Here is a 56,393-nt window from a genome sequence, read left to right on the forward strand (position 1 = left end):
GCGACCAGCTGTTGACGTTGAGCGTTCCCTGCCCGCCGAAAAGCCGCGCGGCGGTCACCGCCCTGTCCCAATCGCCGCCCCGCACGACCTTCAGTTCCACCCACAGGTCGGCCGGATGACCTCGCGTGCCGAGCGGATAAGCGAGGTAGACTGCCGTCTTGCCATCGGGCGACAGATGCGGGAACCAGTCCACCGTGAGCGACGTGGTCAGGCGTTGGGTCTCCGTGCCATCGGGCCGCATGCGGGCGATCTGGGCATGGCCGGAAAAGGCCTCGGTGTTGAAGTAAAGCCAAGTGCCGTCGGGGCTGTATTCCGGGCCATCCGCCGGCGCCCCGCCCGAGGTGATCTGGGAAAAGCCGCGACCGTCGGCGCCGATAGTGCAGATCTCGGCCGACAGGAATTTGAAGCTGTCCTCGGTCATCTCGGCCTCAACACCGACGAATGCAAGCCGGCGACCATCGGGAGAGACGCCGTGCAGGAAATGCAAGAGACCGTCCGGCCCCTCCTTGCCCGTCACCCGCACCGCCCGCCCCCCGGCCAACGGCGCGCGGTAAATGTGCCAATCGTCATAGGCCGACAAGAAGATATGCGTGCCATCCGGATCCAGGACGTGATCGTTGTTGCAGGGTGGAAGGCCGTCAATCTCGATGGGCAGCAGAGCCGGGTCCGCGACGGGCACACGCCACATCATGCCGCCGCCGTTCAGGACTAGCGCATCGCCCTGAAGGGTCCAGTTCGGCGCCTCGAGCAGCAGATCGGTCGTCTCGAAGATCAACTGGCTCTCACCGATCCTCGTGTCGTGGATCCATATCTGGCAGCGCTGACGGGACGCAAGCTCGCGTGGGGGAACTTTCATTTCGGGGCCGTTCCTTTGGCATCGGCCACTGCTTGATCCAAGACCCGTAGAACGGCAAGGGTCAGATCAAGTGGCACCAATGGGCTTTCCGCGAGACCGGCACGCAGGCAGCGCCCGGCCTCTTCGATTTCCCAGCGATAGCGGCTCTCGCTGGTAGGTTCGGTCAGATCCTCGACCCCCACCGGGGTGCTGATCTGGCCTCGCCCGGGGTTGAAGAGGTTGTCTGTGACGCAAAACCATCCCTTGTCGCCGATCAGCTGGAAGCCGGAAGGCCCCGCGCCTCGGCCGCCGACCACGAAGCCGCCACTCATGGCGGACATCCCGGCCGGGCTGGAAAGCTGGATGGCGGCGCTGGTATCGACACCGCTCGCACTGCGCACAGCCGAGGCGGAGACGGCGGCGCCCGTCATCAGAGCAGGGGCAAGGGTAGCAAGGATGTTCAGTGGGTAGACAAGGCATTCCAGAATGTAGCTACCGCCCAGCGCCGGGTCATCCACCCGGTGCCCCTGCGGCACGCCGATCGGTCCCAGCAGGGCCGAGAAGGCCTGAGGTGTGCCGATCTCGCCCGCGCGAACCCGGGCAGCGACGTTGCGCAGCAGCGGGTTGCATAGAGTCCACATCGCATCCATCAGGAACAGGCCGCGCTGTCGCGCGAGTGCGATCAGCGCCGCCCCCTCGACTGCGTTCATGGTGAAGGGCTTTTCCAACAGGACCGGCTTGCCCGCGTCCAGCATCATCTTAGCATGAGCAAAATGGTGGCTGTGCGGGGTTGCAATATAGACAATGTCGATCTCCGAATCGGCGGCCAGCGCCGTATAATCGCCATAGGCGCGGGCAATGCCGTGGCTTGCGGCAAACGCTACGGCCCGCGTCTCATCGCGCGAGGCCACCGCGACACATCGCGCACCGGGGGTGCGTGCCAGATCCTCGGCAAAGAGGCCCGCGATGAAGCCGGGACCGAGGATGCCCCAGCGGATGTCGGATTTGGCAGAAACGGCGCTCACAGCTCCTTGATCCGAACGTTGCGCCAGCGGCAGGCAGCGCCGGGCCCCCAGCGGCCTTCCTTCAGCATGCCGTCATTGTCATGCACCTCGAAGGCGATATGGCCCTCCCTGCCCAAGGCAGCAGCGACGGCGTCGGCATCATAATTGGGGAACTGCAACGTCGCGAGGTCGATTTCCGCCGTCATTTGACCATTGATCCAGACCGTCGCCTTGGGCTTGGCGCCGACGACACGGACGCGGAAACTGTTCCAGCCTAGGAAATTCCATCTGGCGAGGAAATCCTGTACGTTGCCGGCCTCAACCAGCAAGTCGCGCTTGGCCTGCGACCAGGGTTCCACCGAGGTCGCCGAATTGTCCTCGCACAGCCCCGCCGGTTTGCCGGCCGCCTCACGCGTCACGTCCAGGGCAAAGGGAACTGCGTGGAAACCGCTGATCCCGTTGCCATAGAAGCCGCCGATCGAGCCCGATTGCCGGTGATCCAGCAACACCTGCAGCCCGTGGAAACTGTGAGCCTTCTTGCGCAGCATGACGCCAGTGTCGGCTGGCCAGTCGGGGTTCGCCTCGAAGGTCAGTTCGAAATCGGCATATTTCCGGTTGCTGACCAGATAGCCGCCCCAGCCGCTGCCGGGCGTGTCCTGTCGTCCGACGATGGTGCCGTCCTCGACCGTCCAGACCGCCGGGTGCCTTGCAGCCTGTTCATTATAATCGTCAGGGAAGAAGCCCGGATAGGCCTCTTGCACCGTCGGGCCGCCCGGCCACATTTCGTTATACGTGCGCGGTACGGCAAACCAGCCGTCCAACGTCTTGCCGTCGAACAGCGAGACGAATCCGTCCTGATCATTCTCGGTCATTGTGTCCTCCTTCTATTGTGCTGACTGCGGAACGGTCAGGCACTAGTTGCGGCCATTTCGCCGCCCATGATGATCAGCGATAGCACGTGGTCCTTGGTGGCCTCGGCAGTGTTCAGTCGACCCACGACCTTCCCGTCCGCCATGACCACGATCTTGTCGGCAAGTTCAAAGACGTCGTGGATGTCGTGGCTGATGAGAAGGATCGCCACGCCTTCGGCGCGCAACCTCTGGATCAGGTCCTTGAAGAGGCGCGTCTCGCTCGGCCCAAGCGCGGCCGTGGGCTCGTCGAGGATCACCACACGAGCCTTGAAGTGGACGGCGCGGGCAATGGCGATAGATTGCTTTTGTCCGCCCGAAAAGGTCTGCACCAGGTTGTCGATGTTCCTGAACCGCGGGTTGATGCGACCCAGGACCTCTACGGCGGCGGTGCGCATCTCGGCGACGTGGCGGAAGATGCCAAAGCGCCGCAACTCGCGCCCCAGAAAGATGTTCGAGGCGGCATCAAGGTTCCCGGCCAGCGCCAGTGTCTGGTAGATCGTCTCGACTCCGGCCTCGCGCGAGCTGCGCGGGTTGGTGATATTAACGGGCTTGCCGTCGAGCTCGATGATGCCTTTGTCGCGCTGTACCGATCCAGCCAGCACGCCGGCAAAGGTTGACTTGCCTGCACCGTTATGGCCGAGAAGCGCCACGACCTGCCCTGCGAAAAGATCGAGGTCGACATTGTCCACGGCATGAACGCCTCCGAACAGAACGTCAATTCCTCGCATAGAAACAATAGGTTGTGTCATCTTGACTGTTCCAACTCTCGGCGAATGGCCCGCTTGGCTATGCGGTTTTGGATATGGGTGGTGCGTGAGTCGCTGTAGAGCGCGAGCAGGATGACCAGGCCCTGGGTTGCGGTCTGGAAGGTTGTGGGAAAGCCCACCAGGTTCAGCCCGTTGCTGATCATGCCGATGGTCAGAGAACCGAAGACGGTGCCCAGCACCATCAGCCGCCCGCCCGCGATCGGCGTGCCGCCGATGACCACCGCAGCCACGACCAGCAGCAGAAGGTTCGAACCTGCGCCGATCTGAGCCGAGGCCGAACGCGCCGTCAGCAAGATGCCCGCCAAGCCCGAGAACAACCCCATCATCGTGAACAGCTTGAAGCGCAGCCAGCCCGTGCTGATGCCCGACACGCGGACGGCCTCGGGGTTGTTGGCCAGCGCCACGACGTGCTGGGCAAAGACGGTGCGCTTCTGCACCACCACCATGATGGCGATCAGCGGAAGAAGGATCAGCGTCGGCGTGGAAAACGGCCCGATGCGCCCCTGGCCCAGCAGGGTGAAGGCTTTGGGCAGGCCGGTGATCGGGGTCATGTTGGTCAGGACATACATCATGCCCTGGAAGATCGCGCCGGTGGCCAGCGTTACGATGAACGAGGGCAGGCGCAACGTGGCGATGATCCCGGCATTCAGCATGCCGCAGACCAGGCCCAAAAGCAGCCCCGCCAAAACAGCAGCCGGAACCGGCCAGCCGCCGGTGACCATCAGCCAGGCCACGACCGCGCCTACCAGGGGCACCACGCCAATGATCGAGAGATCGATGTCGCCGGCACCCAGGATGAAGGTCGCCGCCAGTGCCACGGCGGTGAAGACCACCACCTGATCCATCAGGTTGATCAGGTTCTGCGACGTCAGGAAATATGGGCTTGCGATTGTCAGCAAGATGGCCAGAGCAACGGCAAAGAACGCCGCGCGGTTGGCCAGGACGACCTTGAGAACAAAGGCTTCGCCCAAGTCTGCCAGTTTGTTTTGCATGATGGATCCCTGTCGGTGAGAATGCGTCGGGCCCGGCGGAAGCCAGATCCGACCAGGTTTAGCCCGCTCAGGGCGCGAGCTTCGGAAGAATTTCGGCGGCATTGGCCGCGCTGACGACATAGACCGGATTAAGGTCAAGTGTGCCACCATAGGTGCCTTGCGAGATTTCCACGGCGGCCTTGAGGATTGCCCGGCCGATGGTGCGGAATTCCAGACCCGTGGTGAACGAGATCTTGCCGTCGATGATGGCCTGCACCGTGGGTGCGTCGATGTCATAGGAGCCGACCCAGATCTTGCCGATCATGCCTGCGCTGCCGATCGCATTGGCCGCGCCCATCGCCATCTGGCTGTTTGCCGCCACGACCAGGTTCATGTCGGGATGCGCGGTGATGAAGTCGGCGGTGGCGTTCTGTGCCACTTCCAGCGACCAGTCGCAGAATTTTTCGGTCACGACCTTCACGCGATCGGGCCTTTCGGTGGCCAGCGCCTTGACCACATCGCCACGGCCGAGCTGTTCTTTCTGCGCCGCACCGCCATAGAGGATCGCAATTTTCAGAACCAGGTTCGGATCGGCGTCCAGCAGGCCGTTCATCCAGGTCTTCATGTTCGCAGCATAGGGGGTTTCGACTGAGAAAACGAACTTGCCATCATAAAGACCTTCGGGGTCGCTGTCTGCGGGACGAATGTTGAACAGCTTGATGCCAGCCGCTTTGGCCGCTTCCACCGCCGGCAGCACGCCAGCTACATCCACGGGGTCGACCAGCAGGATGGAAGGCGCCTTGACCGTGGCGGTCTGGATGTCGGAAATCTGCTTGTCGACGTTCATGCCGGCGTCTGAAACGTTCAACGTGATCTTGCCGCCGATGGCGGCTTCCATCTCCGGCGTCGAGTCTTTCATCGACTGGATCATTTTGGCCCAGTTCGCGTCGACAGCACTGGAACTGAACTCGATGTTCACATCCCCTGCCAATGCCGGCGCGGCCACGAGGCCGAATGCGGCCACGGCTACGCCAAGAGCAATCGTCGTCAGTTTGGACCGCGGCGCGGTCATCCTTGAATTCACCATGTCAAATTTCCTCCTCATCTGATGCTGCGCGTAGGCAGCGGTCGTGTCGTGTCGCGGTGGCTGGACGATCAGGCGACGCTGCCGGGCGGACTTGCCTCTGCTGCTTTCTCGCCTCCCGCCGCCCGCCCCCTCATCCTTCGCCCGGATAGCGCAGGCCGATCTGTGCGCGGATTTCATCCAGCGTTCTCATGATCTCCACGGTCTGCGAAGGCGGCATGATCGCACTGGCGGTGTGCCCGGCGGCGATCAGGCGCTCGGCCTCCTCGGCCTGAAACTGCATCCCCCGCCCCTCGGCCGCGCCGTCAAAGCTTTCGATAAGTTCATTGTCGTTGTCATAGACACGGAAGGTGGTGGGCGAATACCAGATCCGGTCAATTTCGATCCGACCCTTGGTGCCGACGATGCAGGCCCGGTTCGGCCCGGCACTGTCGCTGGAGGACAGGGAGGTGGCGATGGCACCGCTATCATAACGAAAGATCGTGGCCACCTGGGCATCCGCCCCGGTTTCGCGGAAGGTCGCCATGGCCTTGACGGCGGTCGGGCGACCGAGGATGTCCCAGAAGAAAGAGAGCGGATAGATTCCCAGATCGAGCAGCGCCCCGCCACCCAGTTCCAATGCGTTCAGGCGATGCTTGGGGTCGTCGGGCAGTTTCTGCCGGTGGTCAGCCGTGATTGATCGGATATCGCCGAGTGTCCCTGCTGCGATAATCGCACGGATCCGGTGCATATGAGGCAGAAAGCGCGTCCACATCGCCTCGAGCACCAGAAGATTCTTGCTTGCGGCAAGGGCGACAATTTCTGCCGCCTCGTCGGCGTTGAGCGTGAAGGCCTTTTCAACAAGTATATGTTTTCCGGCATTCAGCGCGAGTTTGGCGGCGGAAAGATGTTGGGGATGGGGCGTCGCAATGTAGACGATGTCGACATCGGGATCGGCGACCAGCGCCTCGTAACTGCCGTGGGCCGTCGCGATACCGAATTCACTGGCAAAGCCATCGGCGCTGGCCTGGCTGCGCGATCCGACAGCAGTCACCGCATGGCCGGTCAGCAACAGGTCCTTCACAAACATCCCGGCAATCCAGCCCGTTGCCAGAATGCCCCATCTCGATTTTCCCGTCATAGGCTGATTTCCTTCCGTCTCACATTGTCGATCTGTCGCGCGTTGCCGTCACGACAGGGTTGCCTGATTGAAGAATTCCTCCAGCGCCACGATCCGCCCGTCCAAATTGAAGGTGAACAGGCACAGGAGCGGCAGCTTGCGCACCGATCCATCCGCCTGTGTATGGGTAACACCGAGATGCACCAGGGCCTTGAGCGGATCGGCCAGCGGCTGGGTATGCACGTCAAGCTCGATATGCAGCCGGTCTATGAATTTCTGCCGGGTGATGTCGCGCAGGGTTTCCAAGCCCCGGATCGGGGTCATGGAAGGATGGGAGGCGAAAGGAAAGGTGATGACATAGGATGGGTCCCACATTTCCATCCAGGCGTCGAGATTCTTCGCCATCTCAAGGTCGTAGAGACGTTTCACCAGGGTGACGAGGTCGACCGCGCCGAGAGCAGGTTGGGTCATATGGCTCACCATGGCTCCTTGGTCCGATTGCGATAGCGATCAATGGCCACCGCGATGATCAGCACTGCACCAATGGCGATCAGCTGGTAATAGGCCACGACGCCGATGATCACGAGCCCGCTGATCAGAATTCCGGCGAGCGCATTGCCCCAGAATGTTCCCATGATGCTCACCTTGCCGCCGGCCAGCGCGGTGCCGCCGATCACAGCCGCGGTCACTGCCGCCAGGGAGTCGCTGGAATGGCCAAGCGATGTCGTTGCGGCATAGTGACTGAGGTTGATGAAGCCCGCGAGACCAGCCAAGCCCCCAGCGGCGGCGGTGAGTTGCACCATGTGGCGCTTGACCTTTAGCCCGGCCCGCTCGGCGGCAAGCCGCGAAGAGCCGATCGCCAGCGTGTTCAGCCCGAACCGCGTATATTTGAACATGGCCCAGATCAGTACGGCCACAAAACAGGCGACTATGGCCGGCAGGGGCAGCAGGCCCTCGACCTTGTAAAGCCCGAAACCCGACTGGATTTCCGGAGGAAGCCCACCGATATCGCCACCGTTGGTGATCACGAAGGCCACGCCGGTGCCGATGCTGAGCGTTCCAAGCGTCGCAATCAGCGAATTGACGCGCAGATGGGCGATCAACACACCATTCACAATGCCAAAGACGACCCCCGAGGCCAGGCAGGCCAGAAATCCGGCCACAATTGCCATCGGGATGTTGTGCAGTTCAACAATCTCGGCAGCCTGCAAGGGCTGCGCATCGCCCCCCGCCACTTTCAAGAGCACGATGGCGCCTATCACCGAGGACAGGACGAGGTTAGCGCCGACCGACAGGTCGAACAACCCCGCCCCGAGAAGCATCGCCATGGCAAGGGCCAGAAGCAGCCCTTCCGCGCCGTTAAGAAGCTGGTTCTGCAGGTTTTGCACCGAAAAGAAGACGTGCCCCGGCGACCACACGGTGAAGACGACGATCAGCGCCAGATCGAGCAAAAGGACCCATGCGCCACCGGTCATCAGAACGCGTTGCCAGGCAGCACGTTCGGCTCGGCCCCGTGTGTCGGTGCCCGGTGTGACCTGCGCGGAGGAAAGTTGGGCGTTTGTTGTCATGCTGCTTGTCCTTTATATCCCACCATGGTCGCAACCACCTCCGGCACGGTCAGGCCCGCACTGGGGGCGTCTAGCGCCGTCTCGCCGCGCCAAAGGATGACCACCCTGTCGGCGATCTTCAGTGCGCGCGGCAGGTCATGCGACACGACCAGAACACCCAGCCCCCGCCCGGCGACCGTCCGGATCAGGTCGCAGACAATTTCGCTTTGCCTTGCTCCAAGCGCCGCTGTCGGTTCGTCCATCAGCAGGGCGCTTCGAGACCACATGACGGCCCGCGCAACTGCCACCGCCTGACGCTGCCCGCCCGACAGATCGCCGACCGGCACCCGCAGCGAAGGAAGCTTGATTGACAGGCTCTTGAGCGCCTCATCTGCCTTCAGTTCCATGTCCCGGCGCGAAATAACCCCAACAAGCCCCAAAAGCCCCGAGCGCAAGACCGTATGGCCCAGGAACATGTTGTCGACCACCGAAAGATCGGGTGCCAATGCCAGATCCTGATGTACGCAATCAACACCAAACCTTTGGGCGTCGCGGATGCTCTTCATCTCAACGACTTGATCATTCACGACAATTTCGCCGCCATCGGGCTTGTGTATGCCCAGAAGCGATTTCAGGAACGTGGACTTACCGGCACCATTGTCGCCAAAAAGTGCAACGACCTCTCCCCGGTGCACGGTCACGTTCGCGTCGATCAGCGCGCGCACATGCCCGAATTCCTTTGCAATATGTCGCCCCGCAATGGCGACCGGGCGTGCATCATCCTTTGGTCCGGACATGGCATTTCTCCCCTGAAGACTGTGGTTCTAGATTGGAAGATTTCCAGCATAGCGGCAGGCGATCCTGCCGCTATGCTGACTGGAACGCGATCCTCAGGGCTCACATTTCGAGGAGTAGATGTAGTTGACCATCGACGGGTCACCGACATTCTCCTTGGTCAACAGACCCAGTGGCAGATACTCCGCTTCGTGGGTGGGCGTCACTGCCCCGCCTTCGGGATGGGCCTTGATATAGTCGACCAGCGCCCGCACCTGAGCCGCCGCCACCACGCCGGGCCCCTGCGCACCAAGGAACGTTATCGTTCCATCCTTCAGAGCTGCAATTTCCGCCGGCACGGCATCAAAGCCGACAACCATGATCTTGCCCGAAAGGCCCGCCTGCTTGACGGCCGCAGCAGCCGCCTGGCCGTCGGGGCCGGAGGAAGCGATGATGACCTTTAGATCGGGATGCGCCAGAATGGTAGCTCCGACCAGCTGCGTCCCCTTTGTGACGTCGAAATTGTCAAGCAATTCCGGCAACCAGGTCAGTTGGGGGTTTGCAGCGGTCAATGCCTCCTGTATCGCGCCATAGCGCTGTTCCTCCCAGGAGGCAGAAGCGGCAGGCAAACCGTTAAGCACGACCGCCGTGCCCTCCACATCCTTGATCATCGCAATGATCTGGTCCTTGTAAAGGCTCCCGTCCTGCGAGGTCTGGATGATCTTCCACATCGTGTCGGGTTCCAGCGGGCTTTCGCCAATCACCGGAATGCCCTGAGCCATGATCTCGGCAACCTTGGTTGAAAAGGTCTTGGAATCCGCGGGCGCGAATAAAAGCCCCTGCGGCCTGGTCAGCAGGGCCGTATCCAGAACCTGCGAAAGCTGCGTGTTGTCATTGGTGGCGATCGAATAGACGTCCAGCGTAACGCCAAGTCGCTTGGCCTCTTTGCCGGCTGCGCAGATCGCCGTTACCCAATAGGCATCCGCCGTATTCCGATAGACCCCGGCAATCCTGATTGGCTCCTCGGCCAAGGCCCCCGTCGCGGCGAACACAACAGCGATCGCGGCAGCCAATTTTGCGGCACTCTCCCAGTTGCTCATGCAGGCATCCTCCTGTGCACCAGAGCGATCATGCGGGCTGGCGTATCTCCTCCGTCGCCGCATCTGGCGAAAACCTACTAGCATTCAGTTTTTAAGTCAACGGCTTCGTTGAACCACAATCGCGTTCCCGGCGCGGGGTTGAACAGCCCGCGCAAAGCAGGTGGACGATTGGCTGACGGTCTGTTAGCGGTCGGGGCCGATGTTTGAATTCCCGTTCGCCTTGGTCATGGCATAGATGCCAAGCGCCGGGTTGTCGCCGCTGCAGATCGACCAGCTAACGGAATAGAACTTAGAGGTGAAGACGGCATGGCCCAGCGAGGTTCCTATCAAAAGGGCAAAATCAAGCGCCGCGAGATTCTCCTCGCCGCGATCGAAGTGTTTTCGCGGCGTGGCTATCGCGGCGCCTCCATCCGCGAGATCGCCGAGACCGTGGGCCTGACCACCACCGGCATCTTCCACTATTTTGCCTCCAAGGAAGAGTTGTTCGTCGAGGTGTTGCGTATCAGGGAAGAACTTGGCGAAGCGCGTGCAAACGACGTTCTGGAGGCCCTGCGACTCAGCATTGATCACAACGCCAAAGTCGAAGGCCTTGTGCATCTATTCGTCACCGTCTCGGCGGAAGCTATCGACGAAGCACATCCGGGCCATGACTTCTTCAAGAACCGTTACAAGCGACTGATAGAGCTCTTACGCATGCGCATCCAGATGGGCCAAGATAACGGCAGTTTGACCAGCGTCATTGACCCGACTTTGGCTGCACAGGCACTGGTGGCCCTTGCGGATGGCCTGCAGTTCCAATGGTTGCTTGATCCCGATAGCACGCAGATGCTCAAGGTTTTCGACACCTTTTATCACTTGCTGCTTGGCACAACTAACGATGCGCACAGCGTCCAACCTCCCGACCTGTTGAAGGATTGATGGTCAAGGGTGGCCAATGGTAGGCTGCTTTTGGGGGCAACGTCTTGCCCCTTTCCCGCGGCCCAGTGGACCGGTACCCACAAGGCCATGCCCTCTTCGCCGATGCCACGAACGACGTGATCGATACCGATCATGGTGTCATTCTCGACGTTGAAGCGACGCGCGCGATCCGTCAGGCCGAGGTCGGTGCTTCCCGGACGATGATGCAGAGAACGGAAGATCGCTTCGGCCTCAGGCCGGAATACGTCGTCGCCGACAGCGCCTATGGTTCCGCGGAGAACCTTGCCTGGCTGGTCAAGGACAAGAAGATCACGCGCCACATCCCCGTCTTTGACAAGTCGCAGCGGACAGATGGGACCTTCTCACGCTCAAATTTCACCTGGGAGACCGAGAACGACCGCTACATCTGCCCGGCAGGCAAGGAGTTGAAACAATTCCATCGGACTTACGACACACCGAGTCAGGTATCACCGCCGAGGGTAGACAAGCATCGACACGCCCACGGTCGATCAAGGCGACAGCCGACAATCAGCAGGATGCCGGTATCCTTGGCCGCCTGATGGGCGCGTACGATGCCTGCAAGCCAGTTGTGATCGACGATCGCCAAGGCCTCGATGCCGAGTTCGGCCGTCCGCTCGAACAATTCCTCACACGAGGATTGGGAGAAATCGAGGTCGATTGGGATGACATTGAAATCGCCAATCAAGGCAACGAGAACCTCCAGGAGCTCCGCCGCATAGTTATGAAATCGCTGGAACCAGCGGAGCTTACAGTCGAACTCGGGCCAGGAGCAGGATTCCCGTTTGGTCGATCGAGGCAACCGATGAACGGTTCGAAGTTGGAGCCGTCGATTTGACCTAGTCTCCAATTTTAGCCTCGAATGCGAAACGGCCTGCTTCGTCATACTTAAACTCCGCGCGGCCGGCCTCCGCGCTCACTAGGGTAACCACTCGATTAAGGGAAAACTGTGCTTGACGGTCAATCCGGATGCACTCACCACTGCTAATCATTGTGCGGCGCAAAATATCCGGGATAGTGGTGAATGACGACATTTAGAGCGCGGGTCGGCGGGGAGACATATCGCTTCTCCGGGCTTGGTTCAGTTCTTGCAGCGGCATCGCCGCGCCGGGCCGGCGACGAATTGGCAGGACTGGCCGCCGAGAGCGAAGGGCAGCGTGTGGCAGCCCGATTCGCTTTGGCGGATTTGCCTCTGGTGGGATTTCTCGAAGAAGAACTCGTGCCTTATGAAACGGATGAAGTGACGCGGCTGATCATCGATACTCATGACAGGGCGGCCTTTTCAAGCTTCCGATCGATGACGGTGGGTGATTTTCACAATTGGCTTCTCCCGCCGGAAACGGACACGGCGGCTTTGGCTGCGGCAGCACCTGGTCTTACGCCCGAAATGGTCGCAGCGGTATCAAAGCTGATGCGCAACCAGGATCTGATCGCGGTGGCCCGCAAATGCACTATCGTATCCTCGTTTCGCAACACGCTCGGCCTTCCGGGCCGGCTATCGACGCGCCTGCAACCCAACCATCCCACCGATGATCTCAAAGGTATTGCTGTCTCGATCCTTGACGGCTTGTTGAATGGCGCCGGCGATGCCGTGATCGGCATTAATCCGGCTACGGACAATCTCCAAAACGGCATGCAGCTGATCAGCATGCTGGACGATCTTCGCCAGACCTACAAGATACCGACGCAATCCTGCGTGCTGTCGCATGTGACCAACTCGATACGGTTGATGGAAATGGGGGCACCGCTCGATCTCGTCTTTCAGTCCATCGCCGGCAGCGAAGCCGCCAATGCCGGGTTTGGCGTCAACCTGAATGTCCTGCAGGAAGCCTATGAGGCGGCGCTGGTGCTCGATCGCGGCGATATCGGCCAGAACGTGATGTATTTCGAAACCGGGCAAGGGTCGGCCCTATCCTCCAACGCCCATCATGGTATCGACCAGCAGACGATGGAAACGCGGGCCTATGCCGTTGCCCGCCACTTCAAGCCGCTGCTGGTGAACACCGTGGTAGGTTTCATCGGCCCCGAATATCTTTTCGATGGCAAGCAAATCATTCGAGCCGGTCTGGAAGATGTATTCTGCGGAAAGCTGCTCGGCCTGCCGATGGGGTGCGATGCCTGTTACACAAATCATGCCGAGGCCGATCAGGACGACATGGATACGCTGATCACGCTTCTGACTGCCGCCGGCACCAACTTCATCATCACGGTTCCCGGATCCGACGATGTGATGCTCAGCTATCAGAGTGCTTCCTTTGAGGATCTCATCTACCTGCGCAGGACGATGGGTGTGCGGGCGGCGCCGGAATTCGAGGCGTGGCTGCAGGACATGGAGCTTTTTCGCTCCGTAAGCGGCACGGCGGTCCCGAGCTACCAGCCGCGACGTCTGCAAGGCATGGTCGACCAACTGGGGATCGCGTGATGACAATCGAGAATCGCCTTCTCGACCGCTTTGGCGCGATGACGCCGTCACGTGTCAGCCTTGGGGCCAATGCCGGCGTCGCCAGAACCAGCCAGGTGCTGGATTTCCAAATGTCCTATGCGCAGGCGCGCGACGCGATCCATGTCCCGATGGATGCTGCCGCTCTCGCCGCAAGGTTCGCGCCTCACCCCGCGCTGATCGTGAAAAGCCGCGCTGAGGACCGCAGCATTTATCTCAGGCGCCCCGATCTCGGCCGGCGGCTATCTATGGCCTCTGAAACCGAGCTGCCGCGCGTCGATTGCGATGTCGCCTTTGTCATCGCGGACGGTCTGTCCTCACGGGCCGTCGAGCGACATGCGTTTTCGGTTTTTCAGGCGGTGACGGAGCGCCTTTCCGGCTGGTCGGTCGGACCAGTGGTTATCGCGCAGCAAGCCCGCGTTGCGATCGGCGATGACATCGGCGCCTGCCTTGGCGCCACCTTCACCGTGGTGCTTGTGGGCGAGAGGCCGGGCCTCAGCGTGTCCGACAGCATGGGTGTCTACATCACCCGTTCTCCGCAACCCGGGCGCATGGATTCCGAGCGCAATTGTATTTCGAATATCCACGGCAATGGCGGACTCAGCCGTCTCGAAGCTGCGTTCAAAATCGTCTGGCTGCTGAATCAGGCAAGAAAGCTTGGCTTTACCGGAATTGATTTGAAGGACGAGATGAGCCAACAGCTCGTTGATGGCAGCGCCTCCAGGCATATTTCGACATCAGCACGCTCCGGCGAAGAATGTGTTGAACTGTTAAGTCCAAACGCCCGCGGCTGTGAATAATGCCCCAATCAAAGCTTCGGCATCAAGCCACGCTAAAAAAAGGGGTTCTCTTCATGGGCAGAAAAATCGGACTTGGCAGTGTCCTGCCACTGGCTGCGGGCTTGACGCTTTCGGCAGTGATCAACCTGGCGACAGTGTCTCAGAGCCGGGCGGACGATGCGTGCACGCCGCACTCTATCGACCTCGGTGAAGGCAAGTCGGTGATGGGCGGCTGCGCGCCGCTGAAGATCGCCTTCCTGATCGCGGCCACGAACAACACGCATCTGCAGGCGCAGATCAAGGGCGCCAAGGAAGCGGCTGCCGAGATCGGTGCGACGCTGGATGTCTTCGATCCCAACTGGAGCCCGACGACGCAGTTCAACCAGGCGCAGAACATCATTTCCGGCGGCAAGTACAATGCCATCCTGGCCGAAATGAACGACGGCAACCAGGCCTGCACGATCATGACCGAGACGGCGCGCGAGGCTGGTGTGCTGGTCGCTGTCACCAACCAGCCGCTCTGCAATCGCGGCACCAAGGAAGGCGATGAACTCTGGGCTTCGGGCACGCTGAATTTCGTCGGCGGCTCGCAGGGCCGCACGGCTTTCCGCCACTGGATCATGCAGATCGCCAAGGACAATCCCGGCCCGCAGAAGGTTGCTGTCGTCACTGGTCCGGACCTGAATTCCAACACGATCAACACCGACCTGGCGCTCGAGGACGTACAGAAGCAATATCCCGATTTCCACGTCGCCGCCGTCGTTCGCACCGACTATTCGGTCGTGCAGGGCAATCAGAAGACGCTGCCGCTGTTCCAGGCCAATCCCGACATGACGATCTTCATCTCCAACTATTCGGACATGACGCGCGGCGCGGTGCAGGCAGCCCGCCAGGTGGGATCGCTCGGCAAGATGAAGGTCTATGACAGCGGCGGCAATACCTGGGCTTTCAAGGCCGTTGCCGACGGCTTCATCACCAGCACGCGCACCATCGAGCCCTACACCGAGACCTATCTGGCAGTGAAGCAGCTGGGCGACGCCTGGGCCGGCAAGCCGGTGGCGCGCTTCACCCCAACCAAGTCGATCAAGATCGACAGCGAGACGGTCAAAAGCAACGAGCCGCAATATTGAGCCACCCGGCTCGTGCAGCCACAGGATAGAAGCAATGCTTGATGCAAATTCCGCGGCTCCGGCAGCGACTGTGATTGATCCGCCTTCGGCGGGTCAATTCGCCCTGCAGGCCACTGGCGTGCAGAAGCGCTATGGCGGGACGATGGCGCTGAAGGGCGTCAGCCTTTCGGCGGAGGCCGGAAAGATCCATGCGCTGGTGGGCGAAAACGGCGCGGGAAAATCGACCTTTCTCGGCGTCATCGCCGGGCGTGTCGTGCCGTCCGCCGGCGAAGTCACCATTTTCGACCAGCCGCATGTGTTCGGCCAGCCACGGCAGGCACGACGGCTGGGCGTGACGACGATCTACCAGGAACTGACGATCATCCCGCGTCTTTCGGCGGTTGCCAATGTCTTCCTCGGTCAGCCAATATCCCGGTCCGGCATGCTCGACGAGAAGGCGATGCGGCGGGCCTATGACGTTCTGTGTCAGCAGCTCGATGTCAACATCCGCGCCGATGCGCTGGCCGGCACGCTGTCGGTCGCCGACCAGCAGATGCTGGAGATCATGCGCGGCATCCAGTCGGGTGCGCGGCTGCTGCTGTTTGACGAACCAACCACGTCGCTGGCGCCGCCCGAGCGCGAGGCGCTGTTCAAGATCATGCGCCAGCTCAAGCAGCAGGGCACGACGATGATGTTCGTCAGCCACAATCTCGAGGAAGTGCTCGACATTTCCGATACGGTCACCGTGTTCCGCGATGGTTCGTTGTCGGCCAGCGGCGATCGGGCCGACTGGACCAAGCCGGACCTGATCCGCGCCATGGTCGGCCATCACGTGGTGGAAAACCGCAGGGTGGAACGCCCAGCACCCGCACCCGGTACGCCGCTGTTGATGCAGGCCGATGAGGTCACGGTGCCGGGCGCCATCGAGAATATCGCGCTGACGCTGCAGCCCGGCGAAATCCTCGGCATTGGCGGTCTTGTCGGCTCGGGTCGCAGCAGCCTGCTGCGGGCGCTGGCCGGGCTGGAGCCGCGCAGCACCGGCCGTCTCGTGGTCAATGGCAAAGGCGTCTCCTGGCCGAACGACCCACGCCAGGCGCTCGCCGCCGGCATTTCCCTGGTGCCGGAGGATCGCAAGGCTCAGGGCCTGGTGCTCGGCATGCGCGCCATGGACAATGTCGTGATGGCTGGCATGAAGCAGGTGTCGCGCTTCGGTTTCCTGTCGGAAGCGATGATCCGCGATAAATCGAAGGGCATCGCCCGCGAGTTCGGCTATGCGGAAAACCGCATCGAGACCATTGTGCGACATTTGTCCGGCGGCAACCAGCAGAAGGTGCTGCTCGGCAAGGCGCGGTTCCGCTCACCGCTGGTGCTGCTCGTCGACGAGCCGACACGCGGCATCGATATCGGCGCCAAGGACGAGATCATGAACACGCTGAGAAAACTCGCCGACGAGGGCGTCGGGATCATTGTCGTGTCGTCCGATCTCGAAGAGGTGATCGCCATCAGCGACCGCATCATCGTCCTTTCGGAAGGCCGGGCCGTCGCAGAACTCGACCAGACACAGTCTCCGGTAGCCGTGGGTGATATCCTGCGCGCCGCTTTCAAGGTACACTGACATGAACGCACAAAATCCAGCGGCCGGCGTGGCCGCACCAAGCAAGCGTGCAGCCTTCTTCAGCCGTGACGTCATGCTGCAATACGGCGTGCTCTGGGCATTCTTCCTGCTGCTGATCGTCAGCGCCTTCCTCTATCCGCGCGTGTTCGAGCTGCAGAATATCCAGAACATCCTCAGCCAGTCGGCGCCGGTCGGCATCGTCGCGGTCGGCATGACCTTCGTAATCATCGGCGGTGGCTTCGACCTTTCGGTCGCCTCGATCTTCGCACTCGGCGCCGTGGTGTTCGCCAACCGGGCCGATGCCTTCGGGATCTGGGGTTCGGCCGCCACCGTGGTATTGGTCAGCGCCGTCTGCGGCGTGATCAATGGCGCCATCGTCACGAAGCTCAAGGTCAATGCCTTTGTGGCGACGCTGGGTTCCGGGTCGGTGTTCGGCGGCCTCGCCTATCTCTATTCCAATTCCGCCCCGCAGGTGCCCAACGAGTTCGCCTTCGGCGATCTCGGTATCGGATCCTGGTTCGGCTGGCCGATCTCGATCTGGATCCTGTTTTTCATCTTCGCGCTGGGCGCGGTGATCCTGTCGAAAAGCGTCTACGGCCGGTCGATGTATGCGCTTGGCGGCAATGAGGAAGCGGCGCGCCTGTCGGGCATTCCGGTCGATCTCTACCGCGCCAGCACCTATGTGCTGACGGCGATCTGCTCCGGCCTCGGCGGCATGATCCTTTCGTCGCGGCTCGGCGTCGGCCAGGCCGATATGGGCGGCACGCTGGCGCTTGATGCCATCGCCATCGTGGTGATCGGCGGCACGTCGCTGCTTGGCGGTGAGGGTGCGCTTTGGCGCACCGCGGTCGGCCTGTTGATCATTGCGACGCTGACCAATGTTTTCGACTCGCTGGCGGTCAACACCAATTACCAGCTCGTCGCCAAGGGCCTGATCGTCATCGCCGCCGTCGCGCTCGACATCTATGCCCGCAAGATGCGGACCTGAACCGCAACACCTGCCCAGATCATTTGCAAGGAAAGAGAAAGTCATGACCAAGGACGTCAGGATAGCGCTTACATTCGATTTCGATGCCTATTCGCTGTGGATCGGCACATTCGATTCCAATTCGCCGAGCATGCTGTCGCGCGGCGAATTCGGCCCGGTTGGCGTCCGGCGGATTCTCGCGGCGCTGGAAGCGGAAAAGATCCCCGCGACCTTCTATATTCCCGGCCACACCGCCTGTGCCTTCCCCAAGACGGTGGAAGCCGTCGCCGCTGCCGGCCACGAGATCGGCCATCACGGCTGGGTGCACGAGAACCCGGCATCCGTATCGCCGGAGAAGGAACGCTGGATCCTCGAAAAGGGTTTTGAGGCGCTCGACAAGGTGGCCGGCGTCCGTCCCACCGGTTACCGCTCGCCGGCCTGGGACAACAGCCCGCAGACGGTGCCGCTGCTGCTCGAACACGGATTCGAATATGAAAGCAGCATGATGGGTAGCGACTTCCAGCCCTATTGGTGCCGCATCGGCGACAGCTGGAGCAAGGATGGCCCCTACGAATTCGGCAAGCCGGTCGATCTGGTGGAAATGCCGGTTGCCTGGCATCTCGACGATTTCCCGCAATTCGAATATGTCGTCGGCAAGAGCAACACCAACCAGGGCGTGCTGACGCCACGCGACTTGCTGCAGATGTGGAAGGACGAGTTCGATTACCTCTACGACCGCATTGGCGAAGGCGTGTTCATCGCCACCATGCATCCGCAGACTGTCGGCCGCGGCCATCGCATGTTGCTTCTCGAACAGTTCATCGATTACGTGAAGGACAAGCCGGGCGTCAGCTTCACCCGCATGGGCGATTATGTCCGCCACTGGAAGACGGGCAAGACGCCGAGCCTGCCGGCCGATACGGCCGACAGCCAGGCTTGAGCCATCAGGATCGCAACGCGCGGGCGACCCCTCGCGCGTTTTACTTTGTGCCTTTGCTGCAATGCCAGCGGCCAGGACAGGACTGTCATGAATCTCGACACGAAAACGCTTCCCGGACTCAGCGCTGCGGCGTCCATATCGATCGACAAATGGGGCATTCCCCATATCCGCGCCGCCAGCAAGCGCGACGTCTTCTTCGTGCAGGGCTACAATGCGGCACGCGACCGGCTGTGGCAGATCGACCTGTGGCGCAAGCGTGGGCTCGGCCTGCTGGCTGCCGATTTCGGCCCTGGTTATCTGGAGCAGGACAAGGCGGCACGGCTGTTTCTCTATCGCGGCGACATGCAGCAGGAGTGGGATGCCTATAGCGACGACGCCGAAGCGATCGCCACTGCCTTCGTCGATGGCATCAACGCCTATATCGACAGTATTGCAGAGCGGCCCGATGCGCTGCCGCCGGAATTTTCGCTGTTCGGCACGCGACCGGCGCGCTGGGAAGCCGCCGATGTCGTGCGTATCCGTAGCCATTCGATGATGCGCAACGGCCTTTCCGAGGTCATCCGCACCAATGTCATCAGCGGTGCCGGCGCCGATGTCGATCTGCTGCGGCAGGGGCTCGATCCCGTCATCGACCCGTTCGTGGCCGATGGCATCGCGCTCGACGAGATCCCGCTTGATGTGCTCGATACATTCAAGCTGGCGCTGGCGCCGGTGAGTTTCGACGAGGCGCGGCTGGCCTCGAGCGCCGACGAAGCCGGGCTCTGGCGCAAGGTGACGGGCACCGACGAGGTCATCCGCGATGCCGCCGCGCAAGGCTCCAACAACTGGGTCATCCATGGCAGCCTGACGGCGACCGGGCGGCCGATCATGGCCAATGATCCGCACCGGACGCATGCCGTGCCGTCGCTGCGCTATCTTGTGCACCTGACCTGCCCGGAATTCGACGTGATCGGCGCTGGCGAACCCTGCCTGCCGGGCATCTGCATCGGCCACAACGGCACCAGCGCCTTCGGCTTGACGCTGTTTTTCGGGCACGATCAGGAAGACACCTATGTCTACGAGATCTCGCCCGACGACCCGGATCTCTACCGCTATGGCACAGGCTGGGAGCGCATGACCGTTGTCGACCAGCAGGTCGCGGTCAAGGGCTGTGGCAGCGCCACGCTCACCCTTCGCTTCACCCGTCATGGGCCGATCGTCTATGCGGACAAGCCGCGACATCGTGCCTATGCCATCAAGTCTGTCTGGTTCGATCCGGGCGCTGCCCCTTACTTTGCCTCGATTGCCTCGATGCGGACCAGGAATTTTGCCGATTTCAGTACCACGATGAGCCGCTGGGGCGTGCCGGCCACCAATCAGGTCTATGCCGATCAGGGCGGCACGATAGGCTGGGTCGTGGCCGGTTTCAGCCCGATTCGTCCGAACTGGGATGGCCTGCTGCCCGTGCCGGGCGATGGCCGCTACGAGTGGGACGGCTATTTCCCGGCCTCAGAACTGCCGGTTGTCAGCAATCCTGAAAAGGGTTTCGTCGCCACGGCTAACGAGCCGAACCTACCGGCCGACTGGGACCATGAGGCAAAGCCGATCGGTTACGAGTGGCTCGAACGCTCGCGCGCCAACCGCATCCATGAGGTGCTCGGCGCCGGCGGTGGGCATACTGTGGCATCGTCCGGGGCATTGCAGGCCGACAGCGTGTCGCTGCCCGCCCGCCGGCTGACGGCGCTGCTTGGCACCCTGCCGGCCGAGACTGTCGGCGAGGCATCGGCGATTTTCGCCGGCTGGGATCATCGGCTGGATGTCGACAGCGCCGCTGCCGCCCTGTTCGAGGTGTGGTGGAGCAAGCATTTGCGGCCCGGCCTGTTTCGGCTCGTCACCGACGATCCTAAGATCCAGGCGCTACTGATGCCGGGAGATCCCGAAACGATCCTGCCGTTGCTCGAGCAGCCTGACGGACGGCTGGGCAGCGATCCGGTCGCAGCACGCGATGGCCTGATCAAGTCCAGCCTTGAAGCAGCCCTATCGGAATGCCGCGAAAAGCTCGGCCGCGATCCGCAGGTCTGGCGCTGGGGCAGCCTGCATCAGGCGCATTTCCTGCATGCCACCAGCCGCGTCTATCGGGATAGACCCCGTCCGGATGGCGATGTCGGTCCGCTGGAAAAGGGCGGCAGCGATTCCGCGCCGATGAACGCGTCCTACCGCATCTCCGATTTCCGGGTCACGATCGGCGCTTCGGTGCGGGTCGTGGTCGATGTCGGGGCCTGGGACAACAGTCTCTGGATCACCACGCCGGGCCAGTCGGGCAATCCGACATCCAGCCATTATGGCGATCTCGCCGAACAATGGTCGCGCGGCGAATTCGTGCCGATGCTCTATTCGCAGGCGCGGGTCGATGCCGTCGTCGAGCAACGCATCGATCTCGTGCCCGGTTCATAGACAGGGCTGAGATTTCATAAAACGGCTGGGTTATAAAAATGGCCGGGCAACCTCTCATCGGGTTCCCGGCCTTTCTTTTGTCACAGCGCAAAAAAAATGCCCCTTGAAACAGGGATTTCAAGGGGCAAGTGCCGGCAGGTCGTGCCTGCCATCCTCGGGGGAAATCAGGCGAGCATGCCGCCGTCAACGAGGATATCGGTGCCGGTGATGTAGCGGGCTTCATCGGAGGCAAGAAAAGCGACGGTCGCGGCGATGTCGGTGGGCTGGCCCAGCGAGCCGAGTGGTACCGATGCCAGGAATTGCGACAGCTGCGCCGGGTCGTTCTCGTAGAACATCGAGGTGTCGATAATGCCGGGGCAAATGGCGTTGACGCGGATCTTCAGCGGTGCGAGTTCGCGCGCCGCCGAGCGTGTCATGCCGCGCACGGCCCATTTGGCGCCGGCATAGGCGAATGTGCCCTTGTAACCGACCATGCCGCCGATCGACGACAGGTTGATGATCGAACCACCCAGCGACATCAGCGGTATCGCGCATTTCATGCCCCAGAAGATCGAGAACTGATTGACCTCGAACATGCGCCGGAAACCATCGGCAGACTCATCCTGCAGGCTTGCCGGGCCATAGATGCCGGCATTGTTGACCAGGATATCGAGGCGTCCGACGTCGCGGGCGATGCGTTCCATCAGGGCTGCCCATTGCGCCTCCGATGTCACGTCCAGCGTCTGGAAGACGCAGCGGCCTTCAAGCCGTTCGGCCAGTTCCTCGCCCTCCTGCTCGAGCACGTCGGCCGCATAGACGAAGGCCCCCTCGTGCACCAGCCGCTCGGTGACAGCCGCGCCGATGCCGCGCGATGCCCCGGTCACGAGCGCAGTCCGTCCCGCCAGCGGGCGATAGTCCGTAGTGTCGGTCATGTCATGTCCTATTGTGCTGTAAAGCCGCCGTCGATCGGCAGGATTGCGCCTGTGATGAAGGAGGCGTCATCGCTGGCAAGAAAGACGACGCCCTTGGCGATCTCTTCCGGCAGGCCGATGCGCCCCATCGGTGTCAGCGAAAGCGTGGCGGCATTCATTTCCGGCTTCTGGGCGCGCACCATCTCGGTGTCGATCAGGCCGGGCAGGATGGCGTTGGCGCGGATGTTCTGCTTGGCATAGGTGATGGCGACGTTGCGCGTCATGTTGATCACCGCGCCCTTGCTGGCGTGATAGGCGATCTGCCCCGAACCGCCGACCAGGCCCCAGATCGAGGAAATGTTGACGATCGAGAGTGGCCCACGGCCCAGCATCATCGCACTCGCCATGCGCATGCCGAGCATCACGCCGGTCTGGTTGACGCGCAGGATGAAATCCCAGTCCGCCATCGCGATGTCATGCGCCCCCGATTTGGTCGGTGCCACGCCGGCGGCGTTGACGAGGATATCGATCGTGCCGCCGCCGTTGCGGAGCTCATCGGCTATTGCCTCCCAGTCCGCTTCCGAGCCGACGTCGCATTGCCGATAGGTGATGCCGGCGACGTCGTAACCCGGATCGCCCGCCAGGATATCAGTGGCGATCACGGTTGCGCCCTCACGGGCCAGCGCCTCGGCGCAGGCGCGGCCGATGCCGCGATAGGCGCCGGTGACGACGGCGAGCTTGCCTTGCAGTTTCATGTCTCTTCCTCCCCTGTTATGCGGGACTTCGTTAGGCTGGAGGGTAGACCAATGCGCGCGCCATGGATTGACATTTCAGCACTCAATTCAGCCGCCGGGCGCTGATCGGCGCTGGGCCCTTGGCTTCGATATTGGCTCGAACCTTGGAGGGGGAGGCATCGAACCAGCGGACGCAGGCTCGGCTGAAGGCGCTGAGCTCGGAATAACCGAGGATGCTGGAAATATCGTTGATCAGCAGATGCGCCCCGCCGAGATAGTGCAGCGCCAGGCGACGGCGTGTTTCCTCCACCAGCGTCGAAAACACCTGCCCCTCGGCGGCCAGGCGCCGCTGCAGCGTCCAGCGCGTCATCTTCAACTCGTCGGCGATATCCTCGATATGCGGATAGCCGGCCGGAAGCTGGGCGCGAATCTCGCCGGCTATCCTTTGCGTCAAGGTCAGCGCGCCGGTGCTGCCGGTCAATTGCACCAGCGCTTCGCAGAGCGTGCGGATCTGGTTTGTATCCCAGCCGCTGGTCGCGCGCGCCAGGTTCTTTTCCTTGAACACCAGCGCGTTGGTCCGCATGTTGAAATAGACCGGCGCATTGAAGACGGCTTCGTGATCGCGCCAGTTTTCCGGACGCGGATGCTCGAAATGCACCTCGTCCGGCGACCAGGTGGGATCGAGGACCCGGCGGATGACGTTGAGATACATGCCCATCGTCAATTCGGCATCCTGCCGGCGCTGCATGATGAAGCCGTCGAGGATGCGGTATTCGAGAAACCAGAACTCGTCCTTGCGGCGGAACGCCGTGAATGTGTTTTGCTGGTGATAGGGAAAATACTTCACCAGATTGCCCAGCGCATCGCCGAGCGTCGGCGAGGAGATGGCGATCTCGCCGATCAGCCCGAGACGCTCGGGTGTGAAGTCGCGACCGTAGTGTAGGCCGAAATTGTCGTTGGCGGTTTTTCGTGACGCAACTTCCAGTAGTTCACAATAGCGACCGAGGTCGAGGATTTCGCGGTCCTTGCGTGTGTCTGTTTCGAGAATGCCAACCGACCAGAGAATTTCGTGCGGGCTGTTGCCATGGCTGGAAATGAAGTCGGCAATACCATTTGCGGCAGATGACAGGATCTTGGCAATGGGCCGCGATGGCGAATTCGTCGCTGTTGGGCCTGATGCGATTGTATTGAAGGCTTGCATTTGTTAGCTTCCCACTCTGGAAGGCAATACATCTTTTGCGTGCATTTGTGCCTTGGACAACATTTCGGCTGGTTTTCCGCCGAAATGCCAAAGTGCGGTAAATGCGCGAGAGGCGAAATACGTAAACCTGCCGACACGGGGCGGAGGTTCACCAGAGCGGCATGGCGGTGTTCGGCCACCGGATGGAGTTGAGTTCATGGTTGTGAGACTGGTTGCGCAGAAGAACGAGTTGGCGGCGAAACCCGGTGAAGACATCGCCGACTACTATCGGGCAGCCGTCACTGAGGATGGTGCGCTCGAGGCTGTCGAGGGTAGCGCGGCCGTCACCTTTTTTGATCTCCGCCGCGAATTGGTCGATTTTGCCTCGGCACTGATACAGAGCGGCCGCGACCTGGTTCGGTTCGTCTGGATCGATGCGGACAAGATCTGGTATGCGATCCGCATCGAGCTCCAGACATTGGCAGCGGGCGGGCACAGAAGCATTTTGACCGCCAAGTCTATGCCCGCACCGTTCGGCCTGACGATCCGCGAACTCGATGTGCTGACGCTGATCGCCGGCGGCCTGTCGAACCAGGACATTGCCAGCTGTCTGGAAACCAGCCACCGGACGATCACCACGCATAATGAGCGTATCCTGATCAAGCTCGGCCAGGTCAGCCGCACGGGGGCGGCGACGCTGGCGACCGATCTCGGTCTGCTGCGTCTGCCGACACCCGGAGGTGGCCGAAATCTTATGCCGCTGACCGCAGGCCTGGTCGACAGCCGTGTGCCTCTGCCGAAAAACACCACGCACAGCTTTGTCAGCACGGCCTTCAACAAGCGGCCGATCCTGATCGGCACGCCATTGTCGACCCAGGGCCTTGCCGCATCCGACGCCTATGAAATGCTCAACGGCGCTCGCTTGGCCGTGGACGAGATCAACCGCCGCGGTGGCGTTGCCGGCCGCCGGCTGGAACTGAAGGTCGCCGAATGCGATGTCGGCGACGAAGCCGATGTGTTGCGTGCCGTCGAGTCGCTGATCGAAGCCGAGGTCGAGGCGATCACCTCCGGCTACAGCTGTGCCGAGGAAGGCATTCAGGACATGCTGGCCGATTACGGCGCGCCCTACCTGCACTGCGCCACGATGGAGGCGATGGTCGACCGGGTCCGGCAGGACCAGCACCGGCTCAGAAACGTCTTCCAGCTCTGCCCGAGCGACGTCAATTACGGCCCGCGTTTCATCCAGTTCCTGTCTGGCCTGGAAAAGAGCCGCAAATGGACGCCGCATTCGCGCCGCATCGTGGTGATCCAGCCACGCTGGTCACGCATGGATATCGGTTTTCTCACCCTGGAGCGTATGGCAAACAAGGCGGGCTTCAAGATCGATCTGCTGGAGGATTTGCCGTTCCGCAACATCGACTGGAACGCGGTGATCGACAAGCTGCACCAGAGCGATCCGGCGGCGATCTTCCTCGCCTATTATTTCCCGGAGGAGAATATCTCTTTCCTGCAGCATTTCCTGGCGCGGCCCGCCAATGCTCTGGTCTATACGCTCTATGGACCATCGATCCCGGCCTATCGCGAGCAATTGGGCGATAGCGCCGAGGGCGTGCTCTGGGCGACGACGACAGGGCTCTATTCCGACCAACTGGCGATGGGCTTTGCGGAACGCTACGAGCGCATGCATGGCCAGAAGCCGGGACATTCGCATGCAGGTCTTGCTTATGACCGGGTCAATATCCTGGCGACGGCCTGGACGCGTGCCAATAATCCGCGCGCCTTCGACAAGGTCATCCCGGAAATCCGCTCGGTCATCCATCGCGGCGTCAACGGCGCCTATTTCTTCGACAATGCCGGCCAGTGCGCGCAATCCTACCCGGATACGTCGGTGGACCCATCGATCAGCCAGGCGCATCTGATCTACCAGATCCAGGGCGGGCAACAGCGTATCCTGTCGCCCGCGCCCTATGGCCAATCCGCCTTCGTCATGCCGCCATGGCTGAAAAAGAAGAAGCTGGCCGTATAGTGAGACCCGGGCCGGCGCTGCGCGGGCCCTTGCCTGCCATCAATATTGCGGCTTGTGATCGGCCACTGTCTTCTTGTTGATGTCATAGGCTGCCAACGGCACGAAACGCGGCGGCTTTTCGCCCTTCCATGCCTGGCCGAGCGCCTTCACCGCCTCATACATTTCTGTATAGGGAAGCAGGGTGCGGGTGCTGTCGATCAGCCCGTCATTGACGGCCTGGAACGCCCAGACATTGCCGCCATTGTCATAAATCTTCATCTTGCCGAGCAAGCCGACCTGGCGAGCCGCCTGGACGGCGCCGCGAGTCATGTCGGAATAGTTGGAGATGAAGATCGTCAAGTCCTTGTTGGCCTGGAATAGCGGCAGCGTCTTCTGATTTCCCTGCAGCACTGAATAGTCCGTCTTGACCACGGCTGCGATCTTGAAGTCAGGATATTTCTCCTGCACGTCCTTCAGTGCCAGCTCGGTATTGATCGTGTTGGCGTTGAGATCCGGTCCGGTCAACACCGCGACCTTCTGGGGTCCGGGATTCTGTTCGGCAATTGACATGATCCAGCTGCGGAAAGCCTCGCGGCCCTGCGAGCCACCGACGAAATCCAGCGTGCCCGGCGACCACAGCGCATCGCCCTCGTTGGTGGCGCGATTGCACAGCGGCAGGTTGGCCACGGCCACCAGCACGCCCGCCTTGGATGCTTCCTCCGTAAGGATCTTGCAGGCTTGGTTGCCATCGTTCATCTCGGCGACAATCGCATTGTACTTGCCACTCGAGAGCACGTTCTGGGCCTGGTTATATTGAACGGTGGGGCTCCAGTTGGGATCGAATACATCGATCGTGGCGCCGATTTCCTTTGCAGCGTCCTGCGCACCCTTTATGCCGGCCTGCAAATGTGTGTTGTTCGTCGCCGCCGTCAGGAAGGCGATTTTCAGCGGGCCGCAGCCGCCCTCGATGATCTTGCCTCCCCCAAGGTCGATCATATGCGGCTTGCAGGCGGCGTCCTCCGCCTTTGCAGGCGCTGCAGCCGCTAGTGCGAGCATTCCGCATGCCAAGATTTTGCTGACTATCCAATCGGGTATTCTGCGCGCGGGCCGTTTTTTCATTTACTGTTCCCTTCTCTTGCCACACGAACATCGCGTGACGACATCGGAAGTTTCCACAAAGGAGCCGGCAGCAACTTATCTTCTGAACACAAGAAAGCGATTGTTCATGCTTTGTATTGCAAGCGATGAGATCATGACCCCCGTAGGGCTTTGGAATTGTCATCGATCTGGCCATGCACCAATAGCGGCGGTGAGCCGGCAAGTTCGATAAGTGGTACGCCGACATCGCAGCCGATCTGCAGACTGAGCTTTCAATGACGGCAATGGCAGCTCGAAGGCCTTTCGGTTGTCGCCCACCGAACCTCCAATTCTCCTAGCGGGTATTATTACAGAATTGTCCACGGCGCTCCTCTCCTCGGTGCGGTCCATCAGACGCACTGCGGCCTCAATAGATTTCGGAGCCAAACTGATGCGCCTTGCATCATCGCGCTGTGGAAGACTATCCGGGCGTTCAGCATACCCGTCTCTGGCGAACTCGTCGATGATCCGCTTTTCACCTATCACCCTTCGGAACGGATCGTCGTCACCCAGGCGACCCGCAGTCGGACCAGCACAGCGCCGTGCGCGAATATGGCCGAGGTTTTCGACGCGGCATCAGGACTTCTGGCAACCGTCTATCCGTTCGAACGGCCCTGCGCCTGTCGGGTGTGACGCTATCGTCGCTGAGCGACGATCAGACCGGCGCGACCGAGGGGCAGCCGCAACTCGATCTCAACCTGTTGCAAGGCAAGGCTCCGAACACGAAAAAGCCTGCCGCGGGAGGAGGTGCGGCAGGCTTCTCCAAAAGAACCGAACGGCGACTGGAAGGAGGTGTGTCGCCGTTTCAACAGACGTCCCCTCGCTCCTGTAGGCGGGCCGGCCGGTCGGTCGGATACGCAAGCACTGGCGCGGGCCTCCGAGATGGCCGCAAAATCGAGGCTCTGAACCATCGACACAGATCGATACGAAGCAGTTTCGGCGCCGAATTACTCTTTGACTTCAGACTTTGTGCAAAGTGGTCGAGATTCGTCGCTGATTATGGAATCTGGACGGTAGATCTTACCGAGACTTGTCACCTGCAAGAACCCCCGCATGCGCACGCAGTCTCTCTGATATGAACTCCGTGAACAGGCGGACACGCTTGGTCTTTCGCGTCTCGCCCTGTGTCAACACCCAGAGCGTTCCATGGGGGCCGAGACGTGTCCCGGGAACTCTGACGAGCAGCGGCTCAGCATCTCCAACGAAGCTGGGAAGCGCCGATATCCCTAAGCCCAGGCGCATCGCCTCGAGATGCGCTGCATCTTCTTGAACGCGGAACGGGGCTCCGGTAATTTCGACGGCATCGCCATGGGCCCACTCGGGCACGCCCTCTATGTTTTTCGATATCCACCTGATGTGGCCCGAATTGCCGGCCTTCCAAGCCGCGAGGAGGTCGCTAGACATATAGACACCTACGGAAAGGTCTGGGCCTTTTACGCCGTGAAGGTTCTGCGGCAGAGAGTTGCGGTTAAAAACGACTCTCAAGGCAACATCGGCTTCGCGATTTGTCAGGTTAACATTTTCTAAAGTGGAGTGGATCTCCATTTCGATTTCGGGGTGCCGTCGTGTAAACGCAGCAAAGTCAGGCATCAAGAGATGTGTCGCCAGGGTGGGCGCCATTGTGACTCGAAGGGGACCACGCACGGCTTGATCACGGCCGGACACGCGGCTTACCAACATGTGAGACGAAACCTCCATCTGTTCTGCGAGCTCCTGCACCTGTTCGCCAGCTTCCGTGAGGCGATAGCCCGCCGGCAGTTTTTCGAACAACTGCGCATGGAGCAGGGCCTCAAGCTGCGCGATGCGCCTTAGTACCGTCGTGTGATTTACCTCGAGGTGATGGGCGGCAGCGCGGACAGAACCGTGTCGTGCCACCGCGAGAAAATATCGAACATCATCCCAATCGATCGTCATTGTGTTCCTGGCAAAATCGCAATGCTGATGCCATGAGGCGGTGCAGTAGCACAGATCCTATAATGCAGACGGTGTTATTTTGCACCACGCTTGTGCATCTTTCCACACTGCTGGTGCCGCACTCAGCATCCTACCTGCATGGCGTAAACAAGGCGGGTCCGTGCGCTGCCCCCAAGCATTTCTCCAGCTTCCGCCCAACTCCAACAAAGGATGCACAAATGACTAAACTGAATGGCAAGACCGCGGTGATCACTGGCGGCGCTACCGGTATCGGCCTGGCCGCTGCAAAGCGCTTCATCGAAGAGGGCGCCTTCGTCTTCATCTTCGGCCGCAGGCAGGAAGCGCTTAACGCCGCTGTGGCCGACCTCGGGCCCAATGCCCGCGCGGTGAAGGGCTCGGTCTCCGATGAGGTCGACCTCGACCGTCTTTACGCGGAGGTGAAGGCCGAGCGCGGAACCCTCGACATCGTCTTCGCCAATGCCGGGGCAGGAAGCCCGCTTGCGCTCGGCAAGATTACCGCCGAGCACATTGACGAAACCTTCGACACCAATGTGAAGGGTACGATCTTCACGGTCCAGAAGGCTCTGCCGCTGATGGGTCCGGGCGGTTCGGTCATCCTGACCGGATCGAGCGCCGGCACCACGGGCGCGCCGGCATTCAGCGCCTACAGCGCGAGCAAGGCGGCAGTGCGTAACCTCGCGCGGACCTGGGCGGAGGACCTGAAGGGCACCGGCATCCGGGTAAACGTGCTGTCGCCCGGGGCGACGGCGACCGAACTCGCGAAGGAAGCGCTGGGCGAGGAGGGCCAGATGGTTTTCGCCTCGATGACTCCGCTTCAGCGCATGGCCGATCCGGCGGAGATCGGAGCGGTGGCCGCCTTTCTTGCCTCGTCGGACAGCAGCTTCATGACCGCCAGCGAAGTCGCCGTCGATGGCGGTCTAGCACAACTCTGACCCACTACGCCCGGCCGGGCGCTCCATTCGATCGCTCGGAGCGCCGAAGGGCGTGATAAACCCAAGGAGAATGTATATGAACTACGCAATTATCGGCTTCGGCAATATCGGCAAGGCGCTGGCCAAGGCGTTTGCCCGTAGAGGCATCGAAGTATCCGTTGCAACCGCCCGCGACCCGGAAAGCTTTGCATCCGATGCGGCCGCGATCGGGCCCACGATCATTCCCAAAACACTGGCGGAAGCCGTCAAGGCGGACATCGTGTTTTTGGCTGTCCGTTTCGAGACGCACCCGGATGTCGCAAAGGCGCTTCCCACCTGGCAGGGGAAGACCGTCGTCGATGTGACCAATGCCTACGGCGTGCCCCCTGAGGAATTGGGAGGACAGCCTTCTTCCAAGTTCATCGCGCAGGCCTTCACGGGCGCAAGACTGGTCAAGGGCTTCAACCATTTGGTCGCTGCCGTCCTTGACCAAGATCCGGCCGTACATGGTGGCAGGAGAGTCGTGTTCCTGGCGAGCGACGATGACGCTGCCGCAGCGGAGATTGGTGCGCTTGCGGAAAATCTCGGTTTCGCGCCGATCAAACTTGGCGGGCTTTCGGAAGGTGGACTGCTTGTGCAGGCGCGCGGAAAGAGCTGGGCTCAACTGATCTTCAAGGACTTGATCAAGTTCGACTGACCAATCGAGATCGCAAATTTCGATGCGATCCCGCCTCATGGACCACAACGTGTCCGACTAGGTCGGACACAATCCGACGTAAGGAAAACGGAGAGATATTTCCACGGTGATGTTTATCGTCGGGGTGCTGGCTGGAATCGCAATTTGGTTGCCTCCAAGCTTCGCTCCAAATTACTCGGCTCTCGCTGCGTCTAAAAGTAACAGTCTACTAGGTCTTGACGGGAATCGAACCGCTGCGTTTGCCCTGCGACATCACGCGAGCCGTCGCCAGCGTTGAACGGCAGTCGCTCGTTTCGCGTACATGGATCTCACGAGACGCATCAATTCTCATACCGCCTATCGTGCCGCAAGCGAGTTATCTCTTGGACTCGGATGCAGCGTTTGGGTCCGCAATTTCAAGCAACCTTCGCCTCAATCGGGGCACCGCGAAATCCAGAAAGCGCCGCATCTTGATCGGCATTTGGCTGCGTGCGGCATGCACGAGGCTCACCGGCACCGGTTCAGTCTCGAACCGCTCGAGGACAATTCGCAGGCCATTGGCCTTCACCGCGTCCGCAACCTGATAGTGCAAGAGTCGCGTCGCGCCCACGTCTTGCAGCGATGCCCGAACGGCGGCTTCCGCCGTTGTCACCGAGAGGCGCGCCTCAATCGGCACAAATATGGGCTTTCTCGTTTTCGGATCGATGAAGCGCCACCCCGCCATGGGCCCGGGACCATCGAAGGTGACGCAAGGAATTGTCTCCAGGTCTTGGGGGGTCTGCGGCGTGCCGTGCAGGCCCAGCAATGTCGGGCTGGCGCAGACGACGGCGCGCATCGCGCCCACTGTTGTCGAAATCATCGCACTATCGGGCAGCTTGCCGATGCGCACAGCCATATCCACCTGGTCTTCTGCCAGATGCATGTTTCGATCGAGCAACAGCAGCCTGATCATGATCTCCGGAAACGCAGCCAGGAAATCGATCACGATCGGCAGCACATGGAGCTGGCCGAACTGAACGGGTGCGGTGATGACGAGCTCACCCTTGGGAATGGTGAACTCTCCGGCGACCTCGCGCTCGATCTCGTCGACCTGATCAAGTATCCGCCGCGCCGCCGCGAGGTAGCTCGCCCCAGCATCGGTCAAGGTGAGTTTGCGGGTGGTGCGGATCAGAAGCTCGGCGCCCAGGAGCGCCTCCAGATTCGATATCTTCCGCGCAATTGTTGTTACTGGAACACGAAGCTGCCGCGCAGCCGCAGAGAAACTTCCGCTCTCCACGACGGCGCTCAAGATCGACATGGCTTCGAGTCTATCCATTCATCTTCCCATTTTTCGGAGAGATCATCCCCATAATTACCGGATTATGTCAAAGAGGAACAAGTCCCATATTCGCGATGAGCCAACACGGAGGGTGAAATGGCATACGGATTTTTAGACATCGCCATCACGCCAAGCGTCAGGGCTGCCCAGGCCGAGATGGGCGCCGACGATATATGGTCCGACTTCAGTGGGCATAGGGAGTTCGACCGATTCACGGATGCCGAGAAGGCATTCATTGAGGGGCGCGACAGTTTCTACATGGCCTCTGTCTCGGAGACGGGCTGGCCCTATGTGCAGCATCGAGGCGGGCCGCGCGGCTTTCTCAAGGTGCTCGACCACCGGACCCTCGCTTTCGCAGACTATCGAGGCAATCGGCAGTATATTAGCACCGGCAACTTCGCGGCCAACGACCGCACCTGCTTGATTCTGATGGATTATCCCAGCCGCAGCCGTTTGAAGATCTATGCGCAGGTGGAGAAACTGAGAACCGACGAGGACCCTGCCCTGACCGAACGTGTCACCGACAGTGCTTACAAGGGCAAGCTTGAGCGCATTTTCCGGTTGAGGCTCGCAAGTTTCGACTGGAACTGCCAACAGCATATCACGCCGCGCTTCACCGAGGCGGAGGTTGTCGCGGCGATTGATCCGCTGCGCAAACGCCTTGCTGAACTTGAAGCGGAGAATGCCGAGTTGAGGGCACAGACAAGCTGATTTCCGCTGTGGTAATTTCAAAATCGCACTTGGGGGGGAGGCGACAACGGCGGCGGAAGTCATCACTCTTGGGGGTCACAGCCTTGCAGTAGCGGATCTCGACTTGGCTTGGATGGAAATGACCGGTTTGGGGCCGAAAGCCGTCGGTCGGCTTCCGGGCTCCGATTTTCGAAAGCAGATCTTGAGCCTGGCGGGCGCGTGATCTGACGCGAAGTGGACGCTCGGTCGCCCTCGGCCGAACGCACGCGCCGACGACCCCCTTCGTAAGTCCGAAATCCTTGGTTTCAGTCCCATCATTTCAGCTATAAGGTGGGAGACATCGCCCAAAGGGGATTCAAGGCCAATGCCTCCAGAGAAGAAGGACCGTTCGCCTGTTGCGCTGGAACAGCGCGACATAAGCGTCGACCAGCGCATGTTCTCACCTTCCGTTGCGCGAAATTCGGCGCCGATCCTCGCGGTCCTAAAACGTGTCCTTCCAACACGTGGCGCCGTGCTGGAGATTGGATGCGGGACCGGCGAGCACGCCGTGTGTTTTGCGGGAGCAATGCCCAACATCACCTGGCAGCCGAGCGATCCGGATGCCGACGCCCGCACCAGCACGTCTAGCTGGATCAAATTCGCAGGGCTGAAGAATGTGCTGGCACCGCGGGATATTGATGTGTGCTCAGGACAATGGGGCGTTGAACAAACGGGGCATTTTGACGCCATCGTGTCGATCAATATGATCCATATCGCGCCATGGGCGGCAAGCTTAGGATTGTTCGCAGGAGCTGGCCGTTTGCTTCACGCTGGTGGGCTTCTTCTTCTCTACGGCCCATTCATGCGCGACGGGGCACACAACGCCCCCTCGAACGCTGCTTTCGATGCGACTCTAAAGGAGCGCAACCCATCCTGGGGTGTGCGTGATATCGCTGATCTTGAACAAGTGGGTGAGGCCGCTGGACTTAATCTCCGCGAGACGATCGAGATGCCTACCAACAATATGTTGCTGGTCTTCTCCAGCGGTAGTGCCTGCACGACAAGCGGGCGCGAAAGAGACGTGGGCCTATAGCAGCATTCGGGCCCTTTGCTGCCGTTCGAGGTCGATCCGAGGAACGTGCGGTAGGTGCTAGAATGCGGCCCGAAGGCAGAATGCGACAGACGCACTGCGAGGGGCGGTGTGATCGTACCGGAATTCGCGCAACCGAGAGCCGACGTTGTGCTCTTGGAAGGGGAGACGAGGACGATGCCGACACCACAGCAACCCAGTCTAATAGTTCGACAGAAATCCCCACAGAACATCGAGTTTCCGTTTGCATCGCTCTCCGATTGGCTGATCCCAACCGAGCTGTTCTTCGTGCGAAACCATTTCCCGTCGCCGGACCTCGACGCGCGAGACTGGAGATTGCGCGTTGGCGGGGCGGTGGAGCGGCCGATCGAACTTGACCTCGACAGCATCAAGGCGATGCGGAGCACGACTTTAACCGCCGTCGTCGAGTGTGCAGGGAACGGGCGCGTCTACTATGTGCCGCCGAAGGAGGGGTTGCAGTGGCAGAACGGAGCCGTCGGCAATGCCGCGTGGACAGGTGTTCTTCTGCGCGAGATTTTGGAAATGGCGGGCGTTAAGCGAACCGCACGTGAGGTTCTGCTCGCAGGCGCCGACAGCGGCGTCGTCGACACGAACAAGAAAACGGCTTCTCCCGGCCCCATCGCTTTTGCGCGCAGTTTACCGCTTGAGAAGGCCATCGCTGACAGCACGATCCTTGCCTATTCGATGAACGAGGAGCCGTTGACGCGCGATCACGGCTACCCGCTACGCGCGGTCGTGGGTGGCTGGTTCGGCATGGCTTGGGTCAAGTGGATCACGCATATCACGGTTGTGGAGCAACCGTTCCTTGGCTACTGGCAGGCGCGCGACTATTTCCGTTGGGAGCGCAGCCTCGGGGAACCTAGGCTGGTCCCCCTTGCGGAGATGGAGGTCAAAGCGCAGATCGCGCGTCCCGTACAGGGGGAGCCACTCATCGTCGGCCAGCCGTACCGGATTTTTGGAGCCGCCTGGAGCGGAGAGGCTGTTATCCGGCAGGTGCACGTCTGCACCGGAGATGGCAGGGGCTGGCGCGAGGGAAGGCTCCTCGAAACAGAACGTCCCTTTGCATGGCGCTTGTGGGAGTACATTTGGACCCCTGAAGAAGTGGGGCGATATGAACTGCGATGTCGCGCGATCGATGACGCGGGGTGCGTGCAGCCCGACCTCCCGCGTTCCGACTGCGAGAGCTACGCGGCCAATTGGATCGTTCCGGTGGAGGTTACGGTCGTTCCCGAGCCACAGACGTACGAGGAAGAATTCGTGATCTAATCACCGGCATGGGGCGGAATGGCGGCTTGGCGCAACTGTGACCCGCATTGTCACTGCGTCATGTCCGCTTTGCAGCAACAGCGACGGGTGGCTAGATGACCACTATGGGGGCGCAAACCCGCCTTGCCGTTAATACGCCAGCATGTCTAATATTGGGGGAACCTAGGCGGCGCCTTCAATGGCCGAGATGCGGGCGCATTGCAGATCGGTCGTTGCCGAACCCTAGCTGTTGCTCCACTCCCATCTTACCCGGCGCGCCACGTTCTCACTGCATCAATATTTGTCGTAACTGCGTTTACCCCGATGCAGTCGGTAAAGGCCCAAAGTCCAGATGACGGGACGGCTTTGCCGCGACCTCTGCCAACTTTTCAGGGAAAAATCGAAAAGTCCGTGAAAGACTCGATGCCAGACTTCCCCCAGCCCCGCCACGCCACCCAAGGCACGCCGAACGTACTCATTGTGCTTCTGGATGATGTCGGCTTCGGCGCGGGCCAGCACCTTCGGGGGACCGATCAACACCCCGATTTTACAGGGCGGCGCTTGTCTAATCGGCGGGCGCCTACGGTCCGCTGGTTTCGTTATTTCTTCTTCGCTTGATCGTGATGCCACTTGATGGCGAAGAACATGCCCGTGCCTAACACGAGAAGCTTGAACGGAAAGAAGACTATAGGGAACCAATCCCACATTTCAGATATTTCCAGGCTATTACTTGACACTATCTATCGTGAGGGAGCACTACCTCAAAACTGCTGCATACAACATCAGCCATGTTGACGCAGATGAGAACATAATATTCCCATCGCACGCCATGAGTGGGCTTGCCCCGTGTCTCCGGACAGGTTGTTTAACCTAACAAACTGGTGACCGCTTCTGCCGGCGCATTGGTGCCGTCGGAGCGTATCATCACCGACGTCTGCTTTCAGGGAGGCGCAACTTCGGCCTACATGACCGATATGGGGGCGCGAAGCGGATATTTGAGTGTCCGGCCGCTATTGGTTTCGAAGCACGCCGACGAGAGCCCTTCCGTCGGTGAAATAGGGATCACCGCCGCCGTTGCGACCTTCCTTGGTAGCTCCGATGCCGTCGATCTCATAGCTCGAGAAGAGTTGTCCGGCCTTGAGAAGATCGCTGATGATCAGGTCTCGCTCTGCGTCAAGATCCGGGCCGATATGATGCGTGACTTGACCGGTATCGTGACTGAAGCCGACACCCCGATCAAAACTTGCCGAGCCGAGCCAGAGCGGGCGGTTATTGGGGCCGTATTGGTTGGTCAGCCAGAAACGAACGTGGTTGCGTTCGTCGGCGCTTTTGCCCACAGCCTTTTCGAAGGCCAGATCCTGTTTTCTGCCCTCGAAAAACAGTGGGCTGACGGGCGCATCGAGATCAGGCCGATCAAGCACCACGCTCAATCCGATATCGACTGAAGTGCGCAAGGTAACTTTATCGGCGGGATCCCATCCTGCCGCCGCGAACGCCCGGATTGCTTCTTCCTTGGAACCAACAAGTCCGACATTGATGGGATCGCCCGGAATACCCTGCGCCGTGGTCGTGACCATGCGGCCAGCTTTATCAATGCGCTCCGCATCGTGAAAAATCCAGATCTCGGGAATGACGAAATAGGCGAGCAGCAAGTATGCGAACAACACGGCAATCACGGCGCCTATCGCCATGCGGGTTTTCGCGCGCATTGGAATTCGCCCACCCTCAAAAGATTGTCCACCAAGATCATACGCCGAACTTGCCGCGGAGACATCCAGAACTAGCTTCGGCAGCAATTGCCTCAGACCGCATGTGGCGCAACTGCAACCCGCGTGGTCCCGGCACATGTCTGTTCTGCAGTACCGGCGACCGGTGGCTCGATGACCATCAGCCCGCCTTATATGGCCGCTCCCACCCGAAACACCGGCAGTTCCTGCCGCACACCTCGAAGATGTGCAGTTCTCGGCTCGACCGAGAAAGCCGCCAGTCCGTCGCGAACACCGATGGCGTCGTAAACGTCCTGGCTGACAAAAATCTCGTCGGCGTCGGCAAGGCCCTGGACGCGCGAGGCAATGTTCACGGTCTGGCCGAAATAGTCGAGGCGCTCGTTCAGCGTGACCGCAATTGCCGCGCCTTTGTGAACGCCGATCTTGAGGATCAGAGCCTTGTCGGGCTGCCGCTTGTTGAACGAGGCGATTTCGCTGCGCATGTCGAGCGCCGCCCGCACGGCATCGGCAGGCCTCAGGAACGCTGCCATCACCGCATCGCCGATCGTCTTGATGATCGCACCGTTGTGGCGGACCGTCACGTCCTGCAGCCGGTCAAAATGCTGCTGTACAAGTGCAAAGGCATTCAGGTCTCCGATCCGGTCATAAAGTGCAGTCGAGCCCTTCAGGTCGGTGAAAAGGAGAGCGATGTCCTTGACGCCGAGCCCTTCGTGGCTGCGGATCACCTCGGAGCGGAAGAGGTCGCGGAACGTCTGGGTCGTGAGCAACCGCTTCCCCGAGAGGAACGGCGCGAAGTGGAGCGGCGGCGGCCTATCGACGCCGGGCGGCAGTTGAAGGATCCCGAACTCGATGCGTTTGTCCGCGACATTGGACATCTCGAAAATCACCCTGCCGGCCGCGATGGTGCCCACGTCCGGCGTGCTGGACTCAAGGTCAAGGCGGATTGCAATGCGCTGTTCGGCAGCCGGAAGCGCGGGATCGACAATGAATGTGATACCTGCGTCGCTGTCGGAGCTGCTGCCATGTAATATGCCAGCCTCTGCGATTATCTCAAACGCGGTCGTCTCGCCCGGCTCGATATAGGCTAATCCGCGGCTCAGCATCTCCCTCAGGTGGACGAAAGGCGTTCCGTCCGGGATCAAGCCCTCGTTCGTCGAGCTGTAGCGGAATAGATAATCCTCCGCGGTCAGCGTCTGCGGATCGTGATAGGCGATGCGGCGAATGGCCGGGTTCACGGTGAAGGTTATCGCGATCATGTCGTCGAGAGCCGCCACGAAATCCAGATGGCAGTGGGTGCAGCGGCAGTGACTGCCGAGATTCTTGAGAGTGCGGAAGCTATCGATGACGCAGGAGCAGACCGGACAGATCAGAATCCAGGTGATATCGAAGAGACCTAGCGCGGTGGCGTGCAGGAAGAGAGCAATCGTCTCCTCCTCGTTGAGGCTCTTGTCGGCGGCGAATTTGATCGGATTGATGCGGAAGAGCTCGGCGTCGCTTGCCGAACGGATGTTGCTCTCGAGCTTGGATACGAGCCGCGCACTCCAGGTCCGGGCCGATTCCAGCGCGGTCAGCTTCTCTTCGAGGTTCTTCTCGTCGATCGATGCCATGGCGACCTCCTCCCCGGACTGCGCTATTGTCAACCGAACGAGTTCAGTTGATCGTCCACCATCAGCGGTTCTACAAGTTCGCAGCCTTCTAGGTCTACCATAGCGAAAGGCTTCATTGTAGTGGGAAGCGCTCAGGATCCCGGGACGTGCAGGAGTTGGCGCCGACGAGCCTTTCCGCCGACCCACCCATTTGTCGACATCGGGACGGGTCAAGCGGACCGGCAGTTTTTAGATAATCGCCGAGGTTGCGCGAATGGCTGAAATGGAGGGGCATAGCCGCCGTTCGATTATTCGATCTCCAAAGTCCGTTTGGGGCCAAAAGTGGAAGATCGATCACTTCCGCAAAGCGCTGGGAATGGTCCGCGACCCTAATCTCAAAAGGAACCCGTTTGATCATCGAGATATCCCTATAGCCAAGAATTCATGCCGCCGCTTGTGGTGTAGCTGGGATCTCATAGCCATTAGTGTTTTCCGGTAAGGTCGGGTTGTCACCACATCAAACTCGCAGAAACGGTACCGGGTGGCGAGCCAGGGCCTGAAGCCACAGAGACTTGTAACTTCGAGCGGAGCGGCCGGTGATATTTGGAAGTAATTTCCCACTACGCTGTAACAAAACGTCGGTACCGACTGACTCAAGCCACAAATAGAACAGTAAAATCGGCTTCGCGAGCGGCCTTCACCCCATCTGGACCGACCCGAACTTGTTCCGCCGATGACAATAATCTTGTTAAAAATCCGATACTAGGGCACAATATGTAAACGCATCTGAAGTGCGGCGCTAACTCAGATCCTCGCGCCGAACGACAGTTCGCGCTGGAGAGCGTCGATGGGTCAGGGGTTCTTTCTTCTGTTCGCCACGGCGGCTGTGATCACAGCCCTGACGGTAGTCCTGGCGCGAAATCCGGTTCACAGCGCATTGGCGCTGATGGCCTGTTTCCTGCAGATCTCGGCAGTCTTCGTCTTGCTCGAAGCGCCGTTGCTCGCGGTCATCCAGATCTTCGTCTATGTCGGCGCGATCATGGTCCTGTTCCTATTCGTGATCATGATGATCGATGTACGCGAAGCGGCGTTGCAGCGGTTCTTGCCGGGCGGCAACCTGCCCGCTCTGGTGCTGCTTGTCCTGCTTGGGGTCGAGATGCTTGTGCTGGTGCTCTGGAGCGACCGTTTTTCGGTCACAGAGCCCATCGCGATGCGCGACGGCGATCAAGTCAGGCAGCTCAGCAAGACACTTTTTGCCGACTATCTGCTGCCGTTTGAAGCTGCCTCCGTGATCCTGCTGGTGGCTCTTGTCGGCGCAATCGTACTGGCGCGGAAGGAGCAGCGGTGATGGTTCCGCTCTCGTGGTACATTTTGCTCGGAGTGGTTCTGTTCGTGATCGGCGCGGCGGGCGTGCTGCTCAGGCGTAATATTCTGGTCGTGCTGATGTCGCTGGAGCTGCTGCTCAACTCGGTCAACATCAATTTCATCGCCTTCGGGCGTTACTACGACGATTTCCGCGGACAGATCTTCGCGATCTTCGTCATTGCAATCACCGCGGCGGAGGTTGCCGTCGCATTGGGCATCCTGGTCGCCCTCGTGAGGAACAAGTCCACCCTCAAGGTCGACGACGTGACCATGATGAAAGGATAGCGGCTTTGGACCCGGTTGCATCGATCCGGCCGCTGCTTGCTGTCGCCGTCCCAGGGCTGGCGGCTCTTGCAGTTCTCCTTCTGAACAAGCGCGAGAAACTCCGCGATGTCGTCTCCCCGTTGGCGGCGATCGCCCTGTTTGCGATTGTCGCCTCGATGGCGCCCACGGTGCTGGCGGGCGGCACGGTTGATTTGCGCCTGTTCGAGATTCTGCCGGGCATCGACTTTGCTTTCCGCGCCGATGCGCTCGGCATGGTGTTCGCCACCGTTTCGTCGCTGCTGTGGATCGTGGCGGCGATCTATTCCATCGGCTACATGCGGCACTTGAACGAGCACGCGCAGACCCGATTCTTTGCCTGTTTCGCCACCAGCCTCGCGGCGGCTGTCGGGGGGGCTTTCGCCGCCAATCTGTTTACGCTGGTGATCTTCTACGAGGTGCTCAGCCTCGTTACCTACCCGCTCGTCTACCACCACGAGGACGAAGAAGGGTGGAAGGGTGGCCGCAAGTACCTCGTCTATCTGATGGGCGCGTCGAAAAGCGTGCTGCTCGCTGCGCTAGCGCTGACCTATCACATTGCGGGGTCGCTCGACTTTAAGGCGGGAGGGCTGCTGGCGGGGAGCGATGCTTCGGCGGCGCTGCTGACAGCAGTCTATTTCTGCTATCTTTTCGGCTTTGCCAAGGCTGCGGTGATGCCGATGCACGCCTGGCTGCCGGCTGCCATGGTGGCGCCGACACCTGTCAGTGCGCTCCTGCATGCTGTTGCCGTGGTCAAAATGGGCGTGTTCTGCTTGCTGCGGGTGGTGTTCCATGTTTTCGGCACGGGGCTGGTGGGCGGGCTGGGCCTCGGCATCGCCACGGCCTATCTGGTCTCGTTCACGATCCTGATGGCGTCGATCTACGCCCTGACGCGGGACGACCTGAAGGCGCGGCTTGCCTATTCGACGGTCAGCCAGCTCTCCTATATCGTGCTGGGCGCGGTTCTGCTCTCACCGGTCGCGATGGTCGGCGGGATCATCCACATCGCGGCGCACGCCTTCTCCAAGATCACCCTCTTCTTCTGCGCCGGGTCGATCTTTTGCGCATCCGGCAAGCGCAACATCAGCGACATGGCCGGCATCGGCCGGAGGCTGCCCTGGACGATGGGGGCATTTTTCGTCGCTTCTCTGAGCATGATCGGGGTGCCGCCGACGGCGGGCTTTGTCAGCAAATGGTATCTGGCGCTGGGGTCGGTGGAGGCGGGGCAGATCGCGTTCCTCACCGTACTCCTGGCGAGCTCGATCCTGAACGCCGCCTATTTCCTGCCGGTCAGCTATACCGCCTTCTTCGCGGTAGAGAAGCAGGAGAGCCCGGCGACGGTGCGTGAAATTCCGATGGTAACAATCCCGCTGGTCGCGACCGCCATTCTCTCGGTGCTGATGGGTATTTTCCCCGACTATTTTCTCACCCTGGCGAACGGAGTGGTCAGATGATCAAGCGTGTCGTCGACTTCTTTGGCGACGAGGAATATGCGAGGCCACGCCGTCGGCTGTTCTATCTGGTGCTCGTTCTCATCGTCATCGCCGACTTCCTGGTCTTCCGCGAACACGCCGAATACCTGTGGGACCGACTGCCGGGCTGGTCGGCCGTCTACGGCTTCGGGTCTTGCGTGCTGCTGATCTTCGTTTCCAAGTTCCTCGGCCATCGGGGTGGGCTGATGCGGCGAGAGGACTATTATGACTGACTTCATCCATCCGGCCCTGCTCTTCATTTTCGGCGCTTTGCCGATCCCGTTCCTCCGTGGGTCGATCCGCAAGGCCTACCTGCTGATGATCCCGGCGCTGGCGATCATCGCCGTGCTCACGATGCAACCGGGCAGCTACGGCGCGACGCAGATCATCGGGCAGGAAATCCTAATCGCGAAGGTCGACAAGCTGAGCATCGCCTTCGCCACCGTTTTCACCATCATGGCGCTGATCGGAACGGTCTACGCGCTGCACCTGCCTCGCCCCGGCCAGCATGTCGCGGCGTTCGTCTACGTCGGCAGCGCGCTCGGCGTGGTGTTCGCCGGCGACTACCTGACGCTCTACCTGTTCTGGGAAGGCATGGCGTTTGCCTCTGCCTATCTCGTCTTCGCCCAGGGTGGTCGGCAGGCGATCAGTGCCGGTTTCCGGTACCTCATGATCCATATCACCGGCGGTGTCGCCCTCCTTGGCGGCGTCATTCTCTATGGGCTCTCGACAGGCTCGTTGCTCTTCGGCCCGATCGAGGGAGGGATGGGAGCCGGCGCCTACCTGATTCTTGCCGGGTTTCTGCTCAACGCGGCGGTGCCGCCGCTCAACGCCTGGCTGACAGACGCCTACCCGGAGGCGACTGTCACCGGGGCGGTGTTCATGAGCGCCTTCACCACCAAGACAGCCGTCTATGTGCTGGCGCGAGCGTTTCCGGGGACCGAGCTTCTGGTCTGGCTCGGCACCGCGATGGCGCTCTACGGTGTCATCTACGCGGTGCTGGAGAACGACTGCCGGCGGCTGTTGGCCTATCACATCGTCAGCCAGGTGGGCTACATGGTGGCGGGCGTCGGCATCGGCACCGAGATGGCAGTGAACGGGGCTGCCGGCCATGCCTTCGCGCATATCCTCTACAAGGCGCTCCTGTTCATGGGTGCAGGCGCGGTGATCCACGTCACCGGCCGTCGCAAACTCACCGAGCTTGGTGGGCTCTACAAGACAATGCCACTGACAGTGGCGCTCTATATGGTCGGCGCCTTCGCGATCTCGGCATTTCCATTCTTCTCGGGCTTCGTCACCAAATCGATGGTGATTGCCGCTGCCGGACAGGATCATCGGGCGTTTGTCGTGCTGGCGCTGACGATGGCATCGTCCGGGACGTTCCTGCACACGGGCTTGAAGCTCCCGTATTACATGTTTTTCGGCGTGGACCGGAAACTGGAGGCGCGGGAGCCGCCGCGCAACATGCTGGTAGCAATGGGCATGGCGGCGGTGCTCTGCATTGCAATCGGGGTGTTCCCCCAGCCGCTTTATGCGCTTCTGCCCTATCCGGTCGACTTTAAACCCTACACGGGCCTCCATGTCACGGAGAGCCTCGGCCTGCTGATGTTCACCGCCCTGGGATTCGTGGTTTTCCTCAGGGCGCTCGACCCCGAGAACTCAATCAGCCTCGACACCGACTGGTTCTATCGCAAGGGCGCGCGGCTCTTCATGTGGTTCGCCGAAAAACCGTTGGCACGCTACGAAAAGGCGGTGAGCGACGTGTCCGAGACCGCAGTGCTGCCCTTGCTGCATGGGGCGGCACGGGCGGGATTGTGGATCGATCTCACCGGCGTGGACGCCGTCGTGAACTGCGTCGCCCGCTCGATCCTGCGCGGCGGCGGGGTGCTGCGGCGGCTCCAGACCGGCGTCGTGACCCATTACGCGCTGGCGATGATCGCTGGTGTGATCGCAGCCACCGTCGTCTTCGCCGTGGTGTGGCGGTAGGGGGTGCGATGGGATTCCCGCTGCTTAGTCTCATCGTGTTCACGCCCGTCGCAGGGGCAGCGGTTCTGCTGTTTCTCCGCAGCGACGATGCGGTGCGGTGGACTGCGCTGGGTATCACCGTCCTCGACCTTGCTCTCTGCATCACTATGCTGGTCAACTTTGACACCACGACCCGCGCAATGCAGTTCACCGAGACACACCCGTGGGTGCCCGTGCTCGGGATCACTTATGCGCTTGGCATCGACGGAATCAGCGCGCTCTTCGTTTTCCTGACCGCGCTGTTGGGCTCGGTCTGCGTGCTCGCCTCATGGGTCGCGATCGACCGCAAGGTGAAGGCGTTCATGATCAGTCTTCTGGTCATGCAGGCGCTGATGCTAGGGGTGTTCTGCGCGCTCGACCTGTTCTTGTTCTACGTCTTCTGGGAGGCGATGCTGATCCCGATGTACCTGATCATCGGCGTCTGGGGCGGCGACGGCCGGGTCTATGCGGCGTTCAAGTTCTTCCTCTATACGCTGGCGGGCAGCGTCCTGTTCCTGATCGGTCTCATCGTGCTCTATTTCAACGGCGGCGAGACTTTCGACATCCTCGCCCTCACAGCGCAGGATTTGCCGTTCCGGGTCCAGTCCTGGCTGTTCTTCGCCTTCCTGATCGCCTTCGCGGTTAAGGTGCCGATGGTGCCGGTCCATACCTGGTTGCCGGACGCCCATGTGCAGGCACCGACTGCGGGTAGCATCATCCTCGCCGGAGTGCTCCTGAAGATGGGTGCCTACGGATTCCTGCGGTTCTCGCTGCCGATGCTGCCGGCGGCATCGGTATATTATTCGACACTGATGCTGGCGCTTTCGGGGCTTGCGATCGTCTATGGCGGGTTGCTCGCGCTGGCGCAGGACGACCTCAAGAAGCTGGTTGCCTATTCGAGCATCAGCCACATGGGCTTCGTGACAATGGGGATTTTCGCGCTGAACCTCCGCGGGCTCGAGGGCGGCATCCTGCAAATGTTCAATCACGGCGTGACGACGGGTGCCCTATTTCTGTTCGTCGGCCTGATCTACGAGCGGACCCACACCCGCAGCATCGCCGACTACGGCGGGCTGATGAAGGTGGCGCCGGTCTATACCGCGTTTCTTGCCTTGTTCATTCTGTCATCGATGGCGCTGCCGGGAACGAATTCGTTCGTGGGCGAGTTGCTCGTGCTGTCGGGCGGGTTTGCGGCCAACCTGGCCGTCGGCGCGACCGCCGTTTTGGGCGCATTGCTGGGCGCGGCCTATCTACTTGGCATGTATGGGAAAGTCGCGCTTGGTCCGGCCAGCGACGGCGCCCGGTTCAAGATACGTGACGTAAATGCCCGCGAGATGGCTGCGATCCTGCCGCTGGCCGTCTTCGTCCTCTGGGTCGGGCTCTATCCGAAGCCGTTTCTCAACATCATCGACGCCTCGGTGAAGCATCTGCTGGTGCGCGTGCACGGTCAAGGGGGCGGCCCATGACCGCCACCGCGCTTTTCCAGTCGATCCTGGCGAGCCTGCCCGAAATCGTGGTGGTGACTGGGGCCTGCATCCTGCTGATCCTGGGACAGTTTGTGCGAAAGGGGCAGGAACATTTCCTTGTCTGGGCTTCCGTCGCGGTCGTGCTGATTGCCGCCTCGGCGACACTCACGCTGGCGAGCGAGGTGCGGCCGGCCTATGCGGGCATGTTCATCGCCGACCGCTTCGCGATCTTCTTCAAGTACGTGTTCTACCTAGCCACCGTTCTGACATTCCTCCTTTCGCGGAAATATGCCGATATCGAAGGGATCGGGAGCAGCGAATACTATGTTTTGCTGCTCTTCGCGCTTTCGGGAATGATGATCATGGCCTCGGCGACCGATCTCCTGTCGATCTATGTGGGCCTCGAACTGATGGTGCTCTGCACCTATGTGCTGACCGGCTTCCTGCGGCGTGAGCGACGGTCGAACGAAGCGGCGCTGAAATATGTGATCCTTGGATCGGTCTCGACCGGGATTTTCCTTTACGGTGTTTCGCTGGTCTACGGGCTCACCGGCACGACGCAGCTGGACGGGATGGCTGCGGCGGTGACCGGCGATCCGCTCGATCCCGGATTGCTGCTGGCGGTGGTCTTCATCGTCGCGGGGCTGGTCTTCAAGGTCGGCGCAGTCCCGTTCCATATGTGGGTGCCGGACGTCTATGAGGGAGCGCCGACGACGATCACCGCCTTCATGTCGGTAGGCCCCAAGGCGGCGGGGTTCGCGGTGATCCTCAGGGTGTTCCTCAACCCTCTGGTCGCAGCCTCGGACGTTTGGATCATCGTCGCGGCGATCGCGGTGGTGACCATGGCGCTCGGCAGTTTCGTCGCGCTGGTGCAGGATAATTTCAAGCGCCTCTTGGCCTATTCCAGCATCGCCCATGCCGGGTTCGCCCTTTTCGGCGTGGTGGCCGGCGGTGCGGACGGGATCGCCAGCGTGATGCTCTACCTGCTGATCTACTCTTTGATGAATCTCGGCATTTTCGGCATCGTCATCATGATGCGGAACGGCGATTTCTCGGGCGAGGTTATCGAAGACTACGGGGGTTTCGCCAAGTCGCATCCCGGGCTGGCGCTTTTGATGCTGCTTTATCTGTTCTCGCTGGCCGGCATTCCGCCGACGGCCGGGTTCTTCGCCAAGTTCTATGTGCTGGTCGCCCTCGTCGAGCGAGGTTTCGTCATGTTGGCGGTGATCGCAGTGCTGCTGAGCGTTGTCGCCGCCTACTTTTACATCCGCATCGTCATGGTGATCTACATGCGCGAGCCGGAGAGCACGTTCGACCCGGCGCTGACGCCCTTGGTGCGCGCCACGCTGGCCTTCACCGCCGCCGGCACCATCGGCATCGGCCTATTTCCGGCGTCGTTTCTGAGGCTTGCTCAGCATTCGGTGTTTGGCGGCTGATCGATTGGATTTGCAATGACCTGCCCAACGGAATAAACTGGCAGTTCAAGAAAGGATCGCCCAAGCCGCTTCCCGGGGCGACCGCATTACCGGTCCCGAACGGGGTCGGTCGCGGCCTGAGGAAGGCCCCGGTGGGTGACCGGTGCAATGCGTTATGACTGCAATGGAATTTTTGCCGGTTCTTTTCATGGTCGCCGGAGTTGTTCTGGTGGCGGGAGCGACGCTTTTTGTCTCCTCGCTCCTGCGCCCATCCAATCCCTATCCCGCGAAGAACATGCCGTATGAATGCGGCATGGACGCGGCGGGCGAGGCCGCCGGGGGGCGCTTCAGAGTGCCGTTCTTTATCCTCGCGATCCTGCTGGTCGTCTTCGATGTCGAGACGATGTTCCTCTTTCCCTGGGCCGTCGTCCTGAAAGACATCGGGGTGGTCGGCTATGTCGAGATGTTCGTCTTCATATTGCTGCTTCTCGTGGGCTTTGCCTACGCCTGGCTGAAGGGAGCGCTGGAATGGGAGGAGTAAACAACGCGATCCGCGACAGCGTGCTGTTCACCACGGCCGAAACTGTCATCAATTGGAGCCGAAAGTCGGCGCTGTGGCCTGAGACCTTCGGCATTGCCTGCTGCGCCATCGAGATGATCTCGGCCGGTTGTGCACGCTATGATCTCGACCGGTTCGGCGTGGTGTTCCGGCCATCGCCCCGCCAGTCCGACGTGATGATCATTGCCGGCACAATAACGCGGAAGTTCGCGCCTGTGGTGCGCCGGCTCTACGACCAGATGCCGGAGCCTCGCTGGGTTATCGCCATGGGCACCTGCGCCATCTCGGGCGGGGTCTACAATACCTATGCCGTGGTTCAGGGGGCGGAAACATTCGTGCCGGTGGACGTGCACGTGCCCGGCTGCCCGCCAAGACCCGAGGCGCTGATGCACGGCTTCCTCCTGCTTCAAGAGAAGATCAAGAGGTCCCGCGCGCTGGCCGGGACGCCTCTGGATCGGGTTGCAGTGTCATGAGTGTGGAGCCGTCTCTCAATCGCGCTCTGATCATGGAGCGTTTCGGGGGAGCAATCGAGGACCTCGGCGCAGCGCACGGCATTGACGTCTTTGCTGTTCCACCTGAGAAGATCGTTGAGTTCTGCCGGTTTCTGAAAGAACACCCGGCGCTGCAATTCAATTTCCTCTCGGACATCTGCGGCGTTGATCATTACCCCGAAACGCCGCGCTACGAGGCAGTGTACCACCTCTATTCGCTGCCGAACAAATGGCGAGTCCGTATCAAGTGCCGGCTTGGCGATCCCCCGCAAGTTCCCTCGGTCACGATGGTGTGGCGCACCGCCAACTGGCATGAGCGCGAGGCCTGGGACATGTACGGCATCCGGTTCGAGGGGCATCCCGATCTGCGCCGGATCTACATGTGGGAAGGCTTCGAGGGCTTTCCCCAGCGCAAGGATTTTCCGCTGCGGGGCTACAAGGACGAGTTGAACCCCTTTGGTGCTGAAGGTCCGCCGCCAACACAGCCCGATCTTGCCACCCGAGACATCCCAGGAGGCCGCTCTACGCCGGAAAATTGAGATGACCGAAGTCACGGAACTGAGCAGGCCGGAAGGCGAAGCGCTCAATACCAAGGAGGTGCTTCTCAACCTCGGCCCACAGCACCCCAGCACGCATGGGGTTCTTCGGCTCGTCCTGGAACTGGATGGCGAGTACGTCGAGCGCCTGGATCCGCATATCGGCTACCTCCACCGCGGCACCGAAAAACTGGCGGAGAGCTTCACCTATACACAGATTTTCCCGCTGACGGACCGGCTCGATTATCTCTGTCCGCCCTCGAACAACCTGGCCTTCGCGCTGGCCGTGGAAAAACTCCTGGGTATCGAAGCGCCGATCCGTGCGCAATATATCCGGGTGCTGATGGCCGAACTGGCACGGATCTCCGGTCATCTCCTGATCACCGGCGCGCTGCCGCTAGACCTGGGCGCCATGACCGCGTTGCTCTACGTCATGCGCGAGCGCGAAATGATCATGGACCTGTTGGAGATGATCAGCGGGGCAAGGATGCACACGTCCTTCTGCCGGGTCGGCGGTGTGCGCGAGGATCTGCCCGACGGGTTCTTCCCCAAGATCCGGGAGTTTTGTGACATCTTCCCGAACCGGATCCGCGACTATGAACGGCTAGTCGACAACAACCGGGTGTTCCTGAAGCGCACGCAGGGGATCGGCGTGATCTCCGCAGAGGGCGGTATCGATCTCGGCCTGAGCGGCCCGAACCTGCGCGCCTCGGGCGTCGATTGGGACATCCGCCGTGACGAGCCCTACGAGATCTATGGCCGGCTTGATTTCAACGTCATTACCCGCACAGAGGGCGATTGCTACGCACGCTGGCGATGCCGCGTCGATGAGATGCGCGAGAGCGTCCGGATCATCGAGCAATGCCTCGATCAGATGCCCGAGGGCCCGTTCCAGATCGACATGCCGACAATCGCCTTCCCGGTGGACAAGGATCGGGTGCACTGCTCGATGGAGGCGTTGATCCAGCATTTCGACCTGTCGGCCTATGGCTTCAAGGTGCCGAAGGGCGAGGTCTATTCGGCGATCGAGGCGCCAAAGGGCGAGCTGGGCTTCTACATCATCAGCGACGGGTCGCCAAAACCGTTCCGCATGAAGGTACGGGCGCCCTCGTTCGTCAACCTTCAGGCACTCTTCGGGGTCACAAACGCCCGCTATCTGGCTGACATGATCGCCGTGCTCGGCAGCCTCGACCCGGTGATGGCGGAGGTGGACAAGTAACAGGGATTTGGAAGCGATGACCATGCGCGAAAAGATCGAAGAGGCTGCGGCGCGGTATCCCGACCAGCGCTCGGCGATCATGCCAGCACTTCTGATCGCGCAGAGAGAGCATGGCCATCTGCCTGGTCCGGTGCTGGAAGAGGTCGCCGGCATTCTCGGAGTCGAGCGAATCTGGGTCTATGAGCTGGCGACCTTTTACACACTCTTCCATACCGAGCCGGTGGGCATGTTCCATCTGCAACTCTGTGACAATGTTTCCTGCATGCTGTGCGGATCCGAGGACCTGCTGAAATACCTGGAAACGGTGCTGGGCATAAAGAAGGGAGACACCACTCCGGACGGGCTGTTCACGCTTTCCACCGTCGAGTGCCTCGGCGCCTGTGAGATGGCTCCGGTGATGCAAGTCAGCGACGATTACCACGGCGACCTTGACGTCGCACGGATCGACGCGCTTCTGGACAGGTTGCGGACGAAAGCCGGGCAAACGACTGGCGTCGAACTCGCCCCCGCAGGGTCGCCGGGAGAATAGCGCCATGTTCGAACAGATCCTCCTCAGGAATGTCGATAACCCCGACGGCCATCTCATTTCCACCTACGAGGCCGGCGGAGGCTACCGGGCTCTGGCCAAGGCGCTCCGTGAATACACGCCTGACGCGCTCGTCGAACTCGTCAAGCATTCCAACCTGCGCGGTCGCGGCGGCGCCGGATTCCCTACGGGCATGAAATGGAGTTTCGTGCCGAAGCGGGCCGATAAACCGACATATCTCTGCTGCAACGCCGACGAGGGCGAGCCGGGCACCTTCAAGGACCGGATCCTCATGGAGCGCGACCCGCACCAGCTCATCGAGGGGCTGGCGGTAAGCGCCTACGCGATTGGGGCTAAAACCGCGTATGTCTACATCCGCGGAGAATATGTCACGGCGATCCGTCGCCTGGAGCAGGCGATCTCCGAGGCTCACGCAAAGGGTTATCTGGGAACGAGCATTCTGGGCTCGGATTTCGATTTCGCCGTCCACCTCCACTGCGGAGCCGGAGCCTATATCTGCGGCGAGGAGACTGCCATGCTGGAGTCGCTCGAGGGCAAGCGGGCGCAGCCGCGATTGAAGCCGCCGTTTCCAGCCGTGGCCGGGCTCTACGCCAGCCCTACAGTGATCAACAATGTCGAGACGCTCGCTTGCGTGCCGCATATCGTCATGCGGGGGCCGGACTGGTTTCGGGGCATCGGCCCGGATAAGAGCCCCGGCCCGAAGCTCTACTGCCTCAGCGGGCAAGTGCGCAAACCCGGCCTCTACGAGTTGCCGATGGGCCTACCGCTGCGCGAACTAGTCGAGAACCACGCCGGCGGCCCGCTACCGGGACGCAGAATCAAGGCGGTGATTCCGGGCGGGGTCTCAGCCCCGGTCATCCCCGAGCACGGGTTGGAAGTGGGGATGGATTTCGACTCGCTGGCTGCCGCCGGCTCGATGCTCGGTTCGGCTGGCGTTGTCGTGATCGATGACTCGACCTGTATGGTCAGGGTCGCCACCCGGATCATCGAGTTCTTCCACCATGAGTCCTGCGGCAAGTGCACGCCTTGCAGGGAAGGATTGAACTGGGTCGTGAAGGTACTGCGCCGGATTGAGGCCGGGGACGGCGCCCCCGGCGATCTGGAGCAGCTGGAGATGCTCTGCAAAGGCATTTTCGGCAATACGTTTTGTGCCTTGGGTGACGGCGCAGCGATGGGATTGCGAGCCGCACTCGCGCATTTCCGTGACGAGTTCGTCGCCCATATCGAGGACCGGAGGTGCCCGTTTCACTGAAGGAGTGCGCTGGGATAGGACTGCGAGGAAGTATGGTTAGCGTTACGATCGATGGACAAACGCTGGAAGTTGAGGCTGGCTCGACAGTGCTGCAGGCCGCCCAACGTTTGGGCATCGACATCCCGACCTTCTGCTATCTGAAGCGGCTGCCGCCGCTGGCCTCCTGCCGCATGTGCCTGGTGGAGATCGAGGGGCAGCGGCGGCTGCAGCCTTCCTGCGCCACCGCGGTCACAGACGGCATGGTGGTGCGGGCGAACACGCCTCTGATCGAGGAAACGCGCTCGTCCATGCTCGACATGCTGCTCGCCAACCACCCCCTCGACTGCCCGATCTGCGACAAGGGCGGTGAGTGCGAGCTTCAGAACCAGGTGATGGCCTACGGGCCCCGCGAAAGCCTATTCCGCGATGACAAGCGTGTGTTCCACTCAGAGGACATCCGTCTCAGCCCGGTCATCATCATGAACGTCAACCGCTGCATCCAGTGCCAGCGCTGCGTCCGGATGTGTGAGGAGGTCGTTGGCGCGGTCGCGCTCGGCACCGTCGAAAAGGGCATGGATACCGCCGTCACCGGCTTCGAGGGCAGTCTCGCGAGTTGCGACCAGTGCGGCAATTGCGTCGAGGTGTGCCCGGTCGGCGCGCTGATGAGCTTCCCCTATCGCTACAAGGCGCGGCCCTGGGATCTGGTCGAGACCGACACGGTCTGCCCGCATTGTGGCACCGGTTGCCAGCTGACGGTGGGCACGCGCAAGGGCGAGTTCATGCGGGTGCGCTCGAAGTGGGACGAGGGAGTCAACCGCGAAACGCTCTGCGTGCGGGGACGCTTCGGCCTCGATTTTGTCGCAAGCCGGGACCGGATCAAGCGGCCAATGATCCGTCGTGATGGCGCCCTGGTTCCAGTTTCCTGGGACGAAGCGGGTGACTATCTGCGCCGGCGGCTGTCGGCTGTCGAGAGCAAGGCTGCCGGCGGGCTGGCTTCGCCACGTCTGCCCAATGAGGTGCTTTATCAGTTCCAGAAGCTGATGCGGACTGTGTTCCGGACCAACAACATTGACTGCTCGACGCGCTGGTCCACGCCCTTCGATACGCTCGGTCCGTTGGTGGCAGGCTTCTACAGCCGCACACCGCTGGACGAAGTGATCGGCAACGACTGTGTGCTCGTCGTCGGCGGCAACGTAACCGAGGGGAACCCGGTCACCGAATACCTGCTGCGGGACGGGGTGCGGCGGCGGCAGACCGAATTGCTCATGCTCTCGGCGCGGCCATCCCGTCTGGACGCCGATGCCCGGGTGGTGGTTCGCGTCCCGCCGGGCGGAGAAGCGGCGAGCCTTGCGGCAGTGGTAGCCGAGCTGATGGCGGCGGCCGGCCAGACCTTGCCGGGCGACGCTGTTGCGGACATCGGCGCGACGATCGGCAGGCCGGCGGCGAACACCGGCAGTGACGGGCCGAACCGTCTGGCCACCGCGCTCAAGGAAGGCCGCAGCGTCACGGTGCTTGTCAGCGTCGACCTTCTGAGATCTCCCGAAGCCCGCGCGACGTTGCAGCAACTCAACAACCTGCTGCGCGTTCTCCGCCTGCTCGGCAAGGATCCGGCGATGCAGTTTCTCTTCGATCGCGCCAACCAGATGGGCGCCTGGGACATGGGGGTTCTGCCGACGGCTCTGCCCGGGCTGCGGACGGTCACTGATGATGCGGCGCGCGCCACCTTTGCAGGGAACTGGAATGCCGAAATCCCGTCCGAACCCGGCGCGGGTCTCGACGCCATGCTGGAGCTCTGCGTCGGTGGGCGTATGGGCGCGCTCCACATCACCGGAGCCGACCCCCTGATCGCCTATCCCGACAGGGATCTCGTGACGCGGGCGCTTGGCGCCGCCGATCTACTAATCGTGCAGGACGCTTTCCTCACGGATACGGCGGGCCTGGCCGAGGTCGTGCTGCCTGCGGCGAGTTACGGTGAGGAAGCCGGCACGTTCACCAACAACGAGGGCCGAACCCAGAAGGTCCGCAAATTCCGCGAACCTGCCTTCGAAGCGCGGAGCAATCTGGCGATCTTCGACTTCGTCGCGGCACTCCACAACCAAGCGCTGCGGCCATCGACGCAAGACGAAATTTTCGGCGAGATAGCCAGGCTGGTTCCTGCCTATCAGGGGTTGACGCAGGACGGGCTTGGCGCCGACGGCGCGTTCACCAAGGCGGTTTCGACGCCACCGGCTGGCGAGTTCTTCTCGCCGCCGCCTGCCCCGAAAGCAGCCGACCGGCTCATGCTGATCACCGGCGACTGCCTGTTCCACAATGGGTATCTTTCCGAACGCTCGGAGATCCTGAATACGGTCGCGGATGACCCCTATGTCGAAATGAGCGTGCAGGATGCCGCACAACTTGGCCTTTCAGATCGCGATCAAGTGGTCGTGCGATCCGCTCAGGGCGAACTGACGGCAAAGCTCAAGGTCAGCAGGCGTTTTCCCAGGGGCCTCGTGTTTGTTCCCGAAAACTACAGGGCCCTGCATCTCAACGGGCTGATGCGGCGGGGTGAATATCCATGTCCCGTGGACGTTCACCAGGCCACGGCCGCCGCCCGCCTCCCCGACTCTGCGTCGAGCACTGTGGATCTTGAGCACCGTACGGCCGGTGGCTTGCCTGACCCTGCATCGCAGCCTGGCTGATGCATGTCGCCCAAAAGTGTGCAGCGGTTTTGGGATGACGACATGCACAAAAAAACAACGAGTTAAAGCGCGGCGCAAACGTTCGATTAGACGCGACGCGCTTTAGCGTAGTTAGTGATACCTGGTTCCGCTGATGTAGTCCTGCAGATCCTGCTCCGTGCGCTGCGCTTCGTCGAGTCTGTGCTTAACCACGTCGCCGATGCTGACCACGCCGACAACGTCGTCACCATCCGTGACCAGCACATGACGCGTACGCCGCTCGGTCATGATCGCCATCGCGACGGGCAGCATATCCCGTGTCGAACAGGTCGCCACATTTCGGTTCATGACATCAGCGACTCGCATCGCTGCCGCCTCGGCCCCGTGTTTCGCCACCGCGTTGCAGCAATCCCGCTCCGATAGCGAGCCCATGTTCTTGCCATTCGATTTGCGGACGACGACGAAGCCGATATTGTTGTCGCGAAACAGCCTCAAGACCTCGAGCATCGTCTGATCGGGAGTGACGGCGATGACACCGGCACCCTTGTTCTTCATGATTTCGCCGACACGCATCTGAGTCTCCTGTCTGCGCGCTCCGGCTTGACGGATAGCGCGCGTTCACGTTTTTCGGATATTCCGCCACCAGTTGTAACCCTGCGACTGGCTCGTCTCGACCACAACGCCCTGTTCGGTGTTCAGGCGCGTAGAGACTACGCCGCCGCCGGTCGCAGCCTTGCCAGGCTTGCCGAGCAGATCGTCACGTCCGATCACCAGGTCACGCGAGGAAAAGCTCGAGAATTCGTACTGCTGGCCAAGCGCGATCGCATCCGCCGGGCAGGCGTCCTCGCACAGCCCGCAGAACAGGCAGCGGGCCGTATCGATCTCGAATTTTGCCGGGTGACGGTTGCCCTTCTCGTCCTCGTAGGGGACGACTTCGATGCAGTCGCAGGGACAGATCCGCGCGCAGAGTTCGCAGGCCACGCACTTGATCTCGCCCTCTTCATCACGCGTCAGGAAGTGATGCCCGCGATAGCGCGAATAGGGCAACCATTTTTCCTTGTCCGGATACTGCATGGTCACGGATTTTGAGAACATGTAGCCGAAGGTCAGAGCCAAGGCACTCGCCAGATCGGCGAAAAACGCCCAGCCAATCCATGTTCCAATTCTGTCCTGTGCGCGCGACATCGCCGCCTCGCTACGGAGCCACCACGGCCCCTAAAAGTACGCCAGTGATGATTATGTTCGCCATCGAAAGAGGAAGCAAGACTTTCCATCCGATCGCCATCAGTTGGTCGTAGCGGTAGCGGGGGAAAGTGAAGCGGAACCAGATAAATACATAGACGAAGAATGCGACCTTGAGCAAAAACCGGAGGAGCGGTGGCAAGGGGATCAGCACGCCGTTCCAGCCGCCGAAGAAAAGGATCACCACCAAGACCGACACCAGCAACACGATGGCATATTCGCTGACCATGAAGAAGGCAAAGCGGATACCGCTGTATTCGGTATGGAAGCCGGCCCCCAGGTCGCCTTCCGCTTCCGCTAGGTCGAAGGGAATGCGCTGTGCCTCGGCCAGTCCAGCGACGAAGAACACGAAGAAGCCGACCGGTTGGAAGACGATGTTCCAGACATCGGCTTGCGCCCGCACGATGTCGAGCAGGCTCATGGATTGCGCCAACATGACCACGCCGATGACCGCGAACCCCATCGGGATCTCGTAGCTGATCATCTGCGCGCAGGTCCTGAGGCTGCCCAGGACAGCGTATTTGCTGTTAGCGGCCCAGCCGCCAAAGATGACGCCATAGACCTCAATCCCGATCACCGCGAAGACGAAAAGGAGCGCCACATTCATGTTGGAGACGTAGAGCGTGACCTCGGCGCCGAGGACCGAGACGGTTTCGCCGAAGGGAATCGCGACGAACACCACAAAGGGCGGGGCGAGCGCCAGGATTGGCGCCAGTTTGAACAGGAAGCGGTCGGCCTCGGCCGGGATGTGGTCCTCTTTGGTTAAGAGCTTGATTCCGTCCGCCACCGGCTGCAGCAGCCCGTGCCACCCCACGCGCATCGGCCCCATCCGCTGCTGGATGTGCCCGGCAATCTTGCGTTCCAGCCAGGTTAGCGGCAAGGGCAGCAACAGCAGGATCGCAATCAGAAACGCGACCTTGAAGACGATCAGGCTAAGGGCGACGATAAGCTCCATGATCCACGGCTACTTATTCATCGGGTTGAAACGCGCGCCCGGACTTTGGCTCCAGCTATACACTGAGGACTTTTGCGCACTTGTCAGGCTACATGATACAACGGCGACGCACCTCATACAATGCCATCACAGAGGTCGTATGGACTTGCTTCGGAAAAGTGGAGAGATTTTCTTGAATTGAAAGGAAACTGACCTATTGGACGTACGATCGGCGGCAGGCGCCATCGGATACGTTCGTCGATCCCTATTCCATCGTTGATGCCGAGATCAGCAATGTCATTCAACTGCCAGGCAACCAGAAGAATCCCGTTTTCATGATCTGCCTGCTTGCCAATTCAAAGAACCGCATGGGTGGCTAGGCCGGGCGAACATTCACACAATTCTCGATGCACGCCGATGGCGTCATTTTTGATGCGATGTCCAATTACGTCGTCGATCAGAACTGCGCGCCGATCGCCCATCGACCATTCACCGAGCTCAATCTCTTACGCGCATG

Annotated in this window: 51 protein-coding genes and 2 pseudogenes (1 of these 53 cut by a window edge); 29 read left to right on the plus strand and 24 right to left on the minus strand. The window is 61.0% G+C overall.

Going from position 1 to position 56,393, the window contains the following annotated elements:
* From ACXHRN_RS28055 to ACXHRN_RS28110, 12 genes are all read right to left on the minus strand, one after another.
* On the minus strand, nucleotides 1-856 hold the 5' portion of the coding sequence (locus ACXHRN_RS28055; protein ID WP_488642116.1) for a TolB family protein. 53 nt of this gene lie to the left of the window's left edge; 856 of the gene's 909 nt are visible here — the first part of the coding sequence; it begins with the start codon at nucleotides 854-856; the stop codon falls past the left edge of the window.
* Nucleotides 853-1,860, minus strand: a complete 1,008-nt coding sequence (locus ACXHRN_RS28060) for a Gfo/Idh/MocA family protein (RefSeq protein WP_488642117.1) — start codon at nucleotides 1,858-1,860, stop codon at nucleotides 853-855. The genes ACXHRN_RS28055 and ACXHRN_RS28060 overlap by 4 nt, the downstream gene beginning before the upstream one ends.
* Nucleotides 1,857-2,711, minus strand: coding sequence for a 3-keto-disaccharide hydrolase (locus tag ACXHRN_RS28065; RefSeq protein WP_488642118.1), 855 nt, complete (start codon nucleotides 2,709-2,711; stop codon nucleotides 1,857-1,859). Before ACXHRN_RS28065 ends, ACXHRN_RS28060 begins: the two co-directional genes overlap by 4 nt.
* Before the next feature lie 35 nt (nucleotides 2,712-2,746).
* Nucleotides 2,747-3,499, minus strand: a complete 753-nt coding sequence (locus ACXHRN_RS28070) for an ATP-binding cassette domain-containing protein (protein WP_488642119.1) — start codon at nucleotides 3,497-3,499, stop codon at nucleotides 2,747-2,749.
* On the minus strand, nucleotides 3,496-4,509 hold the full coding sequence (locus ACXHRN_RS28075; protein WP_488642120.1) for an ABC transporter permease: 1,014 nt from the start codon (nucleotides 4,507-4,509) through the stop codon (nucleotides 3,496-3,498). The genes ACXHRN_RS28070 and ACXHRN_RS28075 overlap by 4 nt, the downstream gene beginning before the upstream one ends.
* A gap of 67 nt (nucleotides 4,510-4,576) precedes the next feature.
* Nucleotides 4,577-5,575, minus strand: a complete 999-nt coding sequence (locus ACXHRN_RS28080) for a sugar ABC transporter substrate-binding protein (RefSeq protein ID WP_488642121.1) — start codon at nucleotides 5,573-5,575, stop codon at nucleotides 4,577-4,579.
* A gap of 130 nt (nucleotides 5,576-5,705) precedes the next feature.
* The gene (locus ACXHRN_RS28085) at nucleotides 5,706-6,692 is read right to left on the minus strand and encodes a Gfo/Idh/MocA family protein (RefSeq protein ID WP_488642122.1); all 987 of its coding nucleotides are present in this window, start codon (nucleotides 6,690-6,692) and stop codon (nucleotides 5,706-5,708) included.
* Nucleotides 6,693-6,740: 48 nt separating this feature from the next.
* Nucleotides 6,741-7,142: a nuclear transport factor 2 family protein gene (locus tag ACXHRN_RS28090; RefSeq protein WP_488642123.1), complete on the minus strand. Its 402-nt coding sequence runs from the start codon at nucleotides 7,140-7,142 to the stop codon at nucleotides 6,741-6,743.
* Nucleotides 7,143-7,147: 5 nt separating this feature from the next.
* Complete coding sequence (locus ACXHRN_RS28095) at nucleotides 7,148-8,239, minus strand: ABC transporter permease (RefSeq protein ID WP_488642124.1); 1,092 nt, start codon at nucleotides 8,237-8,239, stop codon at nucleotides 7,148-7,150.
* Entirely contained in the window at nucleotides 8,236-9,015 is a 780-nt protein-coding gene (locus ACXHRN_RS28100) for an ATP-binding cassette domain-containing protein (RefSeq protein WP_488642125.1), read from the minus strand. Before ACXHRN_RS28100 ends, ACXHRN_RS28095 begins: the two co-directional genes overlap by 4 nt.
* Before the next feature lie 93 nt (nucleotides 9,016-9,108).
* A complete protein-coding gene (locus tag ACXHRN_RS28105; RefSeq protein ID WP_488642126.1) occupies nucleotides 9,109-10,092 on the minus strand; it encodes a sugar ABC transporter substrate-binding protein in 984 nt (327 codons plus the stop codon).
* 183 nt (nucleotides 10,093-10,275) lie between these two features.
* Nucleotides 10,276-10,551, minus strand: coding sequence for a hypothetical protein (locus ACXHRN_RS28110; protein WP_488642312.1), 276 nt, complete (start codon nucleotides 10,549-10,551; stop codon nucleotides 10,276-10,278).
* Between ACXHRN_RS28110 and ACXHRN_RS28115 the strand changes: the two genes are divergently transcribed.
* Nucleotides 10,468-11,010: a TetR/AcrR family transcriptional regulator gene (locus tag ACXHRN_RS28115; RefSeq protein ID WP_488642308.1), complete on the plus strand. Its 543-nt coding sequence runs from the start codon at nucleotides 10,468-10,470 to the stop codon at nucleotides 11,008-11,010. The two genes, ACXHRN_RS28110 and ACXHRN_RS28115, sit on opposite strands and share 84 nt — an antisense overlap.
* A 54-nt stretch (nucleotides 11,011-11,064) precedes the next feature.
* Nucleotides 11,065-11,468, plus strand: a pseudogene (locus ACXHRN_RS28120) (transposase); the annotation flags it as partial.
* An 18-nt stretch (nucleotides 11,469-11,486) separates the two neighbouring features.
* Here ACXHRN_RS28120 and ACXHRN_RS28125 read toward each other — a convergent pair.
* Nucleotides 11,487-11,716, minus strand: a pseudogene (locus ACXHRN_RS28125) (PHP domain-containing protein); the annotation flags it as partial.
* Between the two features lie 336 nt (nucleotides 11,717-12,052).
* On the opposite strand from ACXHRN_RS28125, the gene ACXHRN_RS28130 reads away from it, so the two are divergent.
* From ACXHRN_RS28130 to ACXHRN_RS28160, 7 genes are all read left to right on the plus strand, one after another.
* Nucleotides 12,053-13,450, plus strand: a complete 1,398-nt coding sequence (locus ACXHRN_RS28130) for an ethanolamine ammonia-lyase subunit EutB (RefSeq protein WP_488642127.1) — start codon at nucleotides 12,053-12,055, stop codon at nucleotides 13,448-13,450.
* Nucleotides 13,450-14,268 (plus strand): ethanolamine ammonia-lyase subunit EutC, encoded by an 819-nt coding sequence (gene eutC / locus ACXHRN_RS28135; RefSeq protein WP_488642128.1) that lies wholly within the window; start codon nucleotides 13,450-13,452, stop codon nucleotides 14,266-14,268. Before ACXHRN_RS28130 ends, eutC begins: the two co-directional genes overlap by 1 nt.
* A gap of 53 nt (nucleotides 14,269-14,321) precedes the next feature.
* Nucleotides 14,322-15,377 (plus strand): sugar ABC transporter substrate-binding protein, encoded by a 1,056-nt coding sequence (locus ACXHRN_RS28140; RefSeq protein ID WP_488642129.1) that lies wholly within the window; start codon nucleotides 14,322-14,324, stop codon nucleotides 15,375-15,377.
* Between the two features lie 34 nt (nucleotides 15,378-15,411).
* Nucleotides 15,412-16,971, plus strand: a complete 1,560-nt coding sequence (locus tag ACXHRN_RS28145) for a sugar ABC transporter ATP-binding protein (protein WP_488642130.1) — start codon at nucleotides 15,412-15,414, stop codon at nucleotides 16,969-16,971.
* A gap of 1 nt (nucleotide 16,972) precedes the next feature.
* Nucleotides 16,973-17,959 (plus strand): ABC transporter permease, encoded by a 987-nt coding sequence (locus ACXHRN_RS28150; RefSeq protein WP_488642131.1) that lies wholly within the window; start codon nucleotides 16,973-16,975, stop codon nucleotides 17,957-17,959.
* A 43-nt stretch (nucleotides 17,960-18,002) separates the two neighbouring features.
* Nucleotides 18,003-18,878, plus strand: a complete 876-nt coding sequence (locus ACXHRN_RS28155; protein WP_488642132.1) for a polysaccharide deacetylase family protein — start codon at nucleotides 18,003-18,005, stop codon at nucleotides 18,876-18,878.
* An 87-nt stretch (nucleotides 18,879-18,965) separates the two neighbouring features.
* Nucleotides 18,966-21,311 (plus strand): penicillin acylase family protein, encoded by a 2,346-nt coding sequence (locus ACXHRN_RS28160; RefSeq protein WP_488642133.1) that lies wholly within the window; start codon nucleotides 18,966-18,968, stop codon nucleotides 21,309-21,311.
* 164 nt (nucleotides 21,312-21,475) lie between these two features.
* Here ACXHRN_RS28160 and ACXHRN_RS28165 read toward each other — a convergent pair whose 3' ends face one another.
* The 3 genes from ACXHRN_RS28165 to qhpR all read right to left on the minus strand — a co-directional run bounded on the left by ACXHRN_RS28165 (nucleotide 21,476) and on the right by qhpR (nucleotide 24,136).
* Nucleotides 21,476-22,222 (minus strand): SDR family NAD(P)-dependent oxidoreductase, encoded by a 747-nt coding sequence (locus ACXHRN_RS28165; protein ID WP_488642134.1) that lies wholly within the window; start codon nucleotides 22,220-22,222, stop codon nucleotides 21,476-21,478.
* 8 nt (nucleotides 22,223-22,230) lie between these two features.
* Nucleotides 22,231-22,956 carry an SDR family NAD(P)-dependent oxidoreductase gene (locus ACXHRN_RS28170; protein WP_488642135.1) on the minus strand — a complete coding sequence of 242 codons (726 nt, stop codon included), beginning with the start codon at nucleotides 22,954-22,956 and terminating at the stop codon, nucleotides 22,231-22,233.
* A gap of 82 nt (nucleotides 22,957-23,038) precedes the next feature.
* Nucleotides 23,039-24,136: an AraC-like transcriptional regulator QhpR gene (qhpR, locus tag ACXHRN_RS28175; protein WP_488642136.1), complete on the minus strand. Its 1,098-nt coding sequence runs from the start codon at nucleotides 24,134-24,136 to the stop codon at nucleotides 23,039-23,041.
* A 196-nt stretch (nucleotides 24,137-24,332) separates the two neighbouring features.
* On the opposite strand from qhpR, the gene ACXHRN_RS28180 reads away from it, so the two are divergent.
* Nucleotides 24,333-26,141: an ABC transporter substrate-binding protein gene (locus tag ACXHRN_RS28180; RefSeq protein WP_488642137.1), complete on the plus strand. Its 1,809-nt coding sequence runs from the start codon at nucleotides 24,333-24,335 to the stop codon at nucleotides 26,139-26,141.
* A gap of 39 nt (nucleotides 26,142-26,180) precedes the next feature.
* Here ACXHRN_RS28180 and ACXHRN_RS28185 read toward each other — a convergent pair whose 3' ends face one another.
* Together ACXHRN_RS28185 and ACXHRN_RS28190 are read right to left on the minus strand one after the other, a co-directional pair.
* Nucleotides 26,181-27,176: a sugar ABC transporter substrate-binding protein gene (locus ACXHRN_RS28185; protein WP_488642138.1), complete on the minus strand. Its 996-nt coding sequence runs from the start codon at nucleotides 27,174-27,176 to the stop codon at nucleotides 26,181-26,183.
* 1,101 nt (nucleotides 27,177-28,277) lie between these two features.
* Complete coding sequence (locus ACXHRN_RS28190; RefSeq protein WP_488642139.1) at nucleotides 28,278-29,171, minus strand: LysR family transcriptional regulator; 894 nt, start codon at nucleotides 29,169-29,171, stop codon at nucleotides 28,278-28,280.
* A 218-nt stretch (nucleotides 29,172-29,389) separates the two neighbouring features.
* On the opposite strand from ACXHRN_RS28190, the gene ACXHRN_RS28195 reads away from it, so the two are divergent.
* Nucleotides 29,390-30,124: an SDR family NAD(P)-dependent oxidoreductase gene (locus ACXHRN_RS28195; protein WP_488642140.1), complete on the plus strand. Its 735-nt coding sequence runs from the start codon at nucleotides 29,390-29,392 to the stop codon at nucleotides 30,122-30,124.
* Nucleotides 30,125-30,200: 76 nt separating this feature from the next.
* A complete protein-coding gene (locus ACXHRN_RS28200; RefSeq protein ID WP_488642141.1) occupies nucleotides 30,201-30,800 on the plus strand; it encodes an NADPH-dependent F420 reductase in 600 nt (199 codons plus the stop codon).
* A 355-nt stretch (nucleotides 30,801-31,155) separates the two neighbouring features.
* Here the strand turns inward: ACXHRN_RS28200 and ACXHRN_RS28205 are convergent, their stop codons facing one another.
* Nucleotides 31,156-32,094, minus strand: a complete 939-nt coding sequence (locus ACXHRN_RS28205) for a LysR substrate-binding domain-containing protein (RefSeq protein ID WP_488642142.1) — start codon at nucleotides 32,092-32,094, stop codon at nucleotides 31,156-31,158.
* A 99-nt stretch (nucleotides 32,095-32,193) separates the two neighbouring features.
* On the opposite strand from ACXHRN_RS28205, the gene ACXHRN_RS28210 reads away from it, so the two are divergent.
* The 3 genes from ACXHRN_RS28210 to ACXHRN_RS28220 all read left to right on the plus strand — a co-directional run bounded on the left by ACXHRN_RS28210 (nucleotide 32,194) and on the right by ACXHRN_RS28220 (nucleotide 35,143).
* Nucleotides 32,194-32,808 (plus strand): pyridoxamine 5'-phosphate oxidase family protein, encoded by a 615-nt coding sequence (locus tag ACXHRN_RS28210; RefSeq protein WP_488642143.1) that lies wholly within the window; start codon nucleotides 32,194-32,196, stop codon nucleotides 32,806-32,808.
* A 343-nt stretch (nucleotides 32,809-33,151) separates the two neighbouring features.
* On the plus strand, nucleotides 33,152-33,859 hold the full coding sequence (locus ACXHRN_RS28215; protein WP_488642144.1) for a DUF938 domain-containing protein: 708 nt from the start codon (nucleotides 33,152-33,154) through the stop codon (nucleotides 33,857-33,859).
* Between the two features lie 174 nt (nucleotides 33,860-34,033).
* Nucleotides 34,034-35,143, plus strand: a complete 1,110-nt coding sequence (locus ACXHRN_RS28220; RefSeq protein ID WP_488642145.1) for a sulfite oxidase — start codon at nucleotides 34,034-34,036, stop codon at nucleotides 35,141-35,143.
* Nucleotides 35,144-36,132: 989 nt separating this feature from the next.
* On the opposite strand, the gene ACXHRN_RS28225 is transcribed toward ACXHRN_RS28220, so the two are convergent.
* Nucleotides 36,133-36,831, minus strand: a complete 699-nt coding sequence (locus tag ACXHRN_RS28225) for an LssY C-terminal domain-containing protein (protein ID WP_488642146.1) — start codon at nucleotides 36,829-36,831, stop codon at nucleotides 36,133-36,135.
* A gap of 188 nt (nucleotides 36,832-37,019) precedes the next feature.
* A complete protein-coding gene (locus tag ACXHRN_RS28230) occupies nucleotides 37,020-38,456 on the minus strand; it encodes a DUF5939 domain-containing protein (protein WP_488642147.1) in 1,437 nt (478 codons plus the stop codon).
* An 826-nt stretch (nucleotides 38,457-39,282) separates the two neighbouring features.
* Here ACXHRN_RS28230 and ACXHRN_RS28235 point away from each other — a divergent pair.
* From ACXHRN_RS28235 to nuoG, 14 genes are all read left to right on the plus strand, one after another.
* Nucleotides 39,283-39,783, plus strand: coding sequence for an NADH-quinone oxidoreductase subunit J (locus tag ACXHRN_RS28235; RefSeq protein ID WP_488642148.1), 501 nt, complete (start codon nucleotides 39,283-39,285; stop codon nucleotides 39,781-39,783).
* Nucleotides 39,783-40,085: an NADH-quinone oxidoreductase subunit NuoK gene (gene nuoK, locus ACXHRN_RS28240; RefSeq protein ID WP_201663850.1), complete on the plus strand. Its 303-nt coding sequence runs from the start codon at nucleotides 39,783-39,785 to the stop codon at nucleotides 40,083-40,085. Before ACXHRN_RS28235 ends, nuoK begins: the two co-directional genes overlap by 1 nt.
* 5 nt (nucleotides 40,086-40,090) lie before the next feature.
* Nucleotides 40,091-41,554, plus strand: coding sequence for a monovalent cation/H+ antiporter subunit D family protein (locus ACXHRN_RS28245; protein ID WP_488642149.1), 1,464 nt, complete (start codon nucleotides 40,091-40,093; stop codon nucleotides 41,552-41,554).
* The gene (locus ACXHRN_RS28250) at nucleotides 41,551-41,805 is read left to right on the plus strand and encodes a hypothetical protein (protein ID WP_488642150.1); all 255 of its coding nucleotides are present in this window, start codon (nucleotides 41,551-41,553) and stop codon (nucleotides 41,803-41,805) included. Before ACXHRN_RS28245 ends, ACXHRN_RS28250 begins: the two co-directional genes overlap by 4 nt.
* Nucleotides 41,798-43,558 (plus strand): Na(+)/H(+) antiporter subunit D, encoded by a 1,761-nt coding sequence (locus tag ACXHRN_RS28255; RefSeq protein ID WP_488642151.1) that lies wholly within the window; start codon nucleotides 41,798-41,800, stop codon nucleotides 43,556-43,558. Before ACXHRN_RS28250 ends, ACXHRN_RS28255 begins: the two co-directional genes overlap by 8 nt.
* Before the next feature lie 8 nt (nucleotides 43,559-43,566).
* Entirely contained in the window at nucleotides 43,567-45,042 is a 1,476-nt protein-coding gene (locus ACXHRN_RS28260; RefSeq protein ID WP_488642152.1) for an NADH-quinone oxidoreductase subunit M, read from the plus strand.
* A complete protein-coding gene (locus ACXHRN_RS28265; RefSeq protein ID WP_488642153.1) occupies nucleotides 45,039-46,478 on the plus strand; it encodes an NADH-quinone oxidoreductase subunit N in 1,440 nt (479 codons plus the stop codon). The genes ACXHRN_RS28260 and ACXHRN_RS28265 overlap by 4 nt, the downstream gene beginning before the upstream one ends.
* Nucleotides 46,479-46,632: 154 nt before the next feature.
* Nucleotides 46,633-46,998, plus strand: a complete 366-nt coding sequence (locus ACXHRN_RS28270) for an NADH-quinone oxidoreductase subunit A (protein ID WP_488642154.1) — start codon at nucleotides 46,633-46,635, stop codon at nucleotides 46,996-46,998.
* Nucleotides 46,986-47,489 carry a NuoB/complex I 20 kDa subunit family protein gene (locus ACXHRN_RS28275; protein ID WP_488642155.1) on the plus strand — a complete coding sequence of 168 codons (504 nt, stop codon included), beginning with the start codon at nucleotides 46,986-46,988 and terminating at the stop codon, nucleotides 47,487-47,489. Before ACXHRN_RS28270 ends, ACXHRN_RS28275 begins: the two co-directional genes overlap by 13 nt.
* Entirely contained in the window at nucleotides 47,486-48,046 is a 561-nt protein-coding gene (locus ACXHRN_RS28280) for an NADH-quinone oxidoreductase subunit C (RefSeq protein WP_488642156.1), read from the plus strand. The genes ACXHRN_RS28275 and ACXHRN_RS28280 overlap by 4 nt, the downstream gene beginning before the upstream one ends.
* Nucleotide 48,047: 1 nt before the next feature.
* Nucleotides 48,048-49,262 carry an NADH dehydrogenase (quinone) subunit D gene (nuoD, locus tag ACXHRN_RS28285; protein ID WP_488642157.1) on the plus strand — a complete coding sequence of 405 codons (1,215 nt, stop codon included), beginning with the start codon at nucleotides 48,048-48,050 and terminating at the stop codon, nucleotides 49,260-49,262.
* 16 nt (nucleotides 49,263-49,278) lie between these two features.
* Nucleotides 49,279-49,791, plus strand: coding sequence for an NADH-quinone oxidoreductase subunit NuoE (gene nuoE, locus ACXHRN_RS28290; protein WP_488642158.1), 513 nt, complete (start codon nucleotides 49,279-49,281; stop codon nucleotides 49,789-49,791).
* Between the two features lie 4 nt (nucleotides 49,792-49,795).
* Complete coding sequence (gene nuoF / locus ACXHRN_RS28295; RefSeq protein ID WP_488642159.1) at nucleotides 49,796-51,061, plus strand: NADH-quinone oxidoreductase subunit NuoF; 1,266 nt, start codon at nucleotides 49,796-49,798, stop codon at nucleotides 51,059-51,061.
* 32 nt (nucleotides 51,062-51,093) lie between these two features.
* Nucleotides 51,094-53,721, plus strand: coding sequence for an NADH-quinone oxidoreductase subunit NuoG (gene nuoG, locus ACXHRN_RS28300; protein WP_488642160.1), 2,628 nt, complete (start codon nucleotides 51,094-51,096; stop codon nucleotides 53,719-53,721).
* Between the two features lie 111 nt (nucleotides 53,722-53,832).
* Here nuoG and ACXHRN_RS28305 read toward each other — a convergent pair whose 3' ends face one another.
* Genes ACXHRN_RS28305 through nuoH form a run of 3 tightly spaced genes read right to left on the minus strand, consistent with a single transcriptional unit; the run spans nucleotide 53,833 to nucleotide 55,897 of the window.
* Nucleotides 53,833-54,273 (minus strand): CBS domain-containing protein, encoded by a 441-nt coding sequence (locus tag ACXHRN_RS28305; protein WP_488642161.1) that lies wholly within the window; start codon nucleotides 54,271-54,273, stop codon nucleotides 53,833-53,835.
* A gap of 45 nt (nucleotides 54,274-54,318) precedes the next feature.
* Nucleotides 54,319-54,885, minus strand: a complete 567-nt coding sequence (locus ACXHRN_RS28310) for an NADH-quinone oxidoreductase subunit I (RefSeq protein ID WP_488642162.1) — start codon at nucleotides 54,883-54,885, stop codon at nucleotides 54,319-54,321.
* A gap of 10 nt (nucleotides 54,886-54,895) precedes the next feature.
* Nucleotides 54,896-55,897 (minus strand): NADH-quinone oxidoreductase subunit NuoH, encoded by a 1,002-nt coding sequence (gene nuoH, locus ACXHRN_RS28315; RefSeq protein WP_488642163.1) that lies wholly within the window; start codon nucleotides 55,895-55,897, stop codon nucleotides 54,896-54,898.
* Between the last annotated feature and the right edge of the window lie 496 nt (nucleotides 55,898-56,393).

The sequence above is a fragment of the Shinella sp. OV683 genome (assembly GCF_057787725.1).

Coding starts and splice junctions, on each gene's coding strand:
- ACXHRN_RS28065 (WP_488642118.1), bottom strand. CDS start 2,711: ATGACCGAGAATGATCAGGACGGATTCGTCTCGCTGTTCGACGGCAAG.
- ACXHRN_RS28070 (WP_488642119.1), bottom strand. CDS start 3,499: ATGACACAACCTATTGTTTCTATGCGAGGAATTGACGTTCTGTTCGGA.
- ACXHRN_RS28075 (WP_488642120.1), bottom strand. CDS start 4,509: ATGCAAAACAAACTGGCAGACTTGGGCGAAGCCTTTGTTCTCAAGGTC.
- ACXHRN_RS28080 (WP_488642121.1), bottom strand. CDS start 5,575: ATGGTGAATTCAAGGATGACCGCGCCGCGGTCCAAACTGACGACGATT.
- ACXHRN_RS28085 (WP_488642122.1), bottom strand. CDS start 6,692: ATGACGGGAAAATCGAGATGGGGCATTCTGGCAACGGGCTGGATTGCC.
- ACXHRN_RS28090 (WP_488642123.1), bottom strand. CDS start 7,142: ATGACCCAACCTGCTCTCGGCGCGGTCGACCTCGTCACCCTGGTGAAA.
- ACXHRN_RS28095 (WP_488642124.1), bottom strand. CDS start 8,239: ATGACAACAAACGCCCAACTTTCCTCCGCGCAGGTCACACCGGGCACC.
- ACXHRN_RS28100 (WP_488642125.1), bottom strand. CDS start 9,015: ATGTCCGGACCAAAGGATGATGCACGCCCGGTCGCCATTGCGGGGCGA.
- ACXHRN_RS28105 (WP_488642126.1), bottom strand. CDS start 10,092: ATGAGCAACTGGGAGAGTGCCGCAAAATTGGCTGCCGCGATCGCTGTT.
- ACXHRN_RS28130 (WP_488642127.1), top strand. CDS start 12,053: ATGACGACATTTAGAGCGCGGGTCGGCGGGGAGACATATCGCTTCTCC.
- eutC (WP_488642128.1), top strand. CDS start 13,450: ATGACAATCGAGAATCGCCTTCTCGACCGCTTTGGCGCGATGACGCCG.
- ACXHRN_RS28140 (WP_488642129.1), top strand. CDS start 14,322: ATGGGCAGAAAAATCGGACTTGGCAGTGTCCTGCCACTGGCTGCGGGC.
- ACXHRN_RS28145 (WP_488642130.1), top strand. CDS start 15,412: ATGCTTGATGCAAATTCCGCGGCTCCGGCAGCGACTGTGATTGATCCG.
- ACXHRN_RS28150 (WP_488642131.1), top strand. CDS start 16,973: ATGAACGCACAAAATCCAGCGGCCGGCGTGGCCGCACCAAGCAAGCGT.
- ACXHRN_RS28155 (WP_488642132.1), top strand. CDS start 18,003: ATGACCAAGGACGTCAGGATAGCGCTTACATTCGATTTCGATGCCTAT.
- ACXHRN_RS28160 (WP_488642133.1), top strand. CDS start 18,966: ATGAATCTCGACACGAAAACGCTTCCCGGACTCAGCGCTGCGGCGTCC.
- ACXHRN_RS28165 (WP_488642134.1), bottom strand. CDS start 22,222: ATGACCGACACTACGGACTATCGCCCGCTGGCGGGACGGACTGCGCTC.
- ACXHRN_RS28170 (WP_488642135.1), bottom strand. CDS start 22,956: ATGAAACTGCAAGGCAAGCTCGCCGTCGTCACCGGCGCCTATCGCGGC.
- qhpR (WP_488642136.1), bottom strand. CDS start 24,136: ATGCAAGCCTTCAATACAATCGCATCAGGCCCAACAGCGACGAATTCG.
- ACXHRN_RS28180 (WP_488642137.1), top strand. CDS start 24,333: ATGGTTGTGAGACTGGTTGCGCAGAAGAACGAGTTGGCGGCGAAACCC.
- ACXHRN_RS28185 (WP_488642138.1), bottom strand. CDS start 27,176: ATGCTCGCACTAGCGGCTGCAGCGCCTGCAAAGGCGGAGGACGCCGCC.
- ACXHRN_RS28190 (WP_488642139.1), bottom strand. CDS start 29,171: ATGACGATCGATTGGGATGATGTTCGATATTTTCTCGCGGTGGCACGA.
- ACXHRN_RS28195 (WP_488642140.1), top strand. CDS start 29,390: ATGACTAAACTGAATGGCAAGACCGCGGTGATCACTGGCGGCGCTACC.
- ACXHRN_RS28200 (WP_488642141.1), top strand. CDS start 30,201: ATGAACTACGCAATTATCGGCTTCGGCAATATCGGCAAGGCGCTGGCC.
- ACXHRN_RS28205 (WP_488642142.1), bottom strand. CDS start 32,094: ATGGATAGACTCGAAGCCATGTCGATCTTGAGCGCCGTCGTGGAGAGC.
- ACXHRN_RS28210 (WP_488642143.1), top strand. CDS start 32,194: ATGGCATACGGATTTTTAGACATCGCCATCACGCCAAGCGTCAGGGCT.
- ACXHRN_RS28215 (WP_488642144.1), top strand. CDS start 33,152: ATGCCTCCAGAGAAGAAGGACCGTTCGCCTGTTGCGCTGGAACAGCGC.
- ACXHRN_RS28220 (WP_488642145.1), top strand. CDS start 34,034: ATGCCGACACCACAGCAACCCAGTCTAATAGTTCGACAGAAATCCCCA.
- ACXHRN_RS28225 (WP_488642146.1), bottom strand. CDS start 36,831: ATGCGCGCGAAAACCCGCATGGCGATAGGCGCCGTGATTGCCGTGTTG.
- ACXHRN_RS28230 (WP_488642147.1), bottom strand. CDS start 38,456: ATGGCATCGATCGACGAGAAGAACCTCGAAGAGAAGCTGACCGCGCTG.
- ACXHRN_RS28235 (WP_488642148.1), top strand. CDS start 39,283: ATGGGTCAGGGGTTCTTTCTTCTGTTCGCCACGGCGGCTGTGATCACA.
- nuoK (WP_201663850.1), top strand. CDS start 39,783: ATGGTTCCGCTCTCGTGGTACATTTTGCTCGGAGTGGTTCTGTTCGTG.
- ACXHRN_RS28250 (WP_488642150.1), top strand. CDS start 41,551: ATGATCAAGCGTGTCGTCGACTTCTTTGGCGACGAGGAATATGCGAGG.
- ACXHRN_RS28255 (WP_488642151.1), top strand. CDS start 41,798: ATGACTGACTTCATCCATCCGGCCCTGCTCTTCATTTTCGGCGCTTTG.
- ACXHRN_RS28260 (WP_488642152.1), top strand. CDS start 43,567: ATGGGATTCCCGCTGCTTAGTCTCATCGTGTTCACGCCCGTCGCAGGG.
- ACXHRN_RS28265 (WP_488642153.1), top strand. CDS start 45,039: ATGACCGCCACCGCGCTTTTCCAGTCGATCCTGGCGAGCCTGCCCGAA.
- ACXHRN_RS28270 (WP_488642154.1), top strand. CDS start 46,633: ATGACTGCAATGGAATTTTTGCCGGTTCTTTTCATGGTCGCCGGAGTT.
- ACXHRN_RS28275 (WP_488642155.1), top strand. CDS start 46,986: ATGGGAGGAGTAAACAACGCGATCCGCGACAGCGTGCTGTTCACCACG.
- ACXHRN_RS28280 (WP_488642156.1), top strand. CDS start 47,486: ATGAGTGTGGAGCCGTCTCTCAATCGCGCTCTGATCATGGAGCGTTTC.
- nuoD (WP_488642157.1), top strand. CDS start 48,048: ATGACCGAAGTCACGGAACTGAGCAGGCCGGAAGGCGAAGCGCTCAAT.
- nuoE (WP_488642158.1), top strand. CDS start 49,279: ATGACCATGCGCGAAAAGATCGAAGAGGCTGCGGCGCGGTATCCCGAC.
- nuoF (WP_488642159.1), top strand. CDS start 49,796: ATGTTCGAACAGATCCTCCTCAGGAATGTCGATAACCCCGACGGCCAT.
- nuoG (WP_488642160.1), top strand. CDS start 51,094: ATGGTTAGCGTTACGATCGATGGACAAACGCTGGAAGTTGAGGCTGGC.
- ACXHRN_RS28305 (WP_488642161.1), bottom strand. CDS start 54,273: ATGCGTGTCGGCGAAATCATGAAGAACAAGGGTGCCGGTGTCATCGCC.
- ACXHRN_RS28310 (WP_488642162.1), bottom strand. CDS start 54,885: ATGTCGCGCGCACAGGACAGAATTGGAACATGGATTGGCTGGGCGTTT.
- nuoH (WP_488642163.1), bottom strand. CDS start 55,897: ATGGAGCTTATCGTCGCCCTTAGCCTGATCGTCTTCAAGGTCGCGTTT.